Genomic DNA, 54,456 nt, shown 5'->3' on the forward strand with positions numbered 1-54,456 from the left:
CTATATCTGGAGAAGTACTCAAGTGGCTGAAGAGGTGCCCCTGCTAAGGGTATAGGTCGCGTAAGCGGCGCGAGGGTTCAAATCCCTCCTTCTCCGTTAATATGACCCGTTGGTCAAGTGGTTAAGACACCGCCCTTTCACGGCGGTAACATGAGTTCAAATCTCGTACGGGTCATTGATGTCTTAGACATCATGTTTTATACAGTAGTATGTTTCAAAGTTAAGCTATGGAGGATTACCCAAGTCCGGCTTAAGGGAACGGTCTTGAAAACCGTCAGGTCGCGAAAGCGGCGCGTGGGTTCGAATCCCACATCCTCCTTAAATTTGATTCAAGACAAGCTTTACTTTTTATTATCGCGGGATGGAGCAGTCTGGTAGCTCGTCGGGCTCATAACCCGAAGGTCGTTGGTTCAAATCCGGCTCCCGCAATTAGTTTTGAAAAGAATTAAATTTGGTTCCTTGGTCTAGTTGGTTAGGACGCCTGCCTGTCACGCAGGAGATCGCGGGTTCGATTCCCGCAGGGACCGTTAAATGGCTCGGTAGCTCAGTTGGTAGAGCAATGCATTGAAGCTGCATGTGTCGGCGGTTCGATTCCGTCCCGCGCCATTTATGGAGGGGTAGCGAAGTCTGGCTAAACGCGGCGGACTGTAAATCCGCTCCTTCGGGTTCGGTGGTTCGAATCCACTCCCCTCCATTGTATAGGGATATAGTTTAAAGGTAGAACTATGGTCTCCAAAACCATCAGTGTGGGTTCAATTCCTACTATCCCTGTTTCTACCTTTAATCATGGCGGTATTGGTGAAGTGGTTAACACATCGGTTTGTGGTACCGACACACGTGGGTTCGATTCCCACATACCGCCCTTTTTATTGGGTTATAGCCAAGCGGTAAGGCAATGGACTTTGACTCCATCATGCGCTGGTTCGAATCCAGCTAACCCAATTGCTGTTTTAATTGAATATGGCGGTATAGCCAAGTGGTAAGGCAGAGGTCTGCAAAACCTTCATCACCGGTTCAAATCCGGTTACCGCCTTTGGTTATACTAAGATAATCAGGCATGATATCATGCCGGTGTGGCGGAATTGGCAGACGCGCAGGATTCAAAATCCTGTTCCCACTAGGGAGTATCGGTTCGACCCCGATCACCGGTATAATACTAAAAAGAGCTGAATGTTGAAAAACGTTTAGCTCTTTTTTTGTGCTTTAATTAAAAATGATATTGTCAGCCATAATGGAAACGACTTTCTTGTTCAAATATTTTGGCTCTAAGCCGTTATTGATCTGTTTAGTAGTTATCTTACTTTTGCCATTTAAAAAGCCCTGTACGGTAATTCTTTGATTGATTTTGAATTTAGGATTGGCTTTGGTCAACAATAGAAAATACTGATTGCTGGTTTTGATGGGAGCTAAGATTAGATAGTTTTGATTATCCTTAGTTACCGATATATTCTTGATATAAAATTTCTTTAAAGTAACATTCATGAACAGATTATCACTAGTATATTGATCCATAGATGTTAGATCCAATTTTTTAGTGATGTCTGGATATCTTTGATTAGAGTCCAATTCACCTTTGGCCTGTGTGGCCTCTGCAGCATGTATCATTGTATTTTTCGACCAGGCGGCGTTATTGGCAGTTACCCCTGTGAAGAGCGTTAAACCTGTTAATAAGGCGATTCTCTTACGATTCATCAACAATTCCCCCTCAAAATGTTTTATTGCTCAAGGAGTAATTATAATTCCAATAATGAATTAATAAGGTAGATTATGCATAGTTAAATATTCATAAATATTAAATTTTTATTTATTGATTATTTAAATTGAATAACTAATTAAATGCAACAATCATCCATTTTACGTATCTAGGATCGTGTATATTTGATAAGCTAACCAAGCACCAAATAAAATGACGAGGGCCAAGATTATGAATTTGACCAAACAACAAGTTCTTCAAGCTATTTATAAAGAATTTTCCAGTCGTAAAGTTGAACGATTCACGCTGTCTGATCTTTCACGGATATCTGATGTCAGCAGAAATTCAATATACTATAACTTTGAATGTTTAGATTATGTTTATAAAGCTGCCTATGAGCAAATGATCTTAACGGAAACTATTGAGAATAGTAAAACAATAGAAGATTTCTTTACTAATTTAATTACTTGTATGGCTGAAAATAAAAATTTCTGTTTGAGTTTGTACCACTGCACATCAATGATCGTTGATGATAAGCAACTGCTTACAGCCTTGAATAAGATACTGATGCATTATGGCGAAAGGGATTATTCCAACAAAGAGTATCTTATCATGTCGTTTATTTATATTCTTAAAGCTTGGTTGGATAAGGGATTACGTGGCGATGAACAAAAAATTATTATGAATTTAAAAGCATATATGCGACTCATCCGAAAAATGCGTTGGTATGAGTAAACAATTTTTAAGAAGTGTTTCAAAGTTAACATTTTCTGAAAAATGACCATATTAGAATGAAAACAAATTAGTTATTATGTGTAGGTAATCAGATGAATGGTCTTGAAAAACCGTTCCGTTTGAAAATCAGATTACATAAAATTAAGAAAATGGGAGATTACGGATAATAATTTTATGTTTTAAGTAAACAATGATTAGGATGATCATTGTTTTTTATTGATTTCAAACAACATCTAATATTAGCTAAATTTGAGATTATTTATAAATCATGTATTATATATACTTGAGGTGAAAAGATGTTTAGATATGCAAAAGAAGAGGATGCAGACCAGATATTGCCAATTTTGTTCCAAATCTTCGATGAGATGGAATTAGATGTTTTTAAAGAAGTTGGCGACGAAAAGATGGGCCAAGTTATTAAGGAAGGTTTCTTCCAACCTGGCTATCGTTACGGTTTAGGAAATATCCTTGTAAACGAGATCGACGGCAAAGTTGTAGCCATTATGGTAGGTTATCCAGAAGAACTTGAGGATAATATCGACGCTCCATTGATCAAGATCATGCACAAATATGGCATTAAAGAAAAGAATTTGTTTGGTGATAAGGAAGCTTGGCCGGGTGAATGGTATTTGGATTCATTTGCGGTTGCTCCAGAATACCAAGGCAAAGGAATTGGAACTAAAACTATGGAACACTTCATCGACGTGATTCGTGATCGTGGCGAAAAGATTTTGAGTTTAAACGTTGATGTAACGAACGAACCAGCCAAACACGTATACGAAAAGACTGGATTTAAAAAAGTAGGTCAATTATATATTGGCAGTCACTTATACGACCATATGCAATATGATTTGACAAAATAAAACTCTATTTCTCAATTGACGTGATGTTGATGAGAAATAGAGCTTTTTTATTTTGGCAAAGGCAGGTTAATATCAGTTGTTAATTGCTTTAAGAAAGTATCTGCAGCAGGCGAGAGGTGTTGTCCCTTGTACCAAACTAAACTGGTTCCAGCAGTCACGCGAGGTTCCAAAGGAATAAAAATCAAGTCTGACTGATTGGTATTGATGATTCCATCGATGCACAGAGCATAGCCAACACCAGCAGAGACCATTAGAGAAGCGTTGTAGAGTAGGTTATAGGTTGCGACAACGTTGAATTTAGGGTCGTCTTTTTGCGACCATTCCCTGAATTGATCGACGACTCCATGCTGGCGAGAAATAATAATATCCTTTCCATCAAGGTCATCGAAACTCAGATGATCTTTTTTGGCTAGCGGGGATTTTCTTGGCAATAATAGACCCCAACGACTTTCACCAGGTAACTTCAAAAAATTATATTCACTTTTATCAGTAGGTTCCATCACGATACCGAAGTCATAATTACCAGATTTTAAATTTGCCCGAATGCCTTCAGAGTTAGTACTGATGATGTTTGTTTTGATTTTAGGATGGGCGTGGTGCATAGCATTGATAGACTGAGCAATATTTAGAAAACTTCTGGATTCAGCACTGCCGATAACGATCGAACCAACAATTTCTTGTTCTCGATGAATATTTTCGACGGTTTTGTCGGTTAAAGCCAGAATTTGGTTAACTTGATTGGCAAAATATTCACCGCTATTCGTTAGTTTTAAATTATGACCATTGCGATCGAACAAAGTAACGCCTAACTCATTTTCGAGATCTTTTAATTGACGTGAGATCGTAGGTTGAGAAACATGCAGACGTTCAGCAGCCCGACTGATATTTAGTTCGTTGACAACGGCTTGAAAATAACGCAAAACTCGCAATTCCATAGTAGATCATCTCCATAGCTTTTATGTATATTTATACATACATCATAAGTATTAGACATTGTCATAGTCAAGGATTAACCTGTTAATTGTTGAAGCAATCAGAAATTACGAGGTATTAAATATGGAGAATAAAACTTGGAGCAATCAAGAATTAAAAAGTTTTAAAGTTGCTGATGATTTCCGAGTTTCGCCGTTTTATAGCGATGGAAAAACTTATGGGACGCCAACTTGGATTTGGTCGGTCGTGGTGGATAAACAATTATTTATTCGAGCTTGGAATGGACAGCAGTCGCGTTGGTATCGTTCAGCTATTCAACAAAAAGCAGGGCGAATATTTTTAGCGGAACACAATCACGAGGTGAATTTTATTCCCCTAGAAGACGAGGCTCTGAATTATAAAGTGGATCAAGCTTATCAACTAAAATATGGCGATAGTCCTTATTTTTATCCAATGGTTCAAAGTGGTCCGCGGAGTACAACGTTAAAAATAGTTCCTCGTAATAATTAGAAAGAGTGAAGATCAATGAGTAAAATAATGATTATCGGTGCCAATGGTGGTACTGCTAGAATTTTAACTGAAAGAATTTTGCAAGAAACTGATGATGATTTAATTTTGTTTTTGAGAAATGCAAACAGATTGAATCAATATAGTAACAATAAACGTGTGATGTTGGTCGAGGGGGATGTTTTAAAAACACAACCTTTGGCAGAGGCAATGAAATCAGCTGATATTATTTATTCTAATGTTGGTGGAACTGACTTAGGTGCGCAGACAAAGAGCATTTTGGCAGCAATGGATCAAGTGGGCAAAAAACGTTTGATTTTCATCAGTGCGTTAGGTGCTCATCACGAGGTACCTGGAAAATTCGGCGAATGGAATGAACAAGCAATCTCAGCCTTTTTACCAGGATTTCGTGAATCGGCCAAATTGTTAGGAGAATCCGATGTGGATTACACTGAAATTCGTCCAGCATGGTTGACTGACAAAAAAGAAGTTGCTTATGAAACGACTACTCAAAATGAACCTTTCAAGGGAACCGAAGTATCTCGTGCCAGCGTAGCGGACTTTGTTTTGAAATTGCTTCAAAATCCGCGTCAAGATTTACGTACTAGTATCGGTTTGAACAAACCCAATACTGATGGCGATAAACCAAGTTGGATGTAATTAATTAGTGAAACATAATAAAAAATCTCTGATTCCGTGAAGAATCAGAGATTTTTTTGTTAATTGCATCTATTTTTAAAATTATTTAAATAGGGGATTTTTGATTTCATTCCTAAGTCGTCTAAGTCGGTCTTTGGCGCTAGAGTTGGCAATTTGATGTATTTGTCTAAGAAGATGGCTAGAAGCGTCCCCATGGGACCATCGTCAAGGTTAGTAAAGGATAGCTCCAAGCCAGGGTGTCCTTGACTCAAAACGACCGGCTGAACTGCCATAATTTCCTTACCAGCTTGGGTAACGTGATAATTGGAACTGACTAGGTTGCCTAAAACGTTCCAATTAACCTGACTGAGATGGACATATTTCAGATCTATCATCGGCAAAGCATTGATCGTAGCTTTCTCTTCACCATTGATATTGATCGAATAAATCTTTAGAAAATTATTTTTGAGTTTTATTTCACCAATTAACGTATTTAAGCGATTATAGAGTTTGATCAAGAAAGGATTGTTCTTATCACGCGAGGCAATAAAAATAGTTTCTTTACTTTGATTCGCAATGACAAGAATATTACCGACTGCTAAATCTGCTTTACGAATATAAAGATTCATCGATTAACCTTGATTCTGGTTATCTTCGATAGTTTTTTCAATGACTTGGGCGACACCGTCGTTAATATTGCTGTCAGTTGAAATTTGCGCTAACTTTTTAATGGCAGGAATAGCATTGGCCATAGCCACACCGATACCAGCATCACGGATCATTGAATAATCGTTGAGGTTGTCGCCGATAGCCATGATTTCTTCTGGTAAAATGTGTCTACTCTTGGCATATTGTAAGAGGGCGATTCCTTTTTGAGCATTTACACTATTTACTTCTACGTTGTTGGGTGATGATGATGTCACAACGACATCTTTGAGGTTCTTAGTGATTTCTTTTTTCATTGGGGCTAGGATTCGGTGTTGGTGTTTATTAAAACCAATTATCTTCATGATTTTGTAAGAACTGTCGTTAAGAATTTCATCGTAGTTATCGACAAAGTTCATGGGCATCATCTTGATACGTTCTTGAGTATCACGCAAGGCTTGTTTGTGGGAAATGCTAGGATTTAATTTTGCGAGTAAACTAGCTAAGTTGTTGACCCGTTCTTCTCTGCTGTTAGAAAAAATACCTTTGTCAGTAACTATTTCGAAATAGACATTGTATTTTTTGAAATAATCAATAACTTTGTTTTGAGTAGCAGCAGGAATTGGATTGCTAGAAACAAGTTTTTCGTTGCGGTCAAAAACTTCGGCACCATTTAAAGTGATGTAACCGGGATGTACTTGATTTCTCAAGAATGGTTTAGCTTCCCCCAAGCCACGACCAGTAGCAATCAAAAATTCGATCCCATCATTTTCAGCGTCCTTGATTGCTTGAATATTACGACTAGAAACTTCCATCTTGTCGTTTAGTAAAGTACCATCCATATCGGATGCAATTAATTTAATCATAAAGTTTCCTCCGAATGCGTTATGCTATATGTGAATGTTACCATAGTTTATACGATTATATATTAAAACAGGTAGGTGTAATTTTGAAAACCTTAATAAATAATGACTGGCAAGGTGTTTTGAACAGTGAATTTGACAAACCGTATTATGAAAAACTGCGTGAATTTTTAGTTAACGAATACAATACGCAGACGATTTATCCAGAAATGCACAAGATCTATCAAGCTTTCGAATGGACTTCATTTTCCGATACGAAAGTAGTTATCTTGGGACAAGATCCTTATCACGAACCTAATCAAGCGATTGGCTGCAGTTTTGCGGTGGCCCCAGGAGTGACGATCCCACCATCATTGCGAAATATTTATAAGGAATTACAAGATGATCTAGGCTGTACGCCAGTCAACCACGGATATTTGAAGTCGTGGGCTAAACAAGGCGTATTGCTTTTGAACTCAGTTTTGACAGTTAGAAGGGGCCAAGCCTTTTCTCACAAGGGCAAAGGCTGGGAGGAATTGACTGATTATGCGATCAAAGCTTTGTCAGACCGTGGCAAAGTTGTCTTTATCCTCTGGGGGAATGCTGCCAAAAGTAAGATTCCGTTGATCGACCAATCTAAGAATACGATTATTTCATCGACGCATCCGAGTCCTTTTGCCGCTCGTTATGGCTTCTTTGGCTCAAAACCATTTTCTAAAGCAAACCAAGCGCTTTTAAACTATAATGAAGAAGAAATTAATTGGCAATTACCTGAACATGCCGATGAAACGGAGGAAAAGTAATGGACTTATTTGAAAGCCTTAAAAACAAAATTAATGGGAAAGATTTGACAATCGTTTTTCCTGAGGGTGAGGAACCTAGAATTTTAGGCGCTGCAGCTCGATTAGTTAAAGAAAATATTCTCAAACCGATCCTTTTAGGTGACCAAGCAGCTATCGAAAAAATTGCCGCTGAAAAGTCATTTGATATTTCAAATATCGAAGTGATCGATCCTAAAAAGTACGCTGATTTTGACGAGATGGTAGCCAAATTCGTTGAACGTCGTAAAGGTAAAAATACTGAAGAACAAGCTAAAACAATGCTTTTAGACAATAATTACTTTGGAACAATGTTAGTTTACATGGACAAAGCTGACGGAATGGTTTCCGGAGCAGTTCACTCAACTGGTGACACTGTGCGTCCAGCACTTCAAATCGTCAAGACAGCTCCAGGCAACTCCAGAATCAGTGGCTCATTCATCATGCAAAAGGGTGAGAAACGTTACATGTTAGCTGACTGTGCTATCAACATCAATCCTAATGCTCAAGAATTAGCTGAAATTGCCGTTCAAACTGCTAAGGATGCAAAATTGTTTGATATTGACCCTAAAGTTGCTATGCTTAGTTTCTCAACTAAAGGTAGTGCTAAGAGTGACGAAGTTACTAAAGTAGCTGAAGCAACTAAAATTGCTCACGAATTGGCCCCAGATTTAGCTCTCGATGGTGAATTGCAATTTGATGCCGCCATCGTTCCTAGTGTCGGTGCTCAAAAGGCTCCAGACTCCAAAGTGGCTGGTAATGCCAACGTCTTCGTTTTCCCAGACCTTCAATCAGGTAACATCGGTTACAAGATTGCCCAAAGATTGGGTGGCTTTGAAGCTATTGGCCCAGTCTTGCAAGGACTTGCTAAACCAATTTCTGACTTGTCACGTGGCTGCAACGAAGAGGATGTCTATAAGTCAGCTATTTTAACTGCTGCTCTAGCACTATAGAATTAAGGAGACATAATGCTTGAATATCAATTAACAACTCATTCTTATGAGGATACTGAAAAATTAGGCACTAAGATTGCTGATTTGTTAAAACGTGGGGATGTCGTCGTTTTAAATGGCGATCTCGGCGTGGGTAAAACAACCTTAACTCGGGGATTAGCCCGCGGCCTAGGTATTAAAAGAAACGTCAAGAGTCCAACCTTTACGCTGATTCGCGAGTATAAAGACGGTCGCGTGCCTTTGTACCACATGGATGCCTACCGTTTGGAAAGCAGTCCGGATGAAGATCTGGGCTTTGATGAATATTTCAATGGCGATGGGATCACAATCGTTGAGTGGCCTCAGTTCATCAAAGACGAAATTCCGGCCGATCACATTTCGATCAATATCAAACGCTTGTCCGATACTGATCGAGAAGTAGTTTTCAAGTTGCACGGCGATACGTTTGATGACCGTGGATTTGGTGACTTAGTATGAGTGATCAGTTGAAATTACGTGAAGCGATCCCCAGTGATGCCAAAAATCTATTAGCTTTTTTGAAAAAAGCTAGCCAACAGACAGATTTCATTGTGCATGCTGATATCAAGAATGTGACGGAAGAAGCTGAAGAGTCGTCATTGGCTGAAATTTATAATTCTGAATTTGACGAGTTGATGGTGGCCATTTTGGATGAAGAGGTCATCGGTTTTGCTCGCTTGGAAAATGTTGACGATCAAAAAGCTGAATTTGGTGTCGTGGTCGATAAAGAATTTTGGAACAACGGCATTGCTAGCTATTTGATCGAGGATATTCTCGATTGGGCCAAGGAGTCACCATTAACGAAAGTATTTTTGGAAGTATACAAAAATAACCCAGCTGCAATTCATATTTATCAAAAATATGGTTTTACAACTGAGTTAGAAAAAGAGACAACGTTAGTTATGGGAAAAATGGTTTAGAACTTGAGCATTCTATATTTTCCGTTGCTTTATTAATAGTTAGAGTTTAAAAAAATAAAAGACGCAGATTATCCAACTCAGTTGGATAATCTGCGTCTTTGTCGTGAACTGAAAATAACTGCTTAGCTAGTCAATTTGACTAGCTTTTTTATTTGTTCCAAACCGAATTGTTGTTCGGTGCGCATCAAAATTTCCGCACAGGCCACGCTGTCGGCCAAGGCATTGTGGTGGTTAGTGAGGTCGATGTTGAGCTCATCGGAAACAGTGTCTAATTTGTGATTAGGCAGCTGTGGGAAAAATTTGCGACTAGTCTTCAAAGTATCGATGGTTAAGTACTTTGGTACAGTAATGTTGTAATTGGCAAGGGTGTTTTTTAAAACGCTATTATCGAAACTGGCGTTATGCGCAGCCACCAAATGACTATTGTCGAACAGAGGTTGAATGTGTGGCCAAACTTGATCGAAAGTAGGAGCACCCGCTACGTCTTCAGGATGAATGTGGTGGATTTGGATATTGCGGTAGTTGAATGACTCTTGAGGATCAATCAAAGTGTAAAAACTGTCAACGATTTGATTGTCGCGGACTAAAACGAGTGCTAAAGAACAAGCACTCGAACGATGACCGTTGGCAGTTTCAAAATCCATGGAAACAAAGTTCATTGATTATTCTCCTTTAATGTTTAAATCTAATTCGATTGGACAGTGGTCAGAACCAAAGACATCGTTTAGAATGTCGGCCTTGTCGATCAGTTTCTGACCATTGTTGGAAACGACAAAGTAGTCGATCCGCCAACCGGCGTTGTTCTTTCTAGCATTGAAACGATAACTCCACCATGAATATTTAATTTCATCGGGATGAAGAGACCTGAAACTGTCGATGAAGCCACTGTCTAATAATTCCGTAAATTTGTTGCGTTCTTGATCTGAGAAGCCAGGATTTTTGTGATTTGTTTTAGGATTCTTTAAGTCGATCTCTTCGTGGGCAACGTTTAAATCGCCACAGAGAATAACTGGTTTATCAGCTGATAATTTTAACATATATGTTCTCAAAGCATCGTCATAACGCATCCGATAATCAATTCTTTTGAGCTTGGGTTGTGAATTAGGGGTGTAGCTGTTTATCAAGTAAAAGTCAGGGAATTCTAATGTGATCGTTCGGCCTTCGTCATCGAATTCAGCAATACCAATTCCGGTTTTTACCGTGATAGGTTCGGTTTTGGTGAAAATAGCCGTACCAGAATAGCCTTTTTTCTTAGCATAGAAGAAGTACTGATGATATCCAGGTAAATCAAGGTCGATCTGACCTTCTTGTAACTTAGTTTCCTGAATACTAAAGATATCGGCATCCAAATTCTGGAAAGTTTCGACGAAATCTTTCTTTACTACGGCACGTAGTCCATTGACATTCCAAGATATAAGTTTCATAAAATCACCTCGGAATAATTATAGCATTTTTGTAATGTCAGTTAGTTCGTTATGTATCTAACTATGTGATAAACTTATAGTTAAGTCTTATGTAATTAAAGGATGATGAAAATAGTGAAATTTCCAGTTGAAAAATTACCTAATATTGAATTTAAATTAAATGAACCACTCAGTAAATATACATTTACTAAAACCGGTGGACCAGCTGATGTATTGGCTTTTCCCAAGACTCGTGAAGAATTGGTTGAAATTGTCGATACAGCCAGAGTCAATAAAGTACCGATCACAATCATCGGTAATGCTAGCAATTTGATTATTAAAGATGGTGGAATTCGCGGCATTGTTATTATCTTGCCTAATTTTCACAAGATCGAAGTGTCGGAAACTAAAGTTACTGCCGAAGCGGGTGCAACGATCATTAATACAACCATCGCTGCTCAAAAAGCTGGCTTGACGGGTCTAGAATTTGCAGCCGGAATCCCTGGTTCTGTTGGTGGAGCAGTCTTCATGAATGCTGGTGCCTATGGTGGAGAAATCAAGGATGTCTTTGAATCGGCCGAAGTATTGTTGCCCGATGGACACATCACGACTTTGACGCACGAAGATATGAAATTTGGTTACCGTCACAGTACAGTTCAAGATGATGGTGGCATCGTTATAAGCGCTACGTTCGCGTTGAAACGTGGCAATAAAGCGACAATCCAAGAAGAAATGGACCGCTTAAATGAACTCAGACGTTCCAAGCAACCATTGGAATATCCATCATGTGGTAGTGTCTTCAAACGCCCTAAAGGTCACTTTACTGGCCCATTGATCATCAAAGCTGGACTACAAGGCCACATGGTCGGTGGAGCACAAGTTTCAATGAAGCACGCCGGGTTCATCGTTAATATTAAACACGCAACAGCAACTGACTATTTGAATTTGATTCATCTGATCCAAAAGACTGTTAAAGAAAAATTCGATGTAGAACTTCACACTGAAGTTCGCATTATTGGTGAAGACAAAAAATAAAAGAATGGTAGGTGTTGTCTGTGGAAATACTTGAATCAATTATTTTGATTCTTTCACTCTTAATTATTGCCAATATTGTTAGTCACTACTTTGTATCAATACCACCAAGTTTGTTGCAGATTGCTGCAGGGATCTTAGCGGCATTATTTATGCACGTGAAGATTTATGTTGATACGGAGTGGTTTTTGTTAGCGTTTATTGCCCCGATCCTGTTCAATGATGGGAATAATTTTCCCAAGCGAGAGCTGTGGAAATTGAAGGGGCCAATTTTAGGAAATGCGATCGTTTTAGTTATTATTTCGACTTTAGTCGGTGGGGTATTTGTCAAGTGGCTGATCCCCAGTTTGCCTTGGGCAACTGCTTTCACATTGGTGGCCGTCTTATCACCAACCGATCCGATTGCGGTCCAGTCAATTGCTAAGAAGGCACATATTCCTGATAAATTAATGCATTTGATCAGTGGCGAAAGTTTGATCAACGATGCATCTGGTTTGATTTGTTTTAAATATGGGGTGGCAGCCACTGTAACAGGGATGTTCTCCTTAAAGGATGCTACGATCGACTTTTTCCATATTTCAATTGTCGGTGCCTTAGTTGGTGCCGTAATGATCTGGATCTTTAATGGCATTCGTCTGTATTTGATGAATCAAGGTGTCGACGATTCGATCTTGCATGCCATTATTCAGATCATTATTCCATTTATTATTTATTACGTAGCTGAAGACATTTTCGATGTGTCCGGAGTGGTAGCGGTTGTTATTGCCGGTATTTTGAATATTTCAACTAATCATAATCTCAGCAGCTTCACGCCTGAGATTCGTTTGGTCACTTCTAGGACTTGGAATTTGGTCGTCTACGTCTTGAATGGGATTGTCTTTGTTTTATTGGGAATCGAAATTCCGTTTGCAATGGAAGAATTAGTTCATAACGATAAAATAAATACTTTTTACGCAACCTTTTTAGCTTTTCTCATTTGGGTAATGCTTGTAGTGGTCAGAGCTGCTTGGAGTTACATTTACGCAACATTTTCCAATAATGAGGATAACAAGATCGATTGGCTGTCCAAAACGAGACTGCATGACTGTCTGATGTCAGGAATCTCTGGTGTCCGTGGTGCTGTTACTATGGTCGGTGTTTTGTCATTGCCATTGACGATCAAGGGCGGCTCACCATTTCCATCCAGAACATTGTTATTGTTTTTGGCTAGTGCTGTGATTATTTTTAGTTTATTAGGAGCAACGTTGCTCATTCCGCTATTAACTAAAAATAGTGCACCGGTTGCTTATCGTGGTAATACTTTTAGTTCGGATGAAGATGAATTGGACGACGACGATGAGGATGAAAGTCCTACACCGGTGGTTTTGACTCAAGCTGAGGCTAACCGTTTGATTTTGGATAAGACTATCAAAAAATTGCGAGCAGAAATGGATGACGGCGATGTCGGTGTTTATTCCTCAGTGATTGCCGAGTATCTGTATGATATCCGTAATCTGAGTATTCAAAATAACAATCCTAAGTTGGCTAGTCATCAAATCAGCAAGCGTCGAGTCAAAGGAAAAAAAGATGCCGAATTATGGGACATCTGTTTCAACTGTGAATTAGAAGCTATTGAAAAACTGTACGCAAACGATGAAATCTCAACTGAATCCTATGAGATAGCCCTGAGAAAAATTGCTAAGTATAAAAAAGAAATCGTTCATCGCCGTTATAGTCCTTCAATAGAATTTTTCTTGAGTTATTTCAGAAGAACTTATTTGCAGATCAAACGCTGGATCTATCGGTCGGTCAAATATGATGATATAAAGCAGTTGAATCAGGACTCAATCAAGATCTCGGCGGCCGGGGCCAAGAAGGCTTTGGCTAAGCTGCAAGAGTTAAATCATTCGGAACATGACGAATTTACTGATAATTTGATTTATATTTTTCAACGGCACTATGAAGACCGTTTGGAATTGTTACAAGGCAAATATCGAGGCCGTTCCCCAGAGTTCAATGGCAAACGAATGGCCTTAGAAGTTAAAGCTTTGAGTTATCAAAGAGCCTTTGTTCAAGATATGTTGGAACAAGGTAAGATCAGCAAAGGGACCGCAAATGAATTACGTCAAAATATTAATTATAGTGAAGAAGTTATGAATATAGGAGCGGAATAATATTCAAATATGATGAACTTTTATAATTTTTATTGTTTGTTATAATTAGTTCGAACTGCTAAGGAGCTAGGAAAATGAATTTTATACCAAGCAATATTTTTACGTGGCAGAATCTGGCTAACTTGTTTGATATCTTGATAGTCTGGTATTTCCTTTACAAAGTTCTGTCAATGTTACGTGGAACTAAGGCGGTACAGCTCCTGAAGGGAATTGTGATCATTTTTGGTATCAAGCTAATCAGCTGGGCTTTTAATTTGCACACAGTTTCCTTCCTGATGGACCAACTGATCAATTGGGGAATTATCGTGATCGTGATAATTTTTCAACCGGAGATCCGACGTGGGTTGGAACATTTGGGACGAATGCCGTTATTCAGTTCGACCAGTAATGAAGAAGGCAAGACCAAGAATCATTTGATCGAAAGTTTGGATCAAGCGATTCAATACATGAGCAAACGTCGGATTGGGGCGTTGATAACCTTGGAAATGAACACTGGTCTAGAAGAGTATGTTGAGACCGGGATCGACTTGGACGCCGAAGTTACGGGGGCCTTATTGATCAACATTTTCATTCCTAATACGCCTCTGCACGATGGGGCGGTTATCGTTCGTAACAACCGTATATCAGTTGCGGCGGCTTATTTGCCACTTTCGGAAAGCAACACGATTCCCAAAGAGTTAGGTACTCGTCACAGAGCAGCGGTTGGTATCAGTGAAGTAACCGATGCCATCACGATCGTTGTTTCAGAAGAGACCGGTGGCGTCATGATCACTAGAAATGGTCACATGATGCTTGATCTTTCACGCGAAGATTATTTGAAGTATCTTCATGCCCAACTTAAAGATCCTAATGAAAATGAAAATCATTCAATTTTAGGATTCTTTAGAATCGGTCATCGAAAGAAGGGGGACCAAGATGAAAAAGATAATTAATAGTAATTATTTTTACGCATTCATTGCCCTCTGTTGTTCTATCTGGCTATTTTTCTTTGTGAGTTCACCCGGTGTTGGATCGACTAGAGATTCAAATCAATCGAACACTTCAACGGTTACCAAAAAGGCCACTTTGACAGTACCTTTACAGTTACAAGCGGATGTTGATAAGTATTATATTACCGGCTATCCACAAAACGTTAAGGTCACTATTGAAGGGCCAGCCGCTTTGGTCACGGCAACGAAGAATACGCAGAACTTTAATCTGTATTTGAATCTACGTGACCTTTCGATCGGACAGCACCGTGTCCAAATCAAAGAGTCAGGTTTGAACAGCGAATTAACTTATAACATCAAACCTAAGTACGTTACAGTCAATATTCAACGACGTGAGACTAAGAAATTTGCGGTCGACGTCGACTACAACAAAGAATCATTAGCGACCGGCTATGAAGCTGGTAAGACTGAAGTGTCACCTGATACTGTGACAGTTACTAGTGCGGCTTCAGAAATTGAAAAAATCAACAAAGTAATTGTTAAACCAATTTTACCTAAAGGAATAAAATCCACATTTGATCAAGAAGTTTTAGTGCAAGCACTCGATAAAAATGGTAAAACTGTAAATGTTACATTGGATCCACAAACAGTTCATGTCAAAATTCCAATTACGATTCAAAGTAAGCAAGTAAGCATCAACTTGAAACAAAAAGGAGATTCTAACAATTCGAATTTCACGCTTGAATCTGATGTGAAAAGCATTAGAATTTTTGGGACACAGGCACAGATGGACAACATCAATGATTCGATCGATGTTCCTGTCGATGTGACTGATGTGACTGGAAATACCAAGAAGTCAATCGATTTAGCTGGTGCCTTAGGAAACAAAGTGGCTTTTACTGATCCAGATGCTATCAACGTGACGATCAATACTGGCAACAGTAACAGTTCGTCCACTAATAGCAGTAACAACAGCACCAATAGTACTAATAGCACTAATACTGACAACAACAGTAGTAGTGAAAATAATAATACGAGTTCATCGAATACTAATTCGACAAATGACAAAAATAATAGCGAACAATAATACGCTGGGGGTAAGTTTTTCATGACAAAATATTTTGGAACAGACGGAGTTAGAGGTATTGCAAATAAAGAATTGAGTCCAGAACTAGCATTCAAGCTAGGTCGTTTTGGCGGCTACGTTCTTACACAACACTCAGAAAACAACGACACACGTCCACGTGTCTTAGTTGCTAGAGATACACGTATTTCTGGTCAAATGTTGCAATCAAGTTTGATCTCAGGTCTACTTTCTGTAGGTATCGAAGTTCTAGACCTCGATGTGATCACTACTCCAGCCGTAGCTTACTTGATCCGTGCCGTTTCAGCTGACGCCGGAATCATGATCTCTGCATCACACAATCCTGCAGAAGATAACGGAATCAAATTCTTTGGTTCAGATGGTTACAAATTGCCAGATGACGTTGAAGAAGAAATCGAAGAATTATTGGATGCCAAGGAAGATACTTTACCAAGACCATCTGCTGAAGGTTTAGGTAGCGTTTCTGACTATCCAGAAGGTGCCCAAAAGTATCTTCAATTCTTGAAACAAACTCTTTCAGATGATCTATCTGGTATGAAGATCGTTTTGGATACAGCTAATGGTTCAACTAGCCGTCTAGCAAGCACTTTGTTTGCTGATTTGGGCGTTGACTTTGACATCATGGCTTCACACCCAGATGGGATCAACATCAACAAAAACGTTGGTTCAACTCACCCAGAAGAACTATCTAAACGAGTTAAGGAATCAGATGCTGTTGCCGGACTTGCTTTTGATGGTGATGGAGACCGTTGTATTGCTGTTGATGCTGACGGTAATATCGTTGACGGTGACAAGATCATGTTCATCCTTGGTAAATATCTTCACGATGGTGGCCGTTTAAAGAAAGACACTATTGTTACAACTGTTATGAGTAACTTGGGCTTGTACAAAGCTATCGAAGCTAATGGCATGAAGTCAGTTCAAACTGCCGTTGGTGACAGACATGTTGTTGAAGAGATCCGCAAGAATAACTACAACATCGGTGGCGAACAATCAGGTCACGTTGTCTTATACGAATACATGAATACTGGTGACGGTATGTTGACTGGTATCCACTTGTTACACGTTATGAAAGAAACTGGCAAGACTTTGGCCGAATTGGGTGCACCAGTTAAAGTTTACCCACAAAAGCTAGTCAACGTACCAGTTGCTGACAAAGAGTCATGGGACAAGCACCAACCAATCCTCGATGCCATCAAGGCAGTTGAAGATGAAATGGATGGGGATGGCCGTGTCTTAGTACGTCCTAGTGGTACACAAGCACTATTGCGTGTTATGTGTGAAGCTGCTACTGAAGAAAAAGTCAATGCATATTGTGATCAAATCGTTGATGTAGTTAAAAACGAATTGAACTAATATAAGTCGTAAATCTGTTCAAACAAATGATAACGATATATAATTAAATTAATAAAAATAGAGATTGAGGGATCAAAGCCCTCAGTCTCTATTTTTTTATTTAAGATTCTTTACGGAATATATACCATAGTAATTATATCGGTACATACCACCTATACCATTTTATAAATTTATTAAATATTTCTTGACAATAAATAGCTAGATTAGTATTCTAGTCATTGTCACGAGACGAGATATTAGTTCGAATGAACTATACCAATTAAGAAAGGCTTGAAAGCTATGTGTGGAATTGTTGGAGTAATTGGAAATAATAAAACTACTGATATTTTATTGAACGGATTAAAGAAACTTGAATACCGTGGTTATGATTCAGCCGGTATTTATGTTAATGATCAAAATGGTAAAGATTTCTTAGTTAAAGAAGTCGGTAAAATTAGTAAATTAGAAAATGCTGTGGGTCCCGATGTTCAAGGACTTGTTGGAATCGGTCATACAAGATGGGCTACTCACGGCAAACCAACAATTGAGAATGCACACCCACATTTCTCAGAAGATAATCGTTTTTATCTAGTTCACAATGGTGTTTTGACTAACTTTGAAGAATTGAAAACTAAATATTTAGCTGACGTTGACTTCAAGAGCCAAACTGATACTGAAGTTGCTGTTCAATTAGTTGATCACTTTGCTAAAGAGGGCCTTGATGGCGAAGCTGCTTTCAGAAAAGCACTCAGCTTGATTGAAGGTTCATATGCCTTTGCTATGATCGACAAAGAACAACCAGACAGAATCTTTGTGGCTAAGAATAAGAGTCCATTATTGATTGGCTTGGGTGACGGTTTCAACGTTATTTGTTCCGATGCAATGGCCATGCTTGATCAAACACACCAATTTGTAGAGATTCACGACGGTGAAGTTGTTATCCTTGAAAAGGATTCAGTTAACATCAGTAAGATCGACGGTACTAAGGTTACTAGAGATCCTTACACAGTTAACCTTGATGCTAGCGATATTTCTAAGGGTACTTATGACCACTACATGCTCAAGGAAATTGATGAACAACCTAATGTAATGAGAAAGATTTCTCAAAACTATATCAAGAATGATGGCAGCCTAAATGTTGAACAAGACTTGTTGGACGAAATAAAGAAAGCCGACCGACTTTATATTGTTGCTGCTGGAACAAGTTATCACGCTGGTTTAGTTGGTAAAAATATTTTTGAAGCTGTTTCTGACGTGCCAGTGGATGTTGAATTAGGAAGCGAGTTTGGTTATCACATGCCTAAACTTTCAAAGCACCCATTCTTCATCTTCTTGTCACAAAGTGGTGAAACTGCCGACAGTCGTCAAGTTCTAGTTAAAGTAAACGAGATGAACTTGCCAAGCTTGACGATCACTAACGTGCCTAATTCAACTCTTTCCAGAGAAGCTACTTTCACCATGGAATTATTGGCTGGACCTGAAATCGCGGTTGCCTCAACTAAAGCTTACACAGCCCAAATTGCCGTCGAAGCCGTTTTAGCTAAAGCCTTAGGTGAAGATAAGAATTATCCAGCTGCTAAAGACTTTGATGTCAAAGGTGAACTTGCTTTAGCTGCTAATGGCATTCAACAAATTGTCGATGAAAAGGACAAGATCAAGGCTTTAACAGCTGACTTCTTGACTGGTCAATCAGATGCCTTTTATATCGGCCGTGGAATCGATTATGCACTTTCACTTGAAGCTGCACTTAAACTAAAGGAAATTTCTTATATTCACGCTGAAGGCTTCGCAGCCGGAGAATTGAAGCACGGAACAATCGCTTTGATCGAAAAAGATACACCGGTTATTGCATATATCAATGATGGTGTCGGCGCAAGTCATACACGTGGAAATATTCAAGAAGTTGAAGCTCGTGGAGCTCACGTGTTGGTTATCGCTAGTCAAAAATATGCTCAAGCTGGCGATCAAATCATCATTCCAGAAATCGATGAATTGCTTTCACCGATCATCAGCGTAGTCCCAGCTCAACTGATTGCTTATTATGCAAGTTTGGCTCGTGGCAACGATGTCGACAGGCCTCGTAATCTTGCTAAAAGTGTTACGGTAGAGTAATCTAAATTAGAATAATAAACAAAATAGTCTCTGAATATTGGAGGCTATTTTTTATTGGGAAGAATCTATAGATTGGTGGTTTTATGGGTAATAAAAAGTTAAATCTGTTCTCAACAGTCATGTTTGGACTCAGTGCAATTATTGGTTCAGGTTGGATGTTTGGCTCGAGTCAGGCAGCCAAAATAGCTGGACCGGCAGCAATCATTGCTTGGATACTTGGAGCAATCTTGGTGGCAATGATTGCCATGGTCTATGTTGAGATCGGGACGATGTTTCCTGAAGATGGGGCCATGAGTCGTTTTACTATGTACACTCACGGTTCATTATTGGGACATATTTTTTCATGGGCTAATTGGCTCTCACTGTTGGCAATTTTACCGATCGAAGCAGTTGCCTCAACGCAATATATGAGTACTTGGCCTTGGAAATGGTCGCAGTGGACGCATACTTTCATGAAAAATGGTCAGTTGTCTGCTAGTGGTATTTTGATGGCGACTGGCTTGATCTTAGTATTTACGTTGATAAATTATTGGTCAGTTACGATCATGGCCAAATTCAATAATTTTATTTCCGTGTTTAAAATCGTCGTGCCGATAATTACGATGATTTTATTGATTGCAGCACATTTCGATGTTTCCAATATGGGGACAACGGTTCACGAATTCATGCCTTACGGGACGTCATCGATCTTTGTGGCAATCGGTAGTGCAGGGATTATATATTCTTACGTGGCTTTTCAGACGGTGATCAATTTAGGTAATGATATCGTCAAACCGGCAGTCAATATTAGACGAGGAATTATTTTTTCTTTATTTATTAGTGCGATGATCTACATTGCTTTACAAATCGTCTTCATCGGCGCTTTGCCCAAGTCAGTTATCAGTTCTGGTTGGTCGCAGATCAGCTTTAATTCGCCATTTGCTGACTTGGCAGTCTTATTGAATATCTTTGGCTTGTCGACGTTGATCTACTTCACAGCCTTCATTTCACCGATTGGTAGTGGAATTGCCTTTTCCGCTTCAGCTAGTAAATCTTTGTCGTCAATGCCTAAGAATAAACATTTGCCTAAAATTTTGAGTAATGCAAATAATAGTTATAACACGCCGAGAATTGCTTTGATGGTTGATTTTGTCGTCAGTGTTATTTTGATCCTCTTGTTCAAAAATTGGGCATTATTGTCACGAGTGGTTGCCGCATCTACCTTGATTTCTTTATTGTCTGGTCCAGTAGTAGCTGGTAGTTTGCGTAAAATGGGACCAAAATTCAAACGACCAACAAAGATTCGGGGAATGAAAATTTTGGCACCAATAGTGTTTGATCTGATCAGTTTAGCAATCTATTGGTCGATGTTTCCAACTACTGTTGAAGTTATTGTAATTATTATCGTTGGCTTGCCAATTTACTTTATTTACGATTTTCGCCGTGGCTTCAAGGAATTCAAACAAAAATTTTATGCTAGCCTCTGGTTGATCGTCCACTTGATTGGACTGTCGATTATTTCTTGGATCGGGAGCAATGACTTTGGCGGATTGAATTTGATCAAATATCCGCTAGATTTTCTAGTGATAATTGTTTTCTCAACGATTATTTATTATTGGGCTATCAACTCGTCATATCATTCAGGATATTTCGACGATGCGAAAAGACTAAATGCCACAGTGAATTGGGATGATTAAAAATGAATAATAGTTTGAAAAAGAAAGAAAAGTGGTTTTGGGGTGGGGTAGTTTTGATCGAATTGATCCTCTTTTATAGTTCATCAATGATTTACAAACAACAAACCTCAGTGCCATTTCTAGAAAAATATGTCCATGGAAAACCTTTTTATAATGGATTGAAGTTGATTCATTTTAATTACGGTGGAAAAGTTCAATCGATTGAAAATGACGGTTATTATCACTTTGTCGAGTTCTTTATTCGCAAAGGAGCACATTTTGGCACTTATTTAATTTTGGGAGTCTTCTTGTGCTTGGCCTTGTACACTTATTTTCAACACAACAATTTTTTACGGATCTTTGTTCCTTGGATGATGGCAACTGGATTAGCAGCCTTTGATGAATTTCATCAAGGATTGACCGGTGGTCGGACGCCATCAGTGACTGACGTTATTTTGGACAGTACAGGGGCATTTACCGGAATAGTGCTCCTGGTTGTCGTTTTGTATTTAATTTCTCGACATAAAAAAATAAATCGTAAGTTGATTTGATTTTTGCTTTAGTTTTATAAAATTAATTAAAAAAGCCGATCTGTTAGGGATACGGCTTTTTTTGATGGACAATTTTTTTCATTATGAACTAAGAAATATCTTGCTGTGGGCCTTAATTCAATTATTTAAAAAATAATAAATTATATTGTATTATATGGATTGAGATGTTTATACATATTTGGGAAATATCATCTCGGTAAGGACGGTTTATTATTATGGCAAACAAAAAGATCATGTTAACTAAAAGACAATTATTAATTGCTGCGAGTGCAGCCATGACTTTAGGACTTGGAACAACTTTGGGCCATGAAGCCGTTGTTCACGCGGATACAACCAATACTAATACTACCAGTTCGGTTGCAACGCCTTCTGAAACTGATACACAAGCTAATAACACTAATACAACTAATACTACGACATCTGCAACATCAACTAATAATAGTACGAATACCACGGCTTCGGATAATAAGACGGACAGTTCAAGTACGAATGTAGCCTCAACGGATTCTAGTACAGCTCTGGATTCGATATCGCCTACAACTACTACTGCTCCGACGGCAAGTACTAGTGCAGCAACGACCACGCCAGCTGATTCGACAACTACGCCAAGTACGACTACGGCTACTATGTCAACTACAAATACTGAAACAACATCGACAACACCTGTGACACAAGCTACAACAACCCCAACAACGACACAAAATACGGCGGCCACAACTTCAACAGTTGCAACGGCTACACCAGTCACTCAAGCAACTACATCGACTAAGACAGACACGTCGACTGCAACGACACCAGGGACACCAACAACTACTACTGCCACCATAGCAGCTACACCGGTTGCAAAGACTGCTACACCAGTCACAGAGACTACTGCAACAACAGGGATGACACCGGTAGATACGACGGCCAATTCGATCACTTCAGATTCTGATCACACTGACGCCAACGACTTTACTTGGAGTACTGATGATGATACCGGTGAAGCCTCTTTGACAGGTACTACGGACAAATTGACTGACTCATCGATCAATATTCCTACACAAATTACGGTAACGCCAAATGGTACTGATACTGGCAAGCAATATAATGTTACAAGTATCGGCGACAATGCCTTTGTCGGCAACAAAACAGTGACAAGCGTGCAAGTCAACAGTGGTGTGACGAGCATTGGTACGGGTGCTTTTGGTTATTCTAATTTACAAAATCTCGATTTGGATAATGACAATGATTTGACGACCATCGGTAATTTAGCTTTTGTCAGTGATCAAATCAAGACCGTCGACTTACCTGATTCAGTAACAAGCGTCGGCGACAATGCTTTCATATACAATGATGCTTTGACATCGGTAACGATGGGCACTAATTTGGCAACTATCGGTGATCAAGCTTTTGCAGAAGATACTAATTTGCAAAATGTTGACTTCTCGAAGGATACAGCCTTAACAAGTATCGGGGATGCAGCTTTTTCTGGTGATGCTAAGATTACTGGAGTTGATTTAAGCAACAGCAAGCAGTTGACAAGTATCGGTAACCAGGCTTTCATGTACAACAGCGCCAGTACCGAGGTCAAGTTGCCTGACAGTTTGCAAACTATTGGCGACCAAGCCTTTTTGTCCAACTTAGACTTGAAGAATATTAATTTTGGACCAAATCTGACAACAATTGGTAAAAATGCCTTCACTTATGATGGTTCTTTAACAAGTGTCGACTTCTCCAATGCTACTAACTTGAATTTGATCGACGACGGCGCCTTTGAGTATTCTGGTTTGACTGGTGCTTTGACTATCCCAGCCAAAGTCGTAACTATTGGTAATCAAGCTTTTGGTGGCGACCACTTGACCAGTTTGAATTTACCTGAAGGTTTACAAACTATTGGCAACAATGCCTTTGCTTACAATGAATTAGGCGGCACTTTGACGATACCTAGCACAATTCAAAATATTGGCAGCGAAGCCTTTATTGCTAATAAATTGACTGGCGTATCGACAACTGCAGCTAACTTCTCGTTAGGTACGGGTGCACTTTCAAACAACCGCATCACAAACGTCAGTGCTCCTAATGTCAAAGTTGGCAGCTCAGCCTATAATATTAATTCTGCAACAAATCAATTGGCCAGCGTCTTTACTGATTCAGCCCACGATAAGATCTCAGACTACTTCAATGTCAATATCGGCGGAACAACTGAAAATGCCTTGGGAATTTCCAATTTAACAAATGGCGTAACTTATAATAATGGTATTTTCACTATCCCAAGTGGCGTAAATGACTTCACATTCAATTGGGTCCTTTCACCAAACACAACGACTGATTCAGGATACAGTGGTACTTACGATGTTGTCCTAAATGATCCCGATATCAAAGCTGTCAATTCAAATGTTGCAGCTGGTTCAAATTGGACCCCAAGCGATAACTTTGTCAGTGCCGTAACGCCTGATGGCGATGATGTTTCTTTAAGCAATATGAATATTTCGATAACGAATCCTAGTGGCCAAACGGTTACAACAATTGATACGACTGACCCTGGTACTTATAAAGTAACTTACAGTTATGGCAACGAGAGCAGTACAGTCAATGTTGCAGTTTATAAACGTGCTGGCAATATCGATTTGAGTGGTACAGACTCAACGACTTACAATGGCCAAAATCAAACTCCTAATGACGGTAGCTATCAAATTACTTTGTCCAATGGTTCTACGTATACAGTTCAAAATGGCGATTTAGCCTTGAATACGACAGCTAAAAATGCAGGAACTTATCAAGTTGTTTTGACATCACAAGGTCTCGACAATATTGGTCAACAAACTAACAATACGTTGTACGACTGGACAGTTCAAAATGACGATGCTCAATTCATTATTGATAAAGCTCCAATCACGATTACTGCCAATGATGTTTCTAAAGTAGCTGGAACTGCTGATCCAGCTTTGACTGCAACCGTCACAATGCCAAATATTATTGATGGGGATGCTCCAGTCTATACTTTGAGCAGAACTTCTGGTGAAGATGTAGGAACGTATCCAATTACTGTCAGTTACAATGCTACTGACAATCCTAACTATGACATCAAAGCTGTGAATGGAGCTTTGCAAATTACCGCTGCTACTAAGACTATCAGTGGTAACGATTATACAATGCACGTCGGCGACCCAACGCCAACAGCTAAAGACTTCAATGCTACAGCGACTGACGAAAATGACCAACCAGAGACGGTAAATGTTGATCTAAGTAAAGCTGATTTGCAAAGTGCTGGTACGTACACGGTAACTTTGAGTACTAATGATGGTCAGACAAAGGATGTACAATTAACGGTCATGGGTAATGGTTCTAATGCAAGTGTTCCTGTAACACCTGTAACGCCAACAGACCCAACGGATCCAACAAATCCAACGGATCCAACGGATCCAACAGACCCAACGGATCCAACGGATCCAACAGATCCAACAAATACAACAGATCCAACAAATCCAACGGATCCAACAAATACAACAGACCCAACGGATCCAACAAATACAACAGACCCAACGGATCCAACAACTCCAACAGACCCAACCGATTCAACCGATCCAAAGAATCCAACAACTCCAACAGACCCCAAGGATCCAACAGATTCAACGAAACCAGAGCTCACAGTCAAACCAACTGATCCAGTTATCCTGAAAGACCAACAACACCGGTTTCTAACAATCCAACTAATCTGAACAATTCAACAAGTTCAGCTACTAAAGCCGGTAAACAAGTTATCATGTCAGGCGAGGTTTACTATGTTCCTGGTATTAAGAATCAAACTAATGGCGTTTTAGTAACTCCAAAGAATATGTCCAATACTAAAAATGGCTATCAAACAATGGGAGTGGCTACTTTCCCACAAACTGGCAATGCTTCAAGTGTTTGGATGCAAATTTTAGGCGTGATTATCGGCATCATGACGTTTGGTGTAATCGATATCAATCGCAACCGTCATCAGACGAAATAAATGCAACCTTTCTCAGGATATTTGTTTCTAAGATATTGTAATAGCTTACTTCTTTTGATAAAATAATATGCGGTTTACAATATTCGTGAAAGAAGGAAACAGAAATGTCAGGACATTCAAAATGGCATAATATCCAAGGTAGAAAAGGTGCCCAAGATGCCAAACGTGGTAAAATCTTCCAAAAGCTGTCTCGTGAGCTATTCATGGCAGCTAAAGCGGGTGGTTCCGACCCTAACGATAATGCTGCCCTTCGTTTAATAGTAGATAAAGCTCGTGCAGCCAATATGCCCAAGGACAACATCAAACGTGCCCTTAAAAAGGCTGATGGTGGTAGTGAAGAACATTATGATGAAGTTACATACGAAGGTTACGCTCCAGGTGGAGTTGCCGTATTAGTTGAAACTTTGACAGATAACAAGAACAGAACTGCTTCTGCCGTACGTGTTGCATTTACCCGTAACGGAGGTAGCATGGGTTCAAGTGGTTCAGTTGCTTACATGTTTGATCGTAAAGGTTATCTTGTACTAGATCGTTCAAAGAATTCACAAGACGAAGATACAGTTTTGATGGATATCATGGATCTTGGTGCAGATGATTTACAAACATCAGATGACGCTTATGAAATCTATACAGATGTAAAGGACTTTGCAGCTGTACGTGATGGTTTAACAGAAAAAGGTTACGAAATTGCCAATGCTGAATTGACAATGATTCCTCAAAACACAACACCAGTACCAGAAGAAAAGAAGGAACAATTCGAACACATGATCGACCAATTGGAAGATAATGAAGATGTTTCTGAAGTTTATACTGCTGCTGCAGATGATGATGACGAAGAATAACTTTTAAATAATTTGACCGTAAACAAATTTTGTTTACGGTCTTTTTTTGCGTAATTTTTTTCGAAAGGGGGCCAATAAATGACAGCAGAGACGATGGTCAATAATTTATTAACTGAAGCTTGTACTAATAAAATATCGGATATTTACTTTCTGCCGCAAGCAAATTTCTATCATTTAGAAGCTAGAAATTCACTTCAAAATTATACAGTGGCTGATTTAAATTCCGATGAGACTTACGCAATGATGAATTATTTGAAATTCAATAGTGGCTTGGATGTGTCCGAACGTCGACGTTCACAAAAAGGAGCATTCAACTTTGTTTATCAAAACCGTAATATCTTTGTGCGTATTTCTTCAGTGGGTGATTTTAAGAATCGGGAGTCGATGGTCATTCGGTTGATCTATCCACAAGAGTTCAATTCGCCGGTCAATGAAGAGATTGTGCAAAATTTATTGCCGATTGCTAAGCGTAAAGGGATGATGCTCTTTTCAGGACCGATGGGTTCAGGAAAGACGTCACTGATGTATTCCTTGGGACGACAATTGAGTATGACTAAAAAAATTATGTGCATCGAAGATCCAATCGAAATTGTGGAAGATAATTTTTTACAGTTGCAGGTCAACGCTGAAGCAGGGATGACTTATGAAGAATTGATCAAAACCAGCTTGCGCCACCGCCCAGAAGTGTTGATCATTGGTGAAATTAGGGATACACAGACAGCTAAACAAGCTATTCAAGCGGCAATCTGTGGCTATACGGTCATGACGACGATTCATGGCAAATCCAAATATTTAATCATTCAGCGTCTGCAACAACTAGGAATAGATCAGTCGGAATTAGTCAATGCGGTCAATTTTATTTCGTATCAGCGCTTGGTACCGACAAATTATGACTTAGAGTTATTTATTGATAAGTTAGACAATTTGGAAATAAAAAAGTTTCTAGAAGACAAAATAACCGATGATAATTGGGAGCAACAGTTAAAAAAGTCATACCAACAGGGGAGAATCAATGCAGAAATTTATCAAGAATTCCTCTATGGTTAAAAAACTGACTTTGGAACAAAAAGCTGAAGCTTTATTGATCATCAGCAAGTTGTTGAAAAATGGTTTTTCACTAAGTCAGTCGATAAAATGTTTACGCTTACTCAATGATCGAAATAATGTCTTTGAAAAAATTCATCAAGATTTACAAGCCGGCCAGATGATTTCACAATCGTTGCAACATTTAAAGTTACCTAGTGTAGTTTTTAATCAGCTAATGATTGCTCAACAACATGGAAAAATGGAACTGGCTTTAGAACAGACAGGCTTGTTATTGAAAAGCCAAGCAAAACAAAAAAATAAATTCAAGGAACTCTTGGCTTATCCGTGTTTCATTTTGACTTTTTTGTTGACGATATTAATAGGTATGAAAATTTACATCGTGCCGCAGTTAGAAGTCGCTGGTGGCAGTAAAAATATTGATCTGTTTTTGAAATTACTATTATTGTCGCTTGCTTTGGGAATGGTGGCAATCATATTAATGGCAGTTCAGATTAGAAAAAAATCAGATTATCAAAAAGCTTTAGCTCTTGTGAAAATACCGATAATTGGCAAAATATATCTGTCTTTTTATCAATTTTTGATTTTGCAAGGTTTAGGAATGCAGTTGGCGAGTGGAATGAATTTTTTTGATATTTGTGAAGTAAATAGTCGCTTTCAAAAAGATTCGATCCAAGCTCATTTGGCTCAAAAATTTGTGACAGGAGTAACAACCGGAAAAGATTTACTGAAAATGATCGACGATGAAAAACTTTTACCGCCGCAGTTAAAAGTTATTTTACAAGCTGGTGAGAGCGGACCGCAATTAGCCCAAGATCTGTTATTGATGTCGGAGTTGAAATTTGAAGAAACGAGACGTCACTTGAAGAAAGCTTTGAATTTAGTCCAACCGATTTTATTTGGCGTTATTGCGGTAGTCATCGTAGTGACGTATTTGCTAGTATTACTGCCCATTTATGGAATGATGAAAGGAATGTCCTGATGAAAAAAATTAGAAAAGCTTTTACATTGATTGAAATGGTAATCGTGTTGTTCATTATCTCGTTGTTGCTGTTGATTATGATCCCCAATCTAACTGCTCAAAAAGACAATGCCACAAAGCGTTCGGACGATGCTTTCAAAACGACGATGAAGACGCAAGCTGAATTGTACTTGGACAATAATAATTCCGAAGAAACTGATAAAATTACTTGGGAAAAATTGGCGGATGACCACTATATTTCAACCGGCCAGTTGAAACGAGTCAAAAAATTGAGTAAAACGCCGATCGAATTGATAAAAGCGGATGAGACAAGCACTGCAAATTAAGCGGAAAGCCTTCACTCTGTTAGAGACAACTATCAGCTTAGGCATCGTCTGTTCATTGATGATCATCTCGATTTATAATCTCAAAGATTATCAAGCCCGAGTGGAGGAACATCAAGCCCTCGAGTGGTTCAAAGACAGTTTCAAGAGTGCCTTTGATTACAGTTATTTGCACGGTGTAGCAACTAATTTGACGATTACTCCGAATTCAATCGAATTTGTTGCCAATCAAAAAACGGCCAGTAAAAAAGAGTATTACTTTCATAAATTTCAGACCTTGCCTAAAACGTTGCAAGCGGAAAATAGCAAAATAACTTATACGATCTTTAAGTCTGGGCAGGCTGCTCCAATCACAATCAAATTCGATTCAAAACTGACTCACAGACAATATGTATATAAAGTTCAAATGGGATGGGGTGAGATCATTGAACAGTAGACGCGGATTTGTCTTGATCGAATCTTTGACGGCTTTGATGATTTCAACTCTAATCATTTTTTTATTGACGATTTGTGTGAATGAGCAGTTCAAATTGCTGAACGATTGGGAACAACGAGTAAATGCCCATAAAGTAATTCTTTTGAATTTAAAAGATCCACAAGTTAAAAATCCTTTAGTGATTGAAAATAAACGTTATTATTTCCAAAAAAGCAATGAAATTTATCAAGTGCGGGTAAACAACGATGTTTATGAAATTAAAGTCAAATCATAAAGCTTTTACGATCTATGAATCAGTGCTTGCATTGATGGTGACTATTTTGACATTAGGCGTTTTGCAGCAGTCATTATTGATCCTCAAGCAAGTTCAAAACACAAGTTTTCGGGAACAGTTACGCTGGCATATCACGCAAGAAAAACTTCAAAGCATTTTGCAAAATAATAAAATTGTTAAACTGACGAATTCCAAAATAATTTACGAGGACCGAACTAACAACAATCAAAAAATGGTCATCGAAAGTTACCCAGACAAAGCTAACTCAAAGCCGAAAGAACAATTGTATATGTTACGTTTGACAACCGCTGCTCAAGGAGGACACGAACCGATTATTATGAATTTAAGAAAAATAACAATTGAAAAAATCCGAAATTTAGTTATCATTACAACAGTGAATAACAACGCCGGTAAAACTTCAGAAATTTGTTTGACGAATGAAATTCAGACTGCTAAAAACTGAGACTAATAGAGGTGGGATCGTCTTATTGAACAGTGTTTTGATACTGTTGGTCGCTATTATGGTCGTAAATTATAGCAATGCTTATTTCAGTGAACAAATTGATGATTATCGGCAATTAGATGAGTTATACAAGCGTCAGATCAACAATTATTTTAATAAAAGTAATAAAATAGAGTGTTGGGATTCTAGGAATCCTTGAATAAAATCGGTTCCAACGTTAAAATTTTATTATTAAGCAAAGAGGTTAACTATGTCAGAAAAAGATATGCAATCATATTTTGATAAGCTAAACGAGGCTAATTCTTTATTGAAGAAGTCTTTGAAAGTAAGTAGTGTTGATGCACTTGCCGAAACTTTGACTAATATTTCTGACGGTAGAGTTTATGTGGAGAACGGCGTTCCAGATGAAGCTACTGTTGCAAAATTAGAGGCCAGTTATAAGTCACTAAAGGAATTAAATATGACTCCTTTACAGTTAAAACAAGCCATCACCGTTTCTATTATCAAAGCTCAAAAGGATGACAAGACTGAAGTCAACAAGTTGATGACTCCGGACGCTATCGGTTTAATAGCAAGCTTAATTGCTTATGAGATACTAAATATCCAAGGTAAGAAAAATGTGAACATAGTTGATCCAACTGTCGGAACAGGAAACTTATTGATTGAATTTATTGAGCAATTGAATATGACTGATAAATTTAAGATCAATGCAGCGGCACTTGATAACGATGATGCGTTAGTTTCTTTAACAAAATCATTTAGCGAAGTGATGAACTTAAACATCGATGCTTATCACCAAGACAGTATCGCTGAATGGGATATCACTGATATCGATATGGCTGTGGCAGATCTTCCAGTTGGTTATTATCCAGTTGATAACAATGCCTTGAAGTTCAAGACTAAGTCAGACAAGGGGCATTCATATGCTCACCATCTGTTGATCGAACAGACGATGAATAATTTGAATGACGGCGGAATCGGTATATTTATTGTACCTTCACAAATTTTCCAAACAGACCAAGCTAAAAAATTATCCGAATGGATGGTTTCAAGTGTTTATTTGCAAGCAGTCTTAGATTTACCTGCTACTTTATTTGCATCAAAAGAAGCACAAAAAGCAATCGTTGTTTTACAAAAGCACGGTGGCAACGCTGAGCAAGTTGGAAATGTTTTGATGGGCACAATACCAGATACTAATAATCCGAAAGCATTTGAAGGATTTAAAGACCAGTTACAAGACTGGGCAAAAAATTTTAAAGGTTAGGTGAGATTAAATGTCTAAAATCATGGCCGTTAATTCTGGTAGCTCTACACTGAAGTGGAAACTATACACAGTACCTGATGAAAAAGTTATTGCCAAGGGAATGGTGGACCGTTTGGGTCTGTCGGACTCGGTTTTTGAAGTTGAATTTGATGGTAAAAAGATTAGTGAGATGGGCGATATCCCTGATCACACGACTGCTGTCAATAAAATGCTCGATAAATTGATCGATCTTAAAATCATCAACAGTTATGATGAAATTACTGGCGTTGGCCACCGAGTGGTTGCTGGGGGTAGTATTTTTAAAGATTCTGCCATCGTCACGCCACGGGTCGTTCAACAGATTAGAAACTTGTCTGAATTTGCTCCACTTCATAATCCAGGTCAAGCAGCTGGTATCGATGCATTTGAAAAAATCTTACCTGATGTACCACAAGTAGCAGTGTTTGATACATCATTCCATCAAACAATGGATCCAGTCAATTACTTGTATAGTATTCCTTATGAATATTATGAAAAATATGGTGTTCGTAAATTCGGTGCTCATGGAACTAGCCACAGATATGTTTCACAGGCGGCCGCAGATTATTTACACAAGCCACTCAATGATTTGAAGATTATTTCTTGTCACCTTGGCAGTGGAGCTTCGATCGATGCAATTGAAGATGGCAAATCCGTCGATACATCAATGGGCTTCACGCCACTAGCCGGAATTACTATGAGCACTCGTTCGGGTGATATTGATCCTTCATTGGTTGCTTATTTGATGCAAAAATTAAAGATCACTGATCCAACTGAAATGGTTAAGATCTTGAATACCAAATCAGGTTTGTTGGGTATCTCCGGCGTTTCACCAGATATGCGTGATCTATTGGCAACTCGTGATGAAAATGACCGTTCTGATTTGGCCATTAAGATCTATGTCAACCGAATCGTCAAATACATTGGTTCTTATATCGCTTTGCTCGGAGGCACTGATGTTTTGATCTTTACTGCCGGAACAGGGGCTAAAAATGCTGAAATTCGGGCCGATATAGCCAATAGTTTTAACTATATGGGTGTAAAAATTGATAAAAAAGCCAACGAAGATGGTCATGGAACTCGTGTCATCAGTACGAAGGATTCGACGGTTCAAGTAATGGTCGTACCAACGGATGAAGAGTTGATGATCGTTCGTGATGTAATTAGATTAACTAAATATAGTGATTAAAATATAAAAAGTCGGTAACTCTTTGAGTTAACGGCTTTTTTATTTACTCAGAAAAAATTACTGTCAAAAAATAATGGGTCAAAATTTCTTTTTTGTACCAAAAATTAGATTAGAAATGTTGGTATTATCGCTATGAAAGCCTTTACTTTTGTACGCTAACTGTTATATTTAAGGTGTATAGATCAAATAGTAAATTTTAGATGGAGGTTAGTTATTATGACAAGAAAAGCCTACATGATTGGTACTGGTATTGGGAATTTAGCTGCCGGTATTTATTTAATTCGTGATGGGGGCTTCAATGGTGAGCAAATCACTATGATGGGTCTGGAAGATCACGGTGCTAATGATGGTGCCGCTGTAAAGGATTATGAAACTGAATATGGCAACCAAGCTTTGTCAAACAGCAAAGGATTCTTGGCTAAAGGTGGCCGGATGCTAAACGAGGAAACTTTCGAAAACCTTTGGGATGTTTTGCGTTCAGTTCCATCATTGGATCACCCTGGTCAAACTGTTACCGATGATATTTTGAACTTTGATCACGCTCACCCAACACACGACGTGGGCCGTTTGATCGATCATGATGGACCACGTGTAAAACCTAACAAAGACAATTACAGACATATGCAATTTGACAACAAAGATCGTTATCTATTGTCGAAATTAATGTTGATGCCAGAAAAGGATGAGGAGAAGCTCAACAACATCAGTATTGCTGAATGGTTTGCAAGCAGTCCTCACTTCTTCACGACAAACTTCTGGTACATGTGGCAAACGACTTTTGCTTTCAAACGTGCTAGTTCAGCCGTTGAATTGCGTCGTTACATGAATCGTATGATTCTTGAATTCAGTCGTATCAATACTTTGGAAGGTGTTACAAGAAGTCCTTACAACCAATTCGAAAGTATTATTTTACCAATGCGCAAATATCTAGAAGATCGTGGCGTAACCTTTATCAATAATCGTAAAGTTACTGATTTGGAATTCAAAGATACACCACTTCAGGATGACATTATTGTAACTGGCTTGAAGTATGAAGAAGTCGACAATGACAACAAAGAAGGTCACATCGACATCGCCGAAAACGACTTGGTCTTTGATACTAATGGTTCGATTACTGATAGTTCCGCAATTGGTGATTTCAATACACCATTCAAAGAAAATATGGACTACGCTCCAAGTGCTATGCTTTGGAAGAAGGCTGCTGAGAAGTTCTACTCACTTGGCAATCCCGATAAGTTCTTTGGCGATAGAACCCAAAGTGAATGGGTAAGTTTCACGGTTACAACTAACAACCACTTCTTAGTCAATGAAATTTCACGGATTACACAACAAGAACCCGGCAATGCTTTGAACACTTGGATCGAAAGTACGCCATTGTTGTCGATCGTTGTTCACCACCAACCACACTTCAAGGCTCAAAAGCCTAATGAATCAACCTTCTGGGGTTACTTCATGTATCCAAGAAGAAACGGTGACTACGTTCAAAAGCCAGTTATGGAAATGACTGGTAAGGAAATGTTGGAAGAATTGCTCGGTCACTTGTCAGAAGTTGATCCAAGCAAAGACAACATTGCTAACCACAAACAAGAAATCATGGACAGTATCGTCAACGTAATTCCAGTTCACTTGCCATATGCCAGTGCAATGTTCAATCAAAGAGCCGTTGGCGACCGGCCTGACGTTGTACCAAAGCACAGTAAGAACTTGGCCTTCATCAGTCAATTCTGTGAACAACCATTTGATATGGTCTTTACAGAACAATATTCATTCCGTGCTGCACAACGTGCCGTTTATGGATTGTTGAATATTCCATTGTCAGAAATGACACCAATGCACCATTATGAAAAAGATCCTAAAGTTATGGCTCGTGCTACTAAGACAATGTTCAGATAGAGAGTGGAGCAAACCGGTTAGATTCTGAGCAATTGCCAAATACCTTCCAATTTCCAAACGGAATTGGAGGGTATTTTTTTGTCGTGAAAATGGCGTCAATTAGGCTTTTCAATCGTTTTGAATTGGAGAAATAGGGCAAGTGATGAAATAATAAAAATAATTCACAAACTCAAAATTATTTGACAAATAGAGAGCTTTTTGTGAATTTGAAAATGCCCAAATAGTCTACTTTGTGAAGAAATATTCACAATTAAATTAATAAAAGTTTGATGTGAAAATACTTTTATATCGATTAATTTCACTCTACGTGTTGATATATCAACGTGAATACGTTTACATCAATTATTTGAAATAAAACGCTTGAAGATAAAATACACAGTGATAAGATAAAACGTGAATTAGTTAACAAATATGGTTTCAATCTTGGAGGTATTCAAATGGTTAAAGTTTCCAAAGATACAAAGGTTGATGAAAAAGAAGATGTAAAACCTGGTATTGATGCTATGGTCGCTAAAGCTCACAAGGCTTTGGATATCATGGACAGTTTTACTCAAGAACAAGTTGATCACATTGTTCATCAAATGGCTATTGCCGGTTTAAATGCCAGTTTTGAATTAGCTAAATTGGCTTACGAAGAAACAGGTCGTGGACTTGTTGAAGATAAAGTTATTAAGAATATGTTTGCTACCGAAGAAATTTGGCACTCAATCAAACGTAACAAGACCGTCGGTATTATCGAAGACGACAAGGAACACCGTTTGATCAAAGTTGCTGAACCACTTGGTGTTTTAGCCGGTGTTACACCTGTTACGAACCCAACTTCAACAGCAATGTTCAAGTCATTGATTGCTATGAAGACTCGTAACCCAATTATTTTTGGATTCCACCCACAAGCTCAAAAGTGTTCAGTTGCTGCTGCTAAAGTTATGTTGAAGGCTGCTGTCGATGCTGGTGCTCCTGAAGGCGTTATTCAATGGATCGAGAAGCCAAGTATTGAAGCCACAACATATTTGATCAACAACGATGGCGTTGCTTCTGTTTTGGCTACTGGTGGTCCTGGTATGGTCAAAGCTGCTTACTCAACTGGTAAACCTGCTTTGGGTGTTGGTCCTGGTAATGGTCCAGCTTATATCGAAAAGACTGCTAACATCAAACGTGCTGTCAACGATATCATGATCTCAAAGACTTTTGATAATGGTATGGTTTGTGCCGCTGAAAACAGTGCAATTATCGATGCTGATATTTACGACGATGTTAAAGCTTTATTTGAAAAGAACAAAGTCTTCTTTATCAAGAAAGCTGATTACAAGAAGTTAGCTGATGCAATGTTCAGACCACAAGGTGGGGTCAAAGGTCCTATCGCCGGTCAATCAGCTATCAACATTGCTAAGTTAGCCGGAATCAAGGTTCCCGATGACGCTAAAGTCTTGGGTGTTGAGATTTCTAAGGTTGGACCTGACGAACCACTTTCAGCTGAAAAACTTTCACCAGTGCTATCTGTCTTCAAAGTTGCTGGTCACAAAGAAGGTTTCGAAAAAGCTGACGAATTGCTACACTTCGGTGGTTTAGGTCACACTGTTGGTATCCATACTATGGATGAAGATTTAGCTACTGAATTTGGTATCAAGATGAAAGCTAGTCGTGTACTAGTTAATACTCCTGCTGCTATTGGTGGTATCGGTAATCTTTACAACGAAATGATCCCATCACTTACTCTTGGTACTGGTTCATGGGGGAAGAATTCTATTTCTCACAACGTATCTTCATTTGATTTGCTTAATATTAAGACAATCGCAAAACGGAGAAATAATATGCAATGGATTAAACAACCAAGAGTTTACTACGAAAAGACTTCAGTTCGTTATCTAGAAGACCTTGAAGGTATGAAACGTGCCTTTATCGTCTGTGATCCAGTGATGGTTCAATTAGGTTACGTTGATACGATTACTGATGAATTGAAACGCAGCAAGTTCAAGGTTGAATATTCAATGTTCTCAGATGTCGATAACATCGTAACAACTGATGTTGTAAATCGTGGTGTTACTCAAATGAACTTGTTCAAGCCTGATACGATCATTGCTTTAGGTGGCGGTACAACTATGGACGCTGCTAAAGATATGTGGTTGTTCTATGAACACCCAGATGTTGATCTCTTCGGTGCTAAACAAGGCTTCGTTGATATCAGAAAACGTACTTACAAGTTCCCTAAGCCTGAAAAAGCTCAATTCGTTGCTATCCCAACAACCTTTGGAACTGGTGCTGAAGTTACACCATACAGTTCAATCATCGATACCAAGACTGGTACAAAGTACCCAATCGCTGATTATGCATTGACACCTGATGTTGCTATCATTGATTCACAATTTGTTGAAACAATGTCAAAAGACATCATACCTACATCTGGAATGGATGTTTTGAGCAATGCTATCGAATCATATGTTGCTAACATGGCTTCAGATTACACAAGACCATACGCTTTGCAAGCTATCAAACTAGTCTTTGAAAACTTACAAAAGGCTGCTGCCGGTGACAAAGAAGCTCAAGCAGAAATGGACAACGCTTCAACACTTGCTGGTCTTTCATACGGTAATGCTTTCGCTGGTGTTGGTCACTCAATCACTGATGTTTTGACAAATGCTTACGGTATCAATCATGGCCTTGCATCAGTCATTGCTTTGCCACAAGTAATCAACTACAACTTCGAACAACCAACAAAGATGACTCTATGGCCTGCATACGAAAGCTTCAGAGCTGATTCAGATTATGCTGCTATTGCCAGTTACGTTGGTTTGACAGGTAAAGATGAACGTGCCTTGAAGGATGCCTTGGTTAAGAAGATTGTTGACCTTGCTCACGCTGTTGGTATTAAGTTGAGTCTGAAAGACAACTATATCGACAAGAAGAACTTCTATGATAATCTTGATTCATTCGCAGAACAAGCCTTCGGTGATCAATTCTCATTCACTAACCCTAAGGAACCATTGATCTCAGAATTGAAACAAGTACTTGAAAATGTTTACGTCGGAAAAGGAATCGAAAAATAACATTGAAATAGAGTTGCCATTGTGTAACTCGTTTCCAAAGAAAAAAGTCATCTAGCAAAAGCTGGATGATTTTTTTTGATACGATTTAAAAGAATAAAAATTTTATTTTACTTGGCGGTTTTTCTTAACTTTGGTTATATACAATTATTTAGATATATAGGTCACCTAGGAAAAATGAACGCCCCGTTTTCAATATAGTTTTTAAAAGATATCTAATTATTAGAATCTAAAATTCAATATTACCAATGTAAGTCGAATGAAAAATTGTTTAGTCTGGAATGAGGTCCCGGTGGATGCTCAGCCGTGGTAGGGTCTTAGCTGGTGTCTTTTGCCAGGTTAGAGCCAGACAATCTTCAAAATAATTCGTAGAATTAGTTCGAAGTTGCTCTCACAGCGTTCCAGCAATCCACCGGGATCTCATGGAAGACGGCAGTGACCAGTCAAACTCCCAACGATAAAATATTATTTTTATATTTTGTTATACGATTCTGACCATAAAAACTTACTGATAACTACTATATACTTTTCATATCTGGGGGAGGTCTTAATTATTAAGGAGTAGTTATTTTGAGAATCAATAAGGAACAATGGAGTTGGATCTTTTACGATTGGGCCAATTCAGCCTACGGAATCATTGTTACAACAGCTGTATTGCCGGTTTATTTCAAATCGATAACCCAGTCCAATGGAATATCTAACGCTGGATCAACAGCACTGTGGGGGTATGCAAATAGTTTCAGTACTTTATTAGTTTCACTGTTGGCGCCTTTATTAGGAGCGTTGGCTGATTATCCACATTTCAAGAAGAAAATGTTGAACGTTTTTTGCTGGCTAGGGATTGTTACAACCGTTGGTTTGGCTTTTGTGCCGTCCAATCAGTGGCAGTGGCTGTTAATTATTTATATTCTGTCAGCTATTGGCTATTCGGCCAGTAATTTGTACTACGATAGTTTTTTGATCGACGTTGCCAGCGATGAAGAAATGAACAAAATCTCAACGCACGGATATGCTTATGGCTATCTTGGCGGCGTGATTGCCTTCATACTATTTTTAGTATTGCAGCTGACTAATGGCTTTGGTCACTTGAATGGTACAGGAATAGCACGTTGGAGCTTTATTATTGCGGCTGTCTGGTGGATAATTTTTTACTTGCCGTTGCAAAAAAATGTTCATCAAAAGTATTCGGTGGCGAGTAATTCAGCTCCAATTAAGGACAGCTTTAAACGTGTATTTCAAACATTGCACCATATCAAACAATACAAACAAGTGGCTTGGTTCCTAGTAGCTTACTTCTTTTACATTGATGGGGTCGATACGATCTTTACGATGGCAACGGCGATTGGGATGGATATCGGTATTAAAACCAATGAATTGATGATCGTCATGCTAGTAGTTCAATTGGTCGCTTTTCCGTTTTCGATTCTATTCGGTTGGTTAGCTGATAAAACTTCAACACGTAAAGGGATTCTGTTGGGAATCAGTGTCTATTTTGTTATTTGTCTCTACGCCTTGAACTTGCACAGCAGCCGTGATTTTTGGATCTTGGCTCTCTTAGTGGGAACGAGTCAAGGGGGCTTGCAAGCTTTGAGCCGTTCGTATTTTGGAAAAATTATTCCTAAAGATTCCGGTAGTGAGTTTTACGGATTTTACAATATTCTAGGGAAATTTTCAGCGGTAATGGGGCCATTTATCGTTGCTATGGTGACACAGCTGACTGGTAAATCTACTATCGGGGCAGCTTCGTTGAGCGTCTTGTTTTTAGTCGGTTTGATCATTTTCTTCAGATTGCCCAAAATGTCTACTAAGAATTAGCTTGATTTGTCGACAAGAAATTAGCTTTTGATTTAAAATATGTATAGCAACAAAGTATAGCTTCACGAAAAGCGAGGTAGTGCCTATGTTATCGATTGTTGATAGAGCATCAGAAGTATTACAAGATGATACTGTAACGGTACGTGAGATTCACAATGCTACTGGAATCAGCGATAAGGTAATTAAGGAGGCCAAGAGTTCCAAAGATATCACAACTTTCGTAAATAATTTGAAGTATGCGGAAGTATTAGCTTTGGCAGATTTGTTTAACGATATCCAAATTCAATTCATTAACCAACAAAACGACAATGACTTTTATAAATTTGTCGTCAGGATGGGTGAGTGGTTTGAAGAAGCAATCGGGATCCAGGAAGAATATTACGATTCTGAAGAAGGTTTGGATGACGATTTAATGATTGCCACAGCCATTCAGACGTTGAACGATATTTCAACCAAGAACAAATCTTTGATGTTGGATCTGTACTTTAGTTATTCGCGTGATGAACAAAGTATGAAATAGTAAAATCCCCTCTGATTCTGGATAGAATCAAAGGGGATTTTTTTGACTATTAAGAGTTCAATTTATCAGTGCTATCAAAAGCTAAGGTAGTTTTACTTCCATTTATCGATCAATTTAGAAGTCTCTTTAGTGTTATTAGTAAAGACACTGTCCAGTTTCAAAGTATTGAGAGCTTCGTAGTTATCGTTATATGTGTTCAAGATCCAGCCATTAGTCTTGAAACCATTTTTGTGGGAAATTTTAACTAATTTTGGCGTCCATTGATCGAGTTTGATGGAGATGAACTTGATGTAACGTGGGGCATTTTCGATTTGTTCCTTATATTGACGTTCGGTCACAGAATCAAGCAACCAGAGTGTAGGTACATTCTTGAGTGATTTATGTAGAGCTTCAATACCGGGTAAACTTTCATCTTGGAAAATGACATTGTTTTGCATTTTGTACTTCTTCAATTCTTTGACGAGGGCTTTTTCAGTTGCGGTGTTGTCACCAGCATTTTTCTTAGTTTCTATTATATAGTGAATACCCTTGCCATAGCGTTTGAAAACGTCTTTTAGTTGATGGATTCGTTCGCCATTGTGAAGTTTTACTTTGTCGATCTTGTCAGAATTTGAAGTCGAGATAGTGACGTTGTGACCGGTAGACTTTTTGAGATTATCATCGTGTGAAACGTAAAGTTTTCCATCTTTACTGAGCCAAAGGTCTTGTTCGATATATTGTGAACCATCCTTGATAGCTTGGTTGTAGCCGGCAAAAGAGTGATCAGGATTGTTATAAGGGCTACCACGGTGTGAAAAAATTATCGGCGTGTCGGGTGAAGCATGGTTGACGCTTTGCGAGATCGAAGTGAGATTCTTAGCTTTGGGAGCGGCTGCAGCCTGAACATTCATCGCCGTCAATGGCAAAACTAAAATGGTGATTAAAAACATGATTAAAATAGATTTTCGTTTATACATTATTTCCCCCTGATTGAATATATTTTAATCATAGTGTATCAACAAAAAAAGTGCCACCACAAGTTAAGCGGTCGCACTAATCATTTCAAATTTTGAAATGACGTTTTGGAGCTGTATCAGCGTGTTCTAAAGCAAGTTGTTTCGTCTTTTCACGTTCAATTTTGAGTTGCTTTTGTAATTGACGATATTTCCAAAAACCATGGATCGAAATGGCCATGGGAACAACAGTCAAAGCAATTGAAGCGGGAATCAACCAAGGATTCTTTCTGAGCAATTCATTTTGAAATTCACGATGTTCTTTGATCTCTTGATGTATATCTGCAGGTGTCAACATAATCTCGCATCCTTTCGAGTTTATCTCCAGCATAGCTTAAAATGTAATCGCTGTCACTGATTTTTGATACTTATTTTCGGTGAGTTTGTTAAGATAGATTTGTGGAACGATTACTACTAAAGAAGGATACAAATGAAGAGATTTCAAAGTCACAAGTTATTTCAATTGCGTGAGATTGCCATTGGTTTGACGTTCATCGGTGGTTTTATTGATGCTTATACTTTTGTTCAACGAGGAAGAGTTTTAGCCGCCGGTCAAACTGGAAATATTGTTTTTCTAAGTGTTGATATTGCTCAACACAATTTACCAGGAATCGTCACTAAAATTATGACGATGCTTTTTTTCAGTTTGGGGATTGCTGCAATTGAAGTGATGAAGCATAAACATAACCGGAGTCATTATTGGCGTTTGGTTAGTTTAGTCGCTGAAATGCTAGTTTGTATCATTGTTGGTTTCTTACCCAAAACGGTTTCTAATTTATATATCGTACCGCCCCTAGCTTTTGTGATGGCGATGCAGAATGTAGCATTTGATCAAATCGAAGGCTTAGGCTATAACAATGTCTTTTCAACCGGTAATCTAAAAAAAGCAATCATTTCCTTAGTCGAATATTTTTATCACCATCGGGAAACCAATCTCACTTCGGCCCAAACGTATTTTGAATTAGTTTTGGGATTCTCAGGTGGAGCTGTGATTTCAGCCTTACTTCAGAAGATATTTTTCCTCAAAACAATTTGGATCGTACCGATATTATTAATCATTGTTGGTGGTTATTATACAGTTTTACTTTATCGGCGAAATATCTAGTTTCCAGAAGTGATTTTGATACCAATGATACTGATCAACAAGAGGGCAACGAAGGCCCAAGTCAATGGGGATAGTTTGTCGCCAAAGAGGATAACTCCGGCAATGATCGAACCAACAGCACCGATACCAGTCCAAATAGGGTAGGCCAAACTCATTGGCATTTTCTTGATGGCTAAAGCTAGAAGTCCCATGCTGAGAGCTAGTCCGACAATGGTCATAATAGTGTAATTCAATTTGGTAAATCCGTGGCTTAATTTCATAGTTGTAGCCCAGACAGTTTCAAATAGTCCCGCGGTAATTAAATAGATCCAATTCATAATATTTTCCTCCAAAAAAATAAGTACCCCTAACAATTCCTTCATTGGCCTAATGGAATTGGTAAGAGTACTTGTGTAAGTGACACCTGGCGGTGTTTAATAATTTAAAGATATTCTAGCAAAGAAAAAGGTGAATGGCAAACATGATACGTGAAATGACTACTAACGAAATTGATCGAGTTGGCGATATTTGGCTCAACAGCAATTTAGAGGCCCATGATTTCATCGATAAAAATTATTGGTTAAACAACTTGGAAACGGTAAAGGAGCAATTTCGCCAAGCAGAGATTTATGTCTATGAACTTGATGATAAAATTTGTGGTTTTGCGGGCTTACAGAACGATTATTTGGCCGGAATTTTTGTGCAAAAAGACTATCGTAACCACGGAATTGGCCACCAATTGTTGGATTATCTGAAACAAACTCATCAAAAATTAACTTTGGATGTCTATGACAAGAACGAAAGAGCTCGAAAATTTTACAAAGTAAATGGCTTTAATTTGGCCTCGAGTGGGATCGATGAAGTTAATGGTGAAGAAGAGTATCAATTGATCTGGCAAAAAGAAATAAAATGAAAGTCTTAGAAAGTTTCTAATTTAAAGTAAGATATCTAATAATGAGTTATAATAAAATAAATCTAGTTATTTAATAGTATTACGTTAAATATATGGATGAATCTTTAATTTAAAAAAAGGTGGTTTTTTTATGGTAGATGTTGAAACTTATATTAATGATCTAAAGGAAACAATTACACATCGTGATCCTAATCAATCAGAATTTCAAGAAGCTGTTTTTACCGTATTAGATAGTTTGAAACCTGTTTTAAAGAAACATCCAGAATACGTCAAAGCTAATATTTTGGCTTCACTTGTCGAACCAGAGCGAGTGATCCAATTTAGAGTTCCTTGGCAAGATGATGAAGGAAACTTCCATGTCAACCGTGGTTTCAGAGTTCAATTCAACTCTGCTATTGGACCTTACAAGGGTGGCTTGCGATTGCACCCAAGTGTTAACCTGAGTATCGTCAAGTTCTTAGGTTTTGAGCAAATCTTGAAGAATAGTTTGACCGGCCTACCAATCGGTGGTGGTAAAGGTGGATCAGACTTTGATCCTAAAGGTAAGTCAGATTCTGAAATCATGCGTTTCTGTCAAAGCTTTATGACTGAATTACAAAAATTCATCGGACCTGATTTGGATGTGCCTGCTGGTGATATTGGTGTTGGTGGCCGTGAAATTGGTTTCTTATATGGTCAATATAAACGTTTGAATGGCTTCCAAGGTGGAATTTTAACTGGTAAAGGTTTGGAATATGGTGGTTCCCTTGCCAGAACCGAAGCAACTGGTTTTGGCTTGATCTACTACTTGAATGCTTTGATCAAAGACCAAGGCGACACCTTGAAAGGCAAGACCGTTAAGATTTCCGGAGCTGGTAACGTAGCCATTTATGCTTTGAAGAAAGCTCAAGAAAACGGTGCTAATGTCGTGACTGTTTCTGATTCCAACGGTTACGTTTATGATCCAAACGGAATTGATTTGGCAACTGTCAAACAGATCAAAGAAGTAGAACGTGGCCGTATCAAGGAATATGCCGATAGAGTAAGTACAGCTAAATACTTTGAGGGCTCCGTTTGGGACTTGGATATTGATTACGATATCGCCTTGCCATGTGCAACTCAAAACGAAATCGATGAAACTCAAGCTAAATTAATGGTCAAAGATGGCGTGAAGTATGTGGCTGAAGGGGCTAATATGCCAAGTAATTCCGCTGCGATTGCCGTATATAAGGATAGTAAGATCGTCTACGGACCAGCCAAAGCTGCTAATGCCGGCGGTGTAGCCGTTTCTGCTTTGGAAATGAGTCAAAACAGTGAACGTCTCTCATGGACTTTCGAAGACGTCGATAATCGATTAAAAGATATTATGGAAAATATCTACCAAAAGTCAGCTGATGCTGATAAAGAATATGATTTAGGCAAAGATTTCCAAGCCGGTGCTAATATTGCTGGTTTCGAAAAAGTTGCTAAAGCCATGTTGGCTCAAGGTTTAGTTTAAAAAATCAGTATAAAAAATATCCTTCTGTTATTTTCAGACGAATTAGTTTTCGTTTGATTTCAACAGAAGGATTTTTTATTTGAATCTAAGAAATGGTTTAATCACTCATTACAGCTAATAAGTGTTCACGCAAATAATCTTCGCCGCCAAAGCCACTGTAAGTAAATACGTATTTATTCTTTCCATGGGTGAAACTAATAGTATTCCAACCGTAATATTCATTTTCGCTGATGTCTTTTATTTGACTGATAGGAATAACAGAAAGGTGAACAGGTAGCATACCTTTCAATGGTTTGATTGACAAAAGACCATCAGAAATTTCGAAGTTGACGTAATTATAAGTTGTTTTTCCTTGTTCATCAATAATTTCAACATATGCAAACATTTTATGTACCCCTTTCTTGAAACAACTTTACTATACGTTATCGAACGGGTTTCATAGGGAATGAAAAATAAAATAACTTGCATAAAATAATGAAATTTACGGAAATGCTTAATTACGTGCGTATATTGGTTTGTCAGTATTTAAAAACGTAAATAAAGAAAAGTACGCAGGTTACTTTCTGAAATTACCGAAAATTCAGTTTACAAGTTATTCATAATGTTAAGATTGCAAATGTTAATTAACCGCTGATTGAATATTTAATCAATTGGCTACCGGTAGCCGTCTTAATAAAAGAGGGTTTAGTTATGTCAAAGAATAAAGGAGGAAGCAAAGCCTTTGCCGCTTTACAAAATGTTGGTAAAACTTTCATGCTTCCGATTGCATTACTGCCTGTCGCAGGATTGTTCCTAGGGATTGGAGCTTCATTTACAGGTGCATCGTTTATTAAGATGTATCACTTGGAGTCAGTTCTGGGACCAGGTACATTTTTGAATCATTTGCTCATGATCTTTAATGACTGTGGGAGTGTTATTTTTAATAATTTAGGTCTATTATTTGCCGTTTCTGTTGCTCTGGGTTTAGCCAAAAGTGAAAAAGGTGTTGCCGCATTGTCCGCATTAGTCGGTTACTTTATGATGTATGCGACAATGACTAGTGCCATCGTCAATTTTGGAGAGTTAGGTCGTTTAAAGAAGATCGGTGGACTATTGACCGATATGCTTGGTTTTACTAATACTATGAATACTGGTGTTTTTGGTGGTATTTTTATTGGTTTGATTTGTGTATGGTTACACAATAAGTATTATAAAATTAAATTTCCAGATGCCATTTCATTTTTCGGTGGAACTCACTTTAGTCCAATTGCTGGTGCTCTAGCTGGTATCGTGGGTGGATTTATTATGGCTTTTCTATGGCCATATATCGCCATGGGTATTGCTGGTTTAGGTACTTTGATAGGTAAGTCAGGTTACTTTGGTACCTTCTTCTATGCTTATGTCTACCGTGCCTTGATTCCATTTGGTTTGCACCACGTGTTCTACTTGCCATTCTGGCAAACTGCTGTCGGTGGTACGGCAACTGTTGCTGGCAAATCAATTGTTGGTGCTCAAAATATTGTCTTTGCACAATTGGCAGCCGGACAAAAGATTTCTTGGGAAGCAGCTAGATACTTTGCTTTCCAATTCCCAGTAATGATCGGTGGCTTCCCAGCCGCTGCTTTAGCAATGTATCACTGTGCTAAAAAGAATAAACGCAAAGATGTCAAAGGGTTGTTGCTTTCGTCATCATTGACGTCGATTTTAACTGGTATTACTGAACCATTGGAATTCACTATTTTGTTTGCTTCACCATTCTTGTTCTGGGGTATTCACTGTGTCTTGTTTGCCTTCTCAGCCGTTTTCGTATCATTATTGAAGATCGGGGTTGGTTTTACTTTCTCCGGTGGATTGCTCGATATGATTCTTTATGGTGTTTTGCCAGGACAAGCACGGACTAATTGGTTAGCCTTAGTACCATTGATTCTGTTCTACTTTGCTTTGTATTACTTTGTCTTTAGATTTGCAATCGAGAAGTTCAATCTTAAAACACCGGGTCGTGAAGATGACGATGAAACTGCAACATTGCACACTAAAAAAGATTATGTTTCCGAAAAGAACGGAGCTTCCGCAAATGCTGAAGGAATTCCCGCTATGATTGTTAGTGGTTTAGGTGGAAAAGATAATATCAGCACTTTTGAGGCTTGTGCTACTAGGTTACGTGTCGGCGTTAAGGATCCAAGTATTGTTAAAAAAGATGTTTTAAAGTCCACTGGTGCCGTCGGTACCGTCGTTCATGGTACTGGGGTACAAGTTATTTATGGAACCAAAGTTTCTACTATTGGACCAGAAGTTTCTGATTATTTAGGAGTTGAAAGTTAATATGGGATTGTTTAATTTTAAGAGTAAAACCAAGTTTTATGCCCCAGTTAAGGGTAAAATGGTTGATCTCAAAGATGTTTCTGATGAAGTCTTTTCAAGTGGAGCTATGGGGAAAGGCTACGCCGTACTTCCAGAAGAATCAGCTATTTATAGTCCAGTTAAAGATGAAGTCAGTCAACTTTTCCCTACTAAACATGCTATTGGTCTGCAGTGTGGCAAGATGGAAATTTTGATTCATATTGGGATCGATACAGTTGATTTGAAAGGGGCACCATTTGAAACTTTAGTTAAAGTTGGCGATAAAGTCGATAACAATTCTGTTTTGGTAAAAGCGGATTTTGCTCAAATCAAAAAAGCTGGAAAAGATCCAGTGACAATGGTTTTGATCACTAATTCTAATGATACTGTAAATGATTTTACATTGTTGAAGAATTCGAATGACGCAGTTGATCATGAAATAGAAGTCGCTGAAGTTAAATAGAAATAAATAATAGACTGTTCTGACAAAGCTATGAACTTTGTGTTAGGACAGTCTATTCTAGTTTAATGATGAAAAAGTTAATCAGTTTTTTTAAGCGTTTAAACTTAAATTCATTGTTGAATGCTTAAAAACGCGTAGATTATATTTATAAAAACTTTCAAAGAAACAATCTGGCATGAAAAAATGCTATTATTTCAAGCGTCAATTTATTTTCGGGAGGTTATTGTGACTAAATATAGTGTTGATTTTAAATTAAAAATAGTAAAAGAAAATGAGCAGGGCGTTAAAATCGCTGATTTGAGTAAAAAATATACGATCAATAGCTCAAGTATTATCAATTGGATCGAACGATACGAGAAATATGGTTTGGAGGGTTTGCGAATCCGCAGTTCAGGTTATGATTACGATGGCAAATTTAAACTGAAAGTACTTGAATGGAAAAAAGTCAATCAAGCTACGCATTCCCAAACGGCCCTAAAATTTGATATCAGTAATCCGGGCACAATAGCCAACTGGCAAAAGAAGTTTAATCTTTTGGGACCAGAGGTTTTACTCAGTAGGCAAAGTCGTATTCCTGAAAATAAATCAAAAATAGTGCAATTAGAAAAATTAAAGCGGGAGAATCGAGCGTTATTAATTGAAAATAAATATTTAAAAAAAATACAAGCCTTAACTCAAAAGCAAGTAATATGGAATTAGAAGCTGAGGTTATCCAAGAGTTAAGGCAAGAAAATAATTTTAAGCTACAGGAAATTTTACCATTCACGACAATTGATGATGATACTTATCAGCATGAAACCGTGAATCACTTTGAAAGTGCTAAGCGTCAATGTGATCAAAAGATTTTAATGAGTATTAATAATATTAAAGAAAAGTATCCTAAGTATGGGTATCGAAGCGTTACTAAAGAATTGCATAGATTGGGCTTTTTAGTTAATCACAAACGAGTTTTGCGTTTGATGAAAGAAAATAATTTGATTTGTAATAGGTCCTGAGTGACTTTTGGAGAAATAACCTATTTAATAAGATTAGAGATGGTTGGACATGATTCCTAGAGAAAAAAGAGAAATGCAAATTATGGATAAGCTAAAAACAAGTAATTGGTTATCAACTAAGGAAATAGCCGATCACTTTCAAATGGCCTTTGATACTGCTAGACGAGATATTTTACACTTGACGTCAACGGGTCAAGCCATCCGAGTTCATGGGGGAATCATGGCTGCCAAAGAGAATGATGTTCCGGAATTTTTGAATAGGAGAAGAATCCTTTCGCCGGTTAAATCTCAAATGGCTAAGATTGCAGCGACGTATGTGCATCCAGGCAGATTGTATTTTATAGGTTCATCTACGACATTATTACAATTATGCGACTTATTAGGCGATATCGATACGACCATCGTTACGCACGCTATCGACAATGCGGAACATTTGATGGAAAATCAGTTACCAAATGTAGAATTGTTAGGCGGAACGGTCAATCGTATCAATCGGTATACATACTCCCTAGACACGTTGACGCATTTAAGCGATTTTATCTTTGACGGAGTATTCATTGGTGCATCTAGGATTACCAATGAAGGTGATATAACCGTGATGGAAAAAGCGGATGCAGCGATTTTGAAGAAGGCTGTGCAACGTGGCAAAAGAATAGTTTTGGTGACGCAGAATTATAAATTTACGACGAAAAAAACATCAACTTGTTACCAATTGCCAACAAGTTGATGTTTTGATCACGGATAGCGAGTTAGATCCTAGATTTAAAAAGTACTTTAGAGACAGTACGATTTTTAAAGTAATTAATAAAGAATAGTTTCGTTATAACAAAAGCGAACCATCTAAAAAAATCAGACGGTTCGCTTTTGTTGATTCTAAATGTATCGGTAACTTCTTAATATATTTAAGGAAGCGTCGTCGGCAGGTTGGTAGCCTTGAGCTATCATATCCCTTACATAGAGACGATTGTAAAAGAAGGCAAAAATAACAGTTACTAAAAATGCTCCGCCACCCCAAGTAAATGAGCCAAAAAGTATTTCGGCTAGAACTAAAACAGCGGCCCATTTAAAATCAGAACGAAAAACGGGCGTCCAGAAGCCGAAAAACATTTCGGTCCAAGAGAAACCAACCTTGACGGTCATATAAGAATTATTTTTTTCATTGCGCAAATTAGCGTACATAGATTCTCCTCTCTAGGTAATTGATTTTATTCTGCTTGAGCGATGGGGTGTCTTCTAACGACAAATGTTAATAGGTAAGAAGCGGCCAAGATAAAAGTAACGACTAAGTATGGATAGTGAGTATTCATATCCATCAAAGCTCCAGACATCAAAGGCCCGATAACATTTCCGACACTGGTCAAGGACATATTCATACCATTGATCAAACCTTGGTTGGAACGACTCGACTTGGTCAATAGTGTTGTGATAGCTGGTCTTAACAAGTCAAATGACGAGAAGATGATCAATGTAGCAACGATAACTTCGACGTGTGAATGTGCTTGGGTGATCCAGAAGACACAGACTGCACTCAATAAAAAGGCGATACTGATCAGGCGCATTTCACCGATTTTATTGATGATCCAATTAAAGGCTGCAACTTGTAGAATCAACGAAATAATACCATTAAGCGTCAAAACTAAAGCAATCGTACTCAAACCGAAATCAAAGACTTGGTTGACGTAAATACTGTAAATACTTTCAAAGCCTTGAAGTCCAAATGATGAAACTAAGATCATACCGAATAGCATAACCATTGGCAAAGTTAAAATTGAACGGATCGAACCTTGTTCTTGAGCTTTCTTCTCGGCTTCAGCCTCTTCGACTTGAAGAACTTCTTTATTTTCTTTCAATAATACTTGAGTGAAGACAGCACTGACAAGACCAAGGACACCGGCTACATAAAATGGTGTCTTATAAGTGATATTGGCTAAAATACCACCAAGTCCAGGTCCTAAGATCAAACCACCACTGAAGGCAGCTGACAGCCAACCGATAACTTTGGCCCGATCTTTTAATGAAGTTAAATCAGAACCTAAGGCCATTGAAGTTGGAACAACCATCGCAGCTGATAGACCACCGATAATCCGTGAAAGATTAAAGATTGGCAAGCTAGTAGCGACCGCAAAGATAAATTCTGAAATGGCGTAACCGATCAATCCTAAAACAATAACTGGTTTACGGCCAACTTTATCGGACATCTTACCAACAATCGGTGAAGCGATAAATTGGGCAAAGGCAAACAAGGAAGTCATGACCCCCATTTGTGATGTCGTGTAGTGGAATTCATTTTTGATAAATGGTGTAACCGGAATAACTAAACCGATACCCAAACAGATCAGAAAGTTACTGATTACAAGAATATAGATTGATTTTTTATTTTTTCCCATGTTTCCCCCCTAAAGCAATATTTTTCAAGTAAAAAAACTACCATCTGTGGATCAGACAGTAGTTGACTATAAGAAAACCGATATGCTGAGGGAAATGCCCCAGATATCGGCTTTTATGAACTTGAAATCTCACATTAATTTAAGCATACTATGGTTCCTATTTATTGTCTAATAATTTATCTGAACTTTTTAATTATTATTTAATAGTAAAATTACGTTTGGCATATAAATATTTTATAAGTAGGGTCTAACAATGGACTTTTCGTACATAAGGTATTAATATGTTAGGTATGGCTAAACAAGGAGGTCATATTTTGGATTTTCGAAGCGGGTTGAACAGTGATAAACCCCAGATAATAAATTTACTAGTAGAATCATTTAAGGAATACATAACCACTAAGAACATGTTCCAACAAGAATTCCGTTCTAGTGCTAAATTCGACAAGTTAATGCGTAAGTATTTTGCACTCGAGGTCAATGTGTTCATGAAAAAAGGTTTGGTTTATGTTGGAGCTGACGGAAAGGGTACGCCTAGAGCAGTTGCTTTAATTGAATTTAATCAAGGCCGACAGATCAGTAATTGGGATTATCTCTCAATGGATGGTTTGAAGTTGATCCCCGAGATCATCAAGAGCGGATTCAATGGTTTCAATGCATTCGATATCTTTAAATTCGAAGATCTTTTTGACAAAGTTAAAGGTAAGAAGAAATGCGTAGTTGAGTATTTGGCAGTGGACAAGTCATTGCGTGGCCAAGGTATTGGTAGTAAGATGCTCAACAACCATATCAGTCCTTACGTTAAGAAAATTGGTTATAGGAATATAATCCTTGAAACCAACACTCAAAAGAATGTTAAATTTTATAAAAAGAATAATTTCTCAGTGCGCTCAGTTAAACATGTTAACTTGAGTCATGGGGATGTAAATGACTGGGTTTTATCAAAAGCCATTTAGACAGAAAAAGAACCGTTCACACACTGTGAGCGGTTCTTTTTTTATAAAAACAACTGATTCCTACGCCACTAAGAATAACAAAATATTTAATGGGTGGCGTTTTTATTAAGGAAACTTAAACATTTATAATTACAGTCGCTTTTTTTCAGACAATGGTAAACTGGAACTATTAATTACAGATGATAAATAATGGAAGGTAAAATTATGACGACAAGTTTTACAGGAGATTTTTCAGATGATAAAGTGACGATTCAACTGGGAGACAAGGGCCAAATTATTTGTTATATGGAAAAGCCTGAGATTGTCAATGACGAGTCGGCGTTTTTTATAATTAAAGATCAAGAGCTCATCGGAATGAGTTTGGGTAGCGTCGATAATTTTGATCGGGCAACACGTTATTTGGAGATTAGGATGCCTGAAAATATTATTCCCACGGATTTCTTTTACTTTTTGACAAAAGAGATGGATCAATTCGGTTACAATTTGGCAGTCGATTATAAGTTGAAGATTTCGCAAGCTTCACTCAAAGTTTATCAAACGTATTGGGACCAAATTTCACCACTACTTGCGGCTTTTGGCTTGAGATTCGTAGCTCCTAAGAAGTCACGTCAAAAACCACGCCATAAATTTTTGAAGTCACTAGCTGAAGTACCTTTCACGGTCGACTATCAAGGTAGCCATGCGACGGTCTATTGGGTCAAAAATAATGAATTTGTCGTCAAAGCTGGAGCTAAATTGAACGAAAAAGTTCCTTTGACTAAAGCCGATTTGATAAGTTTTGCTGGTAAGTTTGGTTTAAGGTTACGTCAAGAACACGAAAAGCAGCTCAAAAATGATGTTTTATTAGAAGATATAACTTTGCGAAGCGTCAATGAAGTTGGAACTTTCTTATATTTTGCGGGAACAAATAGCTGGTTGCAGCTCAAAGCCCCAGATGGCAAGACATTACATGAATTGACCGTTGTAAAATAGGTTATATTGACAAGCTTGATTAGAATGATAGAATTTTAATCAGATTAAAGAAATTATAAATGTGCGGCAGAACTCAACTTCTGAGTTTTGTCGCCTTCTTTTTTAGGGGGTCTCAATGTGCAAAAAGTTACTGCCAAGACATTGATTTTAGGGGCTTTTCTTGAATCGGTGGGAGCTAGTTTTATTTGGCCGATCAATACGATTTTTATTCATAATTACTTGCATAAATCACTGGCGGTTGCCGGAATGGTATTGTTTTTCAATTCGTTACTGACTTTTATGGGAAATTATGCCGGTGGAAAAATGTTTGATCGAATCGGTGGTCACAAAACCGTGATCTTTAGTACATCGATTGCGCTGTTGGCTTTAGTCGGTTTGATATTTGACCACGGTTGGCCAGCGTATCCGATTCTGTTGCCGATTTTGGGTTTTGGTGTCGGGAGTGCTTTTACGGTGATCAATTCCTTTGCGGCTCAGATCGATGAGGTCGATAAATATAAATTATTCAATGCTATTTATGTAGGGACTAATTTAGGCAATGCGATTGGGACGGCTTTGGGCGGATATATCGCTGGTATTCAAATGACGTTAGTATTTGTCGCCAACTTTATTTTCTTGAGTCTGTTCTTTATATTGGTTATTTTTTGGTACAACAATCGCAACAACGACCATAAACAACGCGATAACAAAATTAAGATCAAGCGGACTAAATTACAACCAGGAATTGGTTTGATTGCCTTGTTCTTAGGAATGACCTGGGTTTCTTATTCACAGTGGAGCAGTAATATTTCGGCACATTTGACAGAATTGGGGATTCTGGTCAGTAAATACAGTCTATTGTGGACGATCAATGCCATTGTGATCGTAGTTTTTCTGCCACTGATCAATCATTTGGGTGAGAATCAAGCTTGGTTTAAAAAGATTCAAATTCCTTTGGGAGTATTTTTCTTTATCACCGCTTTTGCATCTTTGATTGGAGCTAAGTCGTATTTGGTATTTGCTTTGGGGATGGTAGTGTTGACCCTCGGCGAGATGCTAGTTTATCCAGGAATCCCGGCTATGGTCAGCGAGGCAACACCTAAATCTGAAGCCGGTCGCTATCAAAGTTTGTTAAGTATGTCCTCAACTTTTGCCAGAGCGATTGGACCAATGCTCGGGGGGATGTTGATCGAACACAGTTCGTATAATGTCATGTATATTGCGGCAATTGTGGTTTTGGTACTTTCACTATTGTTGCTGAAACGTGGACGTAAAGAATTAGTTGAGATCAACGAATAAAAATTGTTTAGTCTGGAATTTTATAGAAAAGAGAAGTACAAGTTGCACAATTAATAATTTGTATCAAATTAATTTTAAAAGATTATTTCATTGATTTCTGAATGCGGTAGTATATAAAGGTATGTAAAAATTATTAATTAAGGGTGTAATGATAGGTAAAAGATTTAAACCAGTACACTGGTTACAGTTTGTATTTATTGTTCTATCGGCTTTCTTTGTGGGATATATGTTGGATTATGCCCAGACTAAGTCGTTTGCGTTCAGTGCAGATATTGTTTTTAAAAGTTATCTTGGGCCGTATTTGTTAACAGTCTTAGTACTCACTTTGATCTATTTGGCACTTTATGGATTGATCAACCGTTTCTTCTATTCAACAGCGGTTTTTTATGTTTTCTTTGCTATCTATGCAATCGCTGATATGTTAAAAGTTCAATATCGGACAGAACCAATCTTACCAAATGATTTGCTGTTCTTATCGAATATGAAAGAATTGCTATCGATGATCACAGTCAAAATGATCATTGAAGTTGTCGTACTTTTAATATTCATTATTGCAGGATGTATATTATTAGAAAAATATTTTGGTAAAGAATTATTACGTTTCAAACCATGGACAAGAATCATCTTTGTCTTGTTGGGTGTTTTGAGTAGTGCGCCCGGCATGGGCGCTAACTTGGTGGCGAAAGTCCACTGTGAGCCGTA

At 38.2% G+C, this 54,456-nt stretch carries 54 protein-coding genes, 12 tRNA genes and 1 pseudogene; 55 read left to right on the forward strand and 12 right to left on the reverse strand.

Annotated elements, in window-relative coordinates:
• Nucleotides 1-8 precede the first annotated feature (8 nt).
• From FD29_RS10340 to FD29_RS10395, 12 genes are all read left to right on the forward strand, one after another.
• A tRNA-Ser gene (locus FD29_RS10340) sits at nucleotides 9-96 on the forward strand.
• 7 nt (nucleotides 97-103) lie between these two features.
• Nucleotides 104-175 (forward strand) — tRNA-Glu (locus FD29_RS10345).
• Between the two features lie 54 nt (nucleotides 176-229).
• Nucleotides 230-319: transfer RNA gene (locus tag FD29_RS10350), tRNA-Ser, on the forward strand.
• Between the two features lie 36 nt (nucleotides 320-355).
• A tRNA-Met gene (locus FD29_RS10355) sits at nucleotides 356-429 on the forward strand.
• 24 nt (nucleotides 430-453) lie between these two features.
• Nucleotides 454-527: transfer RNA gene (locus FD29_RS10360), tRNA-Asp, on the forward strand.
• 6 nt (nucleotides 528-533) lie between these two features.
• Nucleotides 534-606: transfer RNA gene (locus tag FD29_RS10365), tRNA-Phe, on the forward strand.
• A gap of 5 nt (nucleotides 607-611) precedes the next feature.
• Nucleotides 612-694: transfer RNA gene (locus FD29_RS10370), tRNA-Tyr, on the forward strand.
• A 6-nt stretch (nucleotides 695-700) separates the two neighbouring features.
• Nucleotides 701-771: transfer RNA gene (locus tag FD29_RS10375), tRNA-Trp, on the forward strand.
• A gap of 18 nt (nucleotides 772-789) precedes the next feature.
• A tRNA-His gene (locus FD29_RS10380) sits at nucleotides 790-862 on the forward strand.
• An 8-nt stretch (nucleotides 863-870) separates the two neighbouring features.
• Nucleotides 871-942 (forward strand) — tRNA-Gln (locus FD29_RS10385).
• 20 nt (nucleotides 943-962) lie between these two features.
• Nucleotides 963-1,033: transfer RNA gene (locus FD29_RS10390), tRNA-Cys, on the forward strand.
• A gap of 34 nt (nucleotides 1,034-1,067) precedes the next feature.
• Nucleotides 1,068-1,151: transfer RNA gene (locus FD29_RS10395), tRNA-Leu, on the forward strand.
• A gap of 52 nt (nucleotides 1,152-1,203) precedes the next feature.
• On the opposite strand, the gene FD29_RS10400 is transcribed toward FD29_RS10395, so the two are convergent.
• Nucleotides 1,204-1,692 (reverse strand): hypothetical protein, encoded by a 489-nt coding sequence (locus tag FD29_RS10400; protein ID WP_057888846.1) that lies wholly within the window; start codon nucleotides 1,690-1,692, stop codon nucleotides 1,204-1,206.
• A 232-nt stretch (nucleotides 1,693-1,924) separates the two neighbouring features.
• On the opposite strand from FD29_RS10400, the gene FD29_RS10405 reads away from it, so the two are divergent.
• On the forward strand, nucleotides 1,925-2,428 hold the full coding sequence (locus tag FD29_RS10405) for a TetR/AcrR family transcriptional regulator (protein ID WP_057888847.1): 504 nt from the start codon (nucleotides 1,925-1,927) through the stop codon (nucleotides 2,426-2,428).
• A 296-nt stretch (nucleotides 2,429-2,724) separates the two neighbouring features.
• Nucleotides 2,725-3,291, forward strand: a complete 567-nt coding sequence (locus FD29_RS10410) for a GNAT family N-acetyltransferase (RefSeq protein ID WP_057888848.1) — start codon at nucleotides 2,725-2,727, stop codon at nucleotides 3,289-3,291.
• 47 nt (nucleotides 3,292-3,338) lie between these two features.
• Here the strand turns inward: FD29_RS10410 and FD29_RS10415 are convergent, their stop codons facing one another.
• Nucleotides 3,339-4,226 carry a LysR family transcriptional regulator gene (locus FD29_RS10415; RefSeq protein WP_057888849.1) on the reverse strand — a complete coding sequence of 296 codons (888 nt, stop codon included), beginning with the start codon at nucleotides 4,224-4,226 and terminating at the stop codon, nucleotides 3,339-3,341.
• 121 nt (nucleotides 4,227-4,347) lie between these two features.
• On the opposite strand from FD29_RS10415, the gene FD29_RS10420 reads away from it, so the two are divergent.
• Together FD29_RS10420 and FD29_RS10425 are read left to right on the forward strand one after the other, a co-directional pair.
• Nucleotides 4,348-4,734, forward strand: coding sequence for a DUF2255 family protein (locus tag FD29_RS10420; protein ID WP_057888850.1), 387 nt, complete (start codon nucleotides 4,348-4,350; stop codon nucleotides 4,732-4,734).
• A 15-nt stretch (nucleotides 4,735-4,749) separates the two neighbouring features.
• Nucleotides 4,750-5,391, forward strand: coding sequence for an NAD(P)H-binding protein (locus FD29_RS10425; RefSeq protein WP_057888851.1), 642 nt, complete (start codon nucleotides 4,750-4,752; stop codon nucleotides 5,389-5,391).
• A 59-nt stretch (nucleotides 5,392-5,450) separates the two neighbouring features.
• On the opposite strand, the gene FD29_RS10430 is transcribed toward FD29_RS10425, so the two are convergent.
• On the reverse strand, nucleotides 5,451-5,999 hold the full coding sequence (locus FD29_RS10430; RefSeq protein ID WP_057888852.1) for an LURP-one-related/scramblase family protein: 549 nt from the start codon (nucleotides 5,997-5,999) through the stop codon (nucleotides 5,451-5,453).
• A gap of 3 nt (nucleotides 6,000-6,002) precedes the next feature.
• Complete coding sequence (locus FD29_RS10435) at nucleotides 6,003-6,881, reverse strand: Cof-type HAD-IIB family hydrolase (RefSeq protein WP_057888853.1); 879 nt, start codon at nucleotides 6,879-6,881, stop codon at nucleotides 6,003-6,005.
• Nucleotides 6,882-6,964: 83 nt separating this feature from the next.
• Here FD29_RS10435 and FD29_RS10440 point away from each other — a divergent pair, with 83 nt between their 5' ends.
• The 4 genes from FD29_RS10440 to FD29_RS10455 are packed head-to-tail and all read left to right on the forward strand — an operon-like array spanning nucleotide 6,965 to nucleotide 9,566.
• Nucleotides 6,965-7,660 (forward strand): uracil-DNA glycosylase, encoded by a 696-nt coding sequence (locus FD29_RS10440; RefSeq protein WP_057888854.1) that lies wholly within the window; start codon nucleotides 6,965-6,967, stop codon nucleotides 7,658-7,660.
• Entirely contained in the window at nucleotides 7,660-8,628 is a 969-nt protein-coding gene (pta, locus tag FD29_RS10445) for a phosphate acetyltransferase (protein WP_057888855.1), read from the forward strand. The genes FD29_RS10440 and pta overlap by 1 nt, the downstream gene beginning before the upstream one ends.
• 15 nt (nucleotides 8,629-8,643) lie before the next feature.
• The gene (gene tsaE / locus FD29_RS10450) at nucleotides 8,644-9,105 is read left to right on the forward strand and encodes a tRNA (adenosine(37)-N6)-threonylcarbamoyltransferase complex ATPase subunit type 1 TsaE (RefSeq protein WP_057888856.1); all 462 of its coding nucleotides are present in this window, start codon (nucleotides 8,644-8,646) and stop codon (nucleotides 9,103-9,105) included.
• On the forward strand, nucleotides 9,102-9,566 hold the full coding sequence (locus FD29_RS10455; protein ID WP_057888857.1) for a GNAT family N-acetyltransferase: 465 nt from the start codon (nucleotides 9,102-9,104) through the stop codon (nucleotides 9,564-9,566). Before tsaE ends, FD29_RS10455 begins: the two co-directional genes overlap by 4 nt.
• Nucleotides 9,567-9,688: 122 nt before the next feature.
• Here the strand turns inward: FD29_RS10455 and FD29_RS10460 are convergent, their stop codons facing one another.
• Together FD29_RS10460 and FD29_RS10465 are read right to left on the reverse strand one after the other, a co-directional pair.
• Nucleotides 9,689-10,225, reverse strand: coding sequence for a 3'-5' exonuclease (locus tag FD29_RS10460; protein WP_057888858.1), 537 nt, complete (start codon nucleotides 10,223-10,225; stop codon nucleotides 9,689-9,691).
• A gap of 3 nt (nucleotides 10,226-10,228) precedes the next feature.
• Nucleotides 10,229-10,990 (reverse strand): exodeoxyribonuclease III, encoded by a 762-nt coding sequence (locus tag FD29_RS10465; RefSeq protein ID WP_057888859.1) that lies wholly within the window; start codon nucleotides 10,988-10,990, stop codon nucleotides 10,229-10,231.
• Between the two features lie 105 nt (nucleotides 10,991-11,095).
• Here FD29_RS10465 and murB point away from each other — a divergent pair, with 105 nt between their 5' ends.
• From murB to FD29_RS10580, 23 genes are all read left to right on the forward strand, one after another.
• Complete coding sequence (gene murB / locus FD29_RS10470; RefSeq protein WP_057888860.1) at nucleotides 11,096-12,004, forward strand: UDP-N-acetylmuramate dehydrogenase; 909 nt, start codon at nucleotides 11,096-11,098, stop codon at nucleotides 12,002-12,004.
• 20 nt (nucleotides 12,005-12,024) lie between these two features.
• Nucleotides 12,025-14,154: a cation:proton antiporter gene (locus tag FD29_RS10475; RefSeq protein ID WP_057888861.1), complete on the forward strand. Its 2,130-nt coding sequence runs from the start codon at nucleotides 12,025-12,027 to the stop codon at nucleotides 14,152-14,154.
• A 74-nt stretch (nucleotides 14,155-14,228) separates the two neighbouring features.
• Nucleotides 14,229-15,086, forward strand: a complete 858-nt coding sequence (gene cdaA, locus FD29_RS10480; RefSeq protein WP_057888862.1) for a diadenylate cyclase CdaA — start codon at nucleotides 14,229-14,231, stop codon at nucleotides 15,084-15,086.
• Nucleotides 15,070-16,170: a CdaR family protein gene (locus tag FD29_RS10485; protein ID WP_057888863.1), complete on the forward strand. Its 1,101-nt coding sequence runs from the start codon at nucleotides 15,070-15,072 to the stop codon at nucleotides 16,168-16,170. Before cdaA ends, FD29_RS10485 begins: the two co-directional genes overlap by 17 nt.
• A 21-nt stretch (nucleotides 16,171-16,191) precedes the next feature.
• The gene (gene glmM, locus FD29_RS10490) at nucleotides 16,192-17,544 is read left to right on the forward strand and encodes a phosphoglucosamine mutase (RefSeq protein WP_057888864.1); all 1,353 of its coding nucleotides are present in this window, start codon (nucleotides 16,192-16,194) and stop codon (nucleotides 17,542-17,544) included.
• 279 nt (nucleotides 17,545-17,823) lie between these two features.
• Nucleotides 17,824-19,635, forward strand: coding sequence for a glutamine--fructose-6-phosphate transaminase (isomerizing) (gene glmS / locus FD29_RS10495; protein WP_057888865.1), 1,812 nt, complete (start codon nucleotides 17,824-17,826; stop codon nucleotides 19,633-19,635).
• Nucleotides 19,636-19,718: 83 nt separating this feature from the next.
• A complete protein-coding gene (locus FD29_RS10500; protein ID WP_057888866.1) occupies nucleotides 19,719-21,311 on the forward strand; it encodes an APC family permease in 1,593 nt (530 codons plus the stop codon).
• A gap of 2 nt (nucleotides 21,312-21,313) precedes the next feature.
• Nucleotides 21,314-21,841, forward strand: coding sequence for a VanZ family protein (locus FD29_RS10505; protein ID WP_057888867.1), 528 nt, complete (start codon nucleotides 21,314-21,316; stop codon nucleotides 21,839-21,841).
• 215 nt (nucleotides 21,842-22,056) lie between these two features.
• Complete coding sequence (locus FD29_RS11540; protein WP_057888868.1) at nucleotides 22,057-25,542, forward strand: leucine-rich repeat protein; 3,486 nt, start codon at nucleotides 22,057-22,059, stop codon at nucleotides 25,540-25,542.
• 44 nt (nucleotides 25,543-25,586) lie between these two features.
• Nucleotides 25,587-25,817, forward strand: a complete 231-nt coding sequence (locus FD29_RS10515) for an LPXTG cell wall anchor domain-containing protein (RefSeq protein ID WP_057888869.1) — start codon at nucleotides 25,587-25,589, stop codon at nucleotides 25,815-25,817.
• 104 nt (nucleotides 25,818-25,921) lie between these two features.
• Nucleotides 25,922-26,659, forward strand: coding sequence for a YebC/PmpR family DNA-binding transcriptional regulator (locus FD29_RS10520; RefSeq protein ID WP_057888870.1), 738 nt, complete (start codon nucleotides 25,922-25,924; stop codon nucleotides 26,657-26,659).
• Between the two features lie 78 nt (nucleotides 26,660-26,737).
• Nucleotides 26,738-27,706 carry a competence type IV pilus ATPase ComGA gene (gene comGA / locus FD29_RS10525; RefSeq protein WP_057888871.1) on the forward strand — a complete coding sequence of 323 codons (969 nt, stop codon included), beginning with the start codon at nucleotides 26,738-26,740 and terminating at the stop codon, nucleotides 27,704-27,706.
• Entirely contained in the window at nucleotides 27,672-28,685 is a 1,014-nt protein-coding gene (locus tag FD29_RS10530; RefSeq protein ID WP_057888872.1) for a type II secretion system F family protein, read from the forward strand. The genes comGA and FD29_RS10530 overlap by 35 nt, the downstream gene beginning before the upstream one ends.
• Nucleotides 28,685-29,011: a competence type IV pilus major pilin ComGC gene (comGC, locus tag FD29_RS11775; RefSeq protein ID WP_057888873.1), complete on the forward strand. Its 327-nt coding sequence runs from the start codon at nucleotides 28,685-28,687 to the stop codon at nucleotides 29,009-29,011. Before FD29_RS10530 ends, comGC begins: the two co-directional genes overlap by 1 nt.
• Nucleotides 28,989-29,444, forward strand: coding sequence for a type II secretion system protein (locus FD29_RS10540; RefSeq protein WP_057888874.1), 456 nt, complete (start codon nucleotides 28,989-28,991; stop codon nucleotides 29,442-29,444). The genes comGC and FD29_RS10540 overlap by 23 nt, the downstream gene beginning before the upstream one ends.
• Nucleotides 29,434-29,718: a hypothetical protein gene (locus tag FD29_RS10545; RefSeq protein ID WP_057888875.1), complete on the forward strand. Its 285-nt coding sequence runs from the start codon at nucleotides 29,434-29,436 to the stop codon at nucleotides 29,716-29,718. Before FD29_RS10540 ends, FD29_RS10545 begins: the two co-directional genes overlap by 11 nt.
• Nucleotides 29,690-30,181, forward strand: coding sequence for a competence type IV pilus minor pilin ComGF (locus FD29_RS10550; RefSeq protein ID WP_057888876.1), 492 nt, complete (start codon nucleotides 29,690-29,692; stop codon nucleotides 30,179-30,181). Before FD29_RS10545 ends, FD29_RS10550 begins: the two co-directional genes overlap by 29 nt.
• Before the next feature lie 250 nt (nucleotides 30,182-30,431).
• Entirely contained in the window at nucleotides 30,432-31,445 is a 1,014-nt protein-coding gene (locus tag FD29_RS10555; protein ID WP_057888877.1) for a class I SAM-dependent methyltransferase, read from the forward strand.
• Between the two features lie 10 nt (nucleotides 31,446-31,455).
• Nucleotides 31,456-32,652: an acetate/propionate family kinase gene (locus FD29_RS10560; protein ID WP_057888878.1), complete on the forward strand. Its 1,197-nt coding sequence runs from the start codon at nucleotides 31,456-31,458 to the stop codon at nucleotides 32,650-32,652.
• 216 nt (nucleotides 32,653-32,868) lie between these two features.
• Entirely contained in the window at nucleotides 32,869-34,545 is a 1,677-nt protein-coding gene (locus FD29_RS10565) for an oleate hydratase (protein WP_057888879.1), read from the forward strand.
• A gap of 437 nt (nucleotides 34,546-34,982) precedes the next feature.
• Complete coding sequence (gene adhE, locus FD29_RS10570) at nucleotides 34,983-37,589, forward strand: bifunctional acetaldehyde-CoA/alcohol dehydrogenase (RefSeq protein WP_057888880.1); 2,607 nt, start codon at nucleotides 34,983-34,985, stop codon at nucleotides 37,587-37,589.
• 567 nt (nucleotides 37,590-38,156) lie between these two features.
• On the forward strand, nucleotides 38,157-39,401 hold the full coding sequence (locus FD29_RS10575) for an MFS transporter (protein WP_057888881.1): 1,245 nt from the start codon (nucleotides 38,157-38,159) through the stop codon (nucleotides 39,399-39,401).
• 85 nt (nucleotides 39,402-39,486) lie between these two features.
• Nucleotides 39,487-39,921: a hypothetical protein gene (locus FD29_RS10580; RefSeq protein WP_057888882.1), complete on the forward strand. Its 435-nt coding sequence runs from the start codon at nucleotides 39,487-39,489 to the stop codon at nucleotides 39,919-39,921.
• A gap of 92 nt (nucleotides 39,922-40,013) precedes the next feature.
• Here the strand turns inward: FD29_RS10580 and FD29_RS10585 are convergent, their stop codons facing one another.
• Both FD29_RS10585 and FD29_RS10590 read right to left on the reverse strand, forming a co-directional pair.
• Nucleotides 40,014-40,877, reverse strand: coding sequence for a glycerophosphodiester phosphodiesterase (locus FD29_RS10585; RefSeq protein WP_057888883.1), 864 nt, complete (start codon nucleotides 40,875-40,877; stop codon nucleotides 40,014-40,016).
• An 85-nt stretch (nucleotides 40,878-40,962) separates the two neighbouring features.
• Entirely contained in the window at nucleotides 40,963-41,211 is a 249-nt protein-coding gene (locus tag FD29_RS10590) for a hypothetical protein (RefSeq protein WP_057888884.1), read from the reverse strand.
• A 132-nt stretch (nucleotides 41,212-41,343) separates the two neighbouring features.
• Between FD29_RS10590 and FD29_RS10595 the strand changes: the two genes are divergently transcribed.
• Nucleotides 41,344-42,018, forward strand: a complete 675-nt coding sequence (locus FD29_RS10595; RefSeq protein ID WP_057888885.1) for a YoaK family protein — start codon at nucleotides 41,344-41,346, stop codon at nucleotides 42,016-42,018.
• On the opposite strand, the gene FD29_RS10600 is transcribed toward FD29_RS10595, so the two are convergent.
• A complete protein-coding gene (locus FD29_RS10600) occupies nucleotides 42,015-42,335 on the reverse strand; it encodes a DMT family transporter (RefSeq protein WP_057888886.1) in 321 nt (106 codons plus the stop codon). The genes FD29_RS10595 and FD29_RS10600 overlap by 4 nt on opposite strands.
• A gap of 134 nt (nucleotides 42,336-42,469) precedes the next feature.
• Here FD29_RS10600 and FD29_RS10605 point away from each other — a divergent pair, with 134 nt between their 5' ends.
• Together FD29_RS10605 and gdhA are read left to right on the forward strand one after the other, a co-directional pair.
• Nucleotides 42,470-42,910, forward strand: a complete 441-nt coding sequence (locus FD29_RS10605; protein WP_235804303.1) for a GNAT family N-acetyltransferase — start codon at nucleotides 42,470-42,472, stop codon at nucleotides 42,908-42,910.
• A 130-nt stretch (nucleotides 42,911-43,040) separates the two neighbouring features.
• Nucleotides 43,041-44,387, forward strand: coding sequence for an NADP-specific glutamate dehydrogenase (gdhA, locus tag FD29_RS10610; RefSeq protein WP_057888888.1), 1,347 nt, complete (start codon nucleotides 43,041-43,043; stop codon nucleotides 44,385-44,387).
• A gap of 97 nt (nucleotides 44,388-44,484) precedes the next feature.
• On the opposite strand, the gene FD29_RS10615 is transcribed toward gdhA, so the two are convergent.
• Entirely contained in the window at nucleotides 44,485-44,772 is a 288-nt protein-coding gene (locus tag FD29_RS10615) for a hypothetical protein (RefSeq protein WP_057888889.1), read from the reverse strand.
• Between the two features lie 305 nt (nucleotides 44,773-45,077).
• Between FD29_RS10615 and FD29_RS10620 the strand changes: the two genes are divergently transcribed.
• The 5 genes from FD29_RS10620 (at nucleotide 45,078) to FD29_RS10640 (ending at nucleotide 48,891) form a co-directional block, all read left to right on the forward strand.
• On the forward strand, nucleotides 45,078-46,688 hold the full coding sequence (locus tag FD29_RS10620) for a PTS transporter subunit EIIC (RefSeq protein WP_057888890.1): 1,611 nt from the start codon (nucleotides 45,078-45,080) through the stop codon (nucleotides 46,686-46,688).
• 1 nt (nucleotide 46,689) lies between these two features.
• A complete protein-coding gene (locus FD29_RS10625) occupies nucleotides 46,690-47,169 on the forward strand; it encodes a PTS sugar transporter subunit IIA (RefSeq protein ID WP_057888891.1) in 480 nt (159 codons plus the stop codon).
• Nucleotides 47,170-47,394: 225 nt separating this feature from the next.
• The gene (locus FD29_RS10630; protein ID WP_057888892.1) at nucleotides 47,395-47,868 is read left to right on the forward strand and encodes a helix-turn-helix domain-containing protein; all 474 of its coding nucleotides are present in this window, start codon (nucleotides 47,395-47,397) and stop codon (nucleotides 47,866-47,868) included.
• Nucleotides 47,859-48,164 (forward strand): IS3 family transposase, encoded by a 306-nt coding sequence (locus tag FD29_RS10635; protein ID WP_057888893.1) that lies wholly within the window; start codon nucleotides 47,859-47,861, stop codon nucleotides 48,162-48,164. The genes FD29_RS10630 and FD29_RS10635 overlap by 10 nt, the downstream gene beginning before the upstream one ends.
• Before the next feature lie 73 nt (nucleotides 48,165-48,237).
• Nucleotides 48,238-48,891, forward strand: coding sequence for a DeoR/GlpR family DNA-binding transcription regulator (locus FD29_RS10640; protein ID WP_371862718.1), 654 nt, complete (start codon nucleotides 48,238-48,240; stop codon nucleotides 48,889-48,891).
• A 146-nt stretch (nucleotides 48,892-49,037) separates the two neighbouring features.
• On the opposite strand, the gene FD29_RS10645 is transcribed toward FD29_RS10640, so the two are convergent.
• Together FD29_RS10645 and FD29_RS10650 are read right to left on the reverse strand one after the other, a co-directional pair.
• Complete coding sequence (locus tag FD29_RS10645; protein WP_057888894.1) at nucleotides 49,038-49,343, reverse strand: hypothetical protein; 306 nt, start codon at nucleotides 49,341-49,343, stop codon at nucleotides 49,038-49,040.
• A 26-nt stretch (nucleotides 49,344-49,369) separates the two neighbouring features.
• The gene (locus FD29_RS10650) at nucleotides 49,370-50,551 is read right to left on the reverse strand and encodes an MFS transporter (protein WP_057888895.1); all 1,182 of its coding nucleotides are present in this window, start codon (nucleotides 50,549-50,551) and stop codon (nucleotides 49,370-49,372) included.
• Between the two features lie 314 nt (nucleotides 50,552-50,865).
• On the opposite strand from FD29_RS10650, the gene FD29_RS10655 reads away from it, so the two are divergent.
• The 4 genes and pseudogenes from FD29_RS10655 to FD29_RS10670 form a co-directional block, all read left to right on the forward strand.
• Nucleotides 50,866-51,504 (forward strand): GNAT family N-acetyltransferase, encoded by a 639-nt coding sequence (locus FD29_RS10655; protein WP_162253426.1) that lies wholly within the window; start codon nucleotides 50,866-50,868, stop codon nucleotides 51,502-51,504.
• A 204-nt stretch (nucleotides 51,505-51,708) separates the two neighbouring features.
• Complete coding sequence (locus FD29_RS10660) at nucleotides 51,709-52,476, forward strand: hypothetical protein (RefSeq protein WP_057888897.1); 768 nt, start codon at nucleotides 51,709-51,711, stop codon at nucleotides 52,474-52,476.
• 117 nt (nucleotides 52,477-52,593) lie between these two features.
• On the forward strand, nucleotides 52,594-53,754 hold the full coding sequence (locus tag FD29_RS10665; protein WP_057888898.1) for an MDR family MFS transporter: 1,161 nt from the start codon (nucleotides 52,594-52,596) through the stop codon (nucleotides 53,752-53,754).
• Between the two features lie 226 nt (nucleotides 53,755-53,980).
• Nucleotides 53,981-54,456: pseudogene (locus FD29_RS10670) on the forward strand (hypothetical protein); the annotation flags it as partial.

Origin of the sequence: Companilactobacillus mindensis DSM 14500 (assembly GCF_001434275.1) — a bacterium.
Classification (GTDB): domain Bacteria; phylum Bacillota; class Bacilli; order Lactobacillales; family Lactobacillaceae; genus Companilactobacillus; species Companilactobacillus mindensis.

Coding starts and splice junctions, on each gene's coding strand:
- FD29_RS10400 (WP_057888846.1), bottom strand. CDS start 1,692: ATGAATCGTAAGAGAATCGCCTTATTAACAGGTTTAACGCTCTTCACA.
- FD29_RS10405 (WP_057888847.1), top strand. CDS start 1,925: ATGAATTTGACCAAACAACAAGTTCTTCAAGCTATTTATAAAGAATTT.
- FD29_RS10410 (WP_057888848.1), top strand. CDS start 2,725: ATGTTTAGATATGCAAAAGAAGAGGATGCAGACCAGATATTGCCAATT.
- FD29_RS10415 (WP_057888849.1), bottom strand. CDS start 4,226: ATGGAATTGCGAGTTTTGCGTTATTTTCAAGCCGTTGTCAACGAACTA.
- FD29_RS10420 (WP_057888850.1), top strand. CDS start 4,348: ATGGAGAATAAAACTTGGAGCAATCAAGAATTAAAAAGTTTTAAAGTT.
- FD29_RS10425 (WP_057888851.1), top strand. CDS start 4,750: ATGAGTAAAATAATGATTATCGGTGCCAATGGTGGTACTGCTAGAATT.
- FD29_RS10430 (WP_057888852.1), bottom strand. CDS start 5,999: ATGAATCTTTATATTCGTAAAGCAGATTTAGCAGTCGGTAATATTCTT.
- FD29_RS10435 (WP_057888853.1), bottom strand. CDS start 6,881: ATGATTAAATTAATTGCATCCGATATGGATGGTACTTTACTAAACGAC.
- pta (WP_057888855.1), top strand. CDS start 7,660: ATGGACTTATTTGAAAGCCTTAAAAACAAAATTAATGGGAAAGATTTG.
- tsaE (WP_057888856.1), top strand. CDS start 8,644: ATGCTTGAATATCAATTAACAACTCATTCTTATGAGGATACTGAAAAA.
- FD29_RS10455 (WP_057888857.1), top strand. CDS start 9,102: ATGAGTGATCAGTTGAAATTACGTGAAGCGATCCCCAGTGATGCCAAA.
- FD29_RS10460 (WP_057888858.1), bottom strand. CDS start 10,225: ATGAACTTTGTTTCCATGGATTTTGAAACTGCCAACGGTCATCGTTCG.
- FD29_RS10465 (WP_057888859.1), bottom strand. CDS start 10,990: ATGAAACTTATATCTTGGAATGTCAATGGACTACGTGCCGTAGTAAAG.
- murB (WP_057888860.1), top strand. CDS start 11,096: ATGAAAATAGTGAAATTTCCAGTTGAAAAATTACCTAATATTGAATTT.
- cdaA (WP_057888862.1), top strand. CDS start 14,229: ATGAATTTTATACCAAGCAATATTTTTACGTGGCAGAATCTGGCTAAC.
- FD29_RS10485 (WP_057888863.1), top strand. CDS start 15,070: ATGAAAAAGATAATTAATAGTAATTATTTTTACGCATTCATTGCCCTC.
- glmM (WP_057888864.1), top strand. CDS start 16,192: ATGACAAAATATTTTGGAACAGACGGAGTTAGAGGTATTGCAAATAAA.
- glmS (WP_057888865.1), top strand. CDS start 17,824: ATGTGTGGAATTGTTGGAGTAATTGGAAATAATAAAACTACTGATATT.
- FD29_RS10500 (WP_057888866.1), top strand. CDS start 19,719: ATGGGTAATAAAAAGTTAAATCTGTTCTCAACAGTCATGTTTGGACTC.
- FD29_RS10505 (WP_057888867.1), top strand. CDS start 21,314: ATGAATAATAGTTTGAAAAAGAAAGAAAAGTGGTTTTGGGGTGGGGTA.
- FD29_RS11540 (WP_057888868.1), top strand. CDS start 22,057: ATGGCAAACAAAAAGATCATGTTAACTAAAAGACAATTATTAATTGCT.
- FD29_RS10515 (WP_057888869.1), top strand. CDS start 25,587: ATGTCAGGCGAGGTTTACTATGTTCCTGGTATTAAGAATCAAACTAAT.
- FD29_RS10520 (WP_057888870.1), top strand. CDS start 25,922: ATGTCAGGACATTCAAAATGGCATAATATCCAAGGTAGAAAAGGTGCC.
- comGA (WP_057888871.1), top strand. CDS start 26,738: ATGACAGCAGAGACGATGGTCAATAATTTATTAACTGAAGCTTGTACT.
- FD29_RS10530 (WP_057888872.1), top strand. CDS start 27,672: ATGCAGAAATTTATCAAGAATTCCTCTATGGTTAAAAAACTGACTTTG.
- comGC (WP_057888873.1), top strand. CDS start 28,685: ATGAAAAAAATTAGAAAAGCTTTTACATTGATTGAAATGGTAATCGTG.
- FD29_RS10540 (WP_057888874.1), top strand. CDS start 28,989: ATGAGACAAGCACTGCAAATTAAGCGGAAAGCCTTCACTCTGTTAGAG.
- FD29_RS10550 (WP_057888876.1), top strand. CDS start 29,690: ATGTTTATGAAATTAAAGTCAAATCATAAAGCTTTTACGATCTATGAA.
- FD29_RS10555 (WP_057888877.1), top strand. CDS start 30,432: ATGTCAGAAAAAGATATGCAATCATATTTTGATAAGCTAAACGAGGCT.
- FD29_RS10560 (WP_057888878.1), top strand. CDS start 31,456: ATGTCTAAAATCATGGCCGTTAATTCTGGTAGCTCTACACTGAAGTGG.
- FD29_RS10565 (WP_057888879.1), top strand. CDS start 32,869: ATGACAAGAAAAGCCTACATGATTGGTACTGGTATTGGGAATTTAGCT.
- adhE (WP_057888880.1), top strand. CDS start 34,983: ATGGTTAAAGTTTCCAAAGATACAAAGGTTGATGAAAAAGAAGATGTA.
- FD29_RS10580 (WP_057888882.1), top strand. CDS start 39,487: ATGTTATCGATTGTTGATAGAGCATCAGAAGTATTACAAGATGATACT.
- FD29_RS10585 (WP_057888883.1), bottom strand. CDS start 40,877: ATGTATAAACGAAAATCTATTTTAATCATGTTTTTAATCACCATTTTA.
- FD29_RS10590 (WP_057888884.1), bottom strand. CDS start 41,211: ATGTTGACACCTGCAGATATACATCAAGAGATCAAAGAACATCGTGAA.
- FD29_RS10595 (WP_057888885.1), top strand. CDS start 41,344: ATGAAGAGATTTCAAAGTCACAAGTTATTTCAATTGCGTGAGATTGCC.
- FD29_RS10600 (WP_057888886.1), bottom strand. CDS start 42,335: ATGAATTGGATCTATTTAATTACCGCGGGACTATTTGAAACTGTCTGG.
- FD29_RS10605 (WP_235804303.1), top strand. CDS start 42,470: ATGGCAAACATGATACGTGAAATGACTACTAACGAAATTGATCGAGTT.
- gdhA (WP_057888888.1), top strand. CDS start 43,041: ATGGTAGATGTTGAAACTTATATTAATGATCTAAAGGAAACAATTACA.
- FD29_RS10615 (WP_057888889.1), bottom strand. CDS start 44,772: ATGTTTGCATATGTTGAAATTATTGATGAACAAGGAAAAACAACTTAT.
- FD29_RS10620 (WP_057888890.1), top strand. CDS start 45,078: ATGTCAAAGAATAAAGGAGGAAGCAAAGCCTTTGCCGCTTTACAAAAT.
- FD29_RS10625 (WP_057888891.1), top strand. CDS start 46,690: ATGGGATTGTTTAATTTTAAGAGTAAAACCAAGTTTTATGCCCCAGTT.
- FD29_RS10635 (WP_057888893.1), top strand. CDS start 47,859: ATGGAATTAGAAGCTGAGGTTATCCAAGAGTTAAGGCAAGAAAATAAT.
- FD29_RS10640 (WP_371862718.1), top strand. CDS start 48,238: ATGCAAATTATGGATAAGCTAAAAACAAGTAATTGGTTATCAACTAAG.
- FD29_RS10645 (WP_057888894.1), bottom strand. CDS start 49,343: ATGTACGCTAATTTGCGCAATGAAAAAAATAATTCTTATATGACCGTC.
- FD29_RS10650 (WP_057888895.1), bottom strand. CDS start 50,551: ATGGGAAAAAATAAAAAATCAATCTATATTCTTGTAATCAGTAACTTT.
- FD29_RS10660 (WP_057888897.1), top strand. CDS start 51,709: ATGACGACAAGTTTTACAGGAGATTTTTCAGATGATAAAGTGACGATT.